Origin of the sequence: Amycolatopsis sp. NPDC089917 (assembly GCF_040684635.1) — a bacterium.
Lineage (GTDB): Bacteria > Actinomycetota > Actinomycetes > Mycobacteriales > Pseudonocardiaceae > Amycolatopsis.
In genome coordinates this window covers 14,662-71,573 of the sequence record NZ_JBFBGL010000023.1, presented here as the reverse complement: position 1 = coordinate 71,573, position 56,912 = coordinate 14,662, and the positions used below count along the sequence as shown (strand labels likewise).

Genomic DNA, 56,912 nt, shown 5'->3' with positions numbered 1-56,912 from the left:
GGGACGTTCCAGAGGACGCCTTCGCGGGAGAGCCTGAAGTCGTTTCGCATGGTGAAGCCCGCGAAGCAGTAGCCGATGTAGTGGTGGAACTGCTCTTCGGGCCCGAACGTCAGCGCGCGGGTGTTCGAGTGCAGGCCGTCGGCGCCGACGACGAGGTCGAAGGTGCGTTCGGCGCCGCTGCGGAAGCGCACGTCCACGCGGTCGGGGTGCTGGTCCAGGGTGGCGATGGAGTCGTTGAAGAGGAATTCGACGTCGTCGCGGATCGTGTCGTAGAGGACGGAAGTGAGATCGCCGCGGGGTACTTCCAGATCGCGGGTCGCGACGCCGCCGTTGATCGCGTCGGGCCGCAACGAGGTGATCCGCTCGCCGTCGGCGTCGAGGAAGGTGAGTTTTTGCGTGTTGATGTGGGCGGCCTGGAGCTGGGGAAGGACGCCCATCCGCCGGACCGCGTCCACGGCCGTGCCGCGAATGTCGATGGGATAGCCGCCTCCGCGCACGGCGTCCGACTTCTCGACGACCGTGACGTCGAAGCCGTAGCGGTGCAGCCAGTAGGCGAGTGCCGGGCCCGCGATGCTGGCGCCGGAGATCAGGACCGTGCTCATGAGTTCTCCTTGGATAGGTAACTTAGGTATCCTTATGGGCTCAGAGCAACTATATACCTAACTTAGGTATCTTTATGAGGTGTGATGGAAGACACAGGCGCGCCGGAGCTCGACCTGATGGCGGTGCTCCCCCGTCTCACGCAGCTCGGCACCGTGCTCAACCGCAGTCAGCTGGTCGAACGGGCGATGGCACGGGCCGAGATCTCCCTCGACCGGCCCGCGATGACGGTGCTGGTCACCCTGCACACGGCCGACCGGCCGCTGCGGGTCGGGGAGATCGCCGAACGCATGAAGGTCGTCGGGCCGCATGTCACCCGGCACCTCAACGGGCTGGAACGGCAAGGGCTGGTCGTCCGGGTCGCGGACCCGGACGACCAGCGAGCGCGCCTGATCGAGCTGACGCCGGAGGGGAGAGCGATCCCCGACCGGTACCTGCGGACCATCCTCGGCTGGTTCGGCGACGCGATGACCGACTGGTCGGTGGAGGACCGCAAGACCTTCGGCAGCCTCCTCGACCGCTTCGTCGACGACCTCACCGCCAGGCTGGCGCACCTCGACGAGGACTAGCTCACTTACCGCAGAAAACGGTCCTGACCAGCTTGTTCAGCAGGGCCGGGAAGTTCTGCGCGGGGTCGTTCACGGCGTCGCCCGTGGTGATCGACGCGGTCATCGTCCTGCTGCCGCCGGGGGTGCTGTACATCATCGCCCCGTAGCCGTTGTTGCTGCCGTTGTGGTTGAGGACGATGCCGCAGCCCGGACCCAGGTCCTGCGAGAACTGCCCGAGGCCGTAGAAGCCGTAGAGGCTTTCGCTGCCGGGGTGCGTCTCGCGCATCTCGGTCATCAGCCAGGCGGGGAGCAGCTTGCCGCTCTGCAGCGCGGAGAAGTACGTCTGGAGATCCTTCGTCGTCGAGATCATGTCCCCGGCGCTGGAGATCCACGACGGGTTCTGGTGGGTGACGTCGATCGTCTTCCACTGACCGGCGTCTTCGTAGCGGTAGTAGGCGTGGGCGTACGGCTTGGGCATCCCGGACCAGGCGCCCGGCGACAAGGTGTCACGCAGCTTGAGCGGCTTCAGGATCCGGCGGTCCAGCTCGTCGGCGAAGGCGCGGCCGGTGAGCTTTTCGACCAGCAGCCGGGCCACGACGTAGTTGGTGTTGGAGTAGCTCCAGCTCGTTCCCGGCTGGAAGATCAGGGGCTTGGACACCGCCAGCCGCACCAGCTCCTCAGGCCGGTAGGTATGGAATCGCAGGTCCACCCATTCCTTGCCCGCCCACGGGATGCCCGGCGTGACCGTCCCGTCCGGGTTGTACTGGCCGGTGTGGTTGAACAGCCCGCTCGTGTGCTGCAGCAGCATCCGCACCGTGATCCGCGGGTCCAGGCCGAACCGGGGCAGGAAGCCCGCCACCGGGGTGTCCAGCCCGATCCTGCCCTCGGCCACCAGCTGCAGCATCAGTGTCGCGGTGAAGTTCTTCGAAGTGCTGCCCACCCGGAAATGCCCGTCGGTCGGCGGTTTCGCGGTCCCGCCCAGCTCGCGCACCCCGGCGCTGCCGGTCCATTCGCCCCGCCCGTCGCGGACGCGCAGCTGCACCCCGGCGTACCCGGCGTCGACGATTTCCTGGGCGGCTTGCCGCAGTTCCGGACGGTTGGGCGCGGCGGACGCCGCCGGCACGGCCAGGCCCGTCAGCAGTGCCGCCGCCAGCGCGGTGACGCCTGCCCGACGGACGATGTTCTCGGTACCCCTCAGTGATGTCCTCATGGCGACTACGTTCGCGGCCCTCGCTGACACGAGGCAGTCACGTCGCTGACATGGGAGCCTCGATCATGGACGAGTTCAGGTACGAGCGGGATCTGGTGCGGGCGTTGCTGCGGGACCAGCATCCGGATCTGGCGGAGCTGGAGCTTCGCGAGGTCGAAGGCGGCTGGGACAACCAGCAGTGGCGTCTCGGGCCGGAGTTGGCCGTCCGCCTGCCGCGCACTGAGCGCGCCCCGTCGCTGCTGCGCGCCGAGCAGAAGTGGCTGCCCGTGCTGGCCGATCGCCTGCCGTTGCCGACACCCGTCCCGGTGCGCGTCGGTGAACCTTCCGCCCTGTTCGAGCACACCTGGACGATCACTCGCTGGGTCGACGGCGAACCGGCGGACCGCGTGCCGATCACCCGCGCCGGCGCGGCCGAGACGCTCGCGGGTTTCCTCGACGCGCTGCATGTGCGGGCACCCGCGGACGCGCCGGTCAGCCCGACACGCGGTCTTCCCTTGGCATCGCTGCGGGACGGGTTCGGCAGTTCGCTGGAAGCGGTCGCCGACGAGGTGGATGCCGATCACGCCAGGGAGATCTGGGAGAAAGCCGTCGCGGTGCCCGCGTGGGACGGGCCGCCGATCTGGCTGCACGGCGATCTGCATCCCGCGAACGTGATCGTGCGGGACGGGACTCTCTCCGGCGTCATCGACTTCGGCGACCTGACCTCGGGGGACCCCGCGACCGATCTGTCGGCCGCCTGGATCCTGCTGCCCGACGGTGCGGCGAGCCGGTTCTTCGACGCCTACGAGGTCGCGGACGACGCGACCGTCACGCGGGCTCGTGGCTGGGCCGTCCTGCGCGCGCTGAACCTGATCGCCATCGGGCGCGACGGCAGGCGCGGTCTCCCCGGGGGTAAACCGACCTGGGAACCGGCGGGCCGGGCCGCGCTCGAACGCGCGTCAGCGTGAGATGCGGGCTTCGATGCCGTCGAGCAGGCAGTCGAGCCCGATCCGGAAGGTCTCGTCCGCGTCGAGGTGGACGGCGTCGTGCACCACCTTGGCCAGCGCGGGCAGCTTGCCGGTGGCGAAGGATCGCGTCAGGTAGGGCCCGAGTTCGGCCTGCCAGTGCTTCTCGTCCATCCCGGTCGCCCGCTCCGCCCGTCGCTCGGCGATCTCACGCCGCACGGCGCCGATCGTGTACGCGTTGATCGCGGAGACCAGCGGCATGATCTCGTCCACGCCGATGTCGTCCAGTCCGGACATCACGGACTCCGAGGTGGCCAGCGCCTCCGGCCCGAGCTGGGGGCGGCCGCCGAGGAGGTCGGCGAGCCATTCGTGCCGCCGAACGGCGCGACGCATGGCTTCGGCGTGCGACCGCAGCACCTCCCGCCAGCCCTCGCCGGAAGCGCGGATCTCGGCGTGGGTGGCGTCGACCATCAGGTCGAGCAGCTCCTCCTTGCCCTCGATGTAGCCGTACAGCCGCATCGGACCGACGTCGAGCGCGGTCGCGACCTTGCGCAGCGACACCGCGTCCAGGCCGTCCGCGTCGGCCAGCCGGATCGCCGCCTGCACGATCCGTTCCCGGCTCAGCGGGGCCAGGGCCGGTCGACTCGGCGGCTCCGGCCTCTCCCACACCACCATGCGGTGACAATACAACGCATCGCGCGATACAGTGTATTGATCAATACGCTGTATCGACTGAGGGGAAGATCATGACCATAGCCATCATCGGAGCGGGCCTCGGCGGCCTGGCTCTCGCCCGGGTGCTGCACGTCAACGGCATCGAGTCCGTCGTCCACGAGCGTGAAGAGTCACGCGACGCGCGCGGGCAGGGCGGCATGCTCGACATCCATTCCGGCCAGCCGGCGTTGCGCGAAGCCGGCCTGATCGACGAGTTCTTCGAGATCGCCCGTGGTGAAGGTCAGGACATGCGCCTTCTGGAGCCGGACGGCACCCTGCTGCTGCAGGAGGACACGCCTGACGACGCTCCGCTCCTGCGGCCCGAAGTCGACCGCGCCGACCTGCGTGACCTGCTGCTGGACTCCCTTCCCGAGGGCACGGTGCGCTGGGGACACGCGTACGAGTCCGCGGAAAACGGCGTGGTGCGCTTCGCCGACGGAAGCAGCGCGGCGTACGACCTGCTGGTCGGCGCGGACGGCGCGAACTCCCGGGTCCGCGCGCTGCTCACCGACGCCCGTCCGATGCACCTCGGGCAGAACATCGTCGAGATCGGCATCCCCGACATCGACCGCACGCATCCCGGACTCGCGGCGATGGTCGGCCGCGGCAACTACTGGGTGCTCGGCGACGGGTTGTCCCTGGCGGCCCAGCGCAACGGCGACGGCCGCGTCCGGATCGGGCTCAGCTTCTACGGCACCGGAGAGGACTGGATCGCCACCAGCGGGATCCCGTTCGACGACCCGGCGGCCGCCCGGGCTCGGCTGATCGAGCTGCTTCCGGGCTGGGACGCGAAGTTCATCGCGCTGATCGAGGCCTGTGACGACCTGGTCGTCCCGCGTCCGATCACCACCCTGCCAATCGGTCTGACCTGGGAGCCGGCGCCGGACGTCACGCTGCTCGGCGACGCCGCGCATCTGATGCCACCGGTCGGCGAGGGCGCCAACATGGCCCTGCTCGACGGCGCCCGGCTCGGACTCGCGCTGGCCGCGCGTCCGGACGACGTCCCCACCGCCGTCAAGGAGTACGAACGCGAGATGTTCGAACGCACCGGCGCCGCCGCCCGGATGTCCGCGCGGGTCCAGGAACTCCTGGCAGCGCCGGACGCCGCCCGGAAGATGCTCGCGTTCTTCCAGCCGGACTGAGGTCGTTCACCCGGTCAGGCAGTGCTGCACGAGCGGGCCGAACGAGGTGACCAGGTCGTCGACGGACGCCGAGGCGATCGGCTCCACCCGCACGATGTACCTGGCCACCGCGAGCCCCAGGATCTGCACGTTGACCGCTGCCCGGATTCCTGGCGGCGGCCAGGGGCAAGGGGCAGCTCATCGAGGTCGTCGCGGCCGGACTGACGAAGGAGACGTCATCGACTTCCTTCGTTGAACCTGTCTAGTCGTGCGACAGGTCGACGAAACGGCTGTAGTGCAGCTGGTGCGCGACGGTGATCGTCGCCGTCGGCCCGGCACGGTGCTTCGCGATGATCAGGTCCGCTTCACCGGCGCGCGGGTCGTCCCGCTCCCACGCGTCGGGCCGGTTGACCAGGATGACGAGGTCGGCGTCCTGCTCCAGCGAGCCGGACTCACGGAGGTCGGACAGCATCGGGCGTTTGTCGGTCCGCTGCTCGGGGCCACGGTTCAGCTGGCTGATCGCGATCACCGGGACCTCGATCTCCTTGGCCAGCAGCTTCATCTGCCGCGAGAACTCCGAGACTTCCTGCTGCCGCGACTCGACGCGCTTGCCCGAGGTCATCAGCTGGAGATAGTCGAGGACGACGAGCTTGAGGTCGTTCCGCTGCTTGAGCCGCCGGGCCTTCGCGCGGATCTCCATCATCGTCATGTTCGGTGAATCGTCGACGAACAGCGGCGCCTCGGAGACCTCGCTCATCCGGCGTGCGAGACGCGTCCAGTCGTCGTCGGACATCTTTCCACCGCGCATGTCCGCCAGGCGGATCCGCGCTTCGGCCGAGAGCATGCGCATGACGATCTCGGTCCTGCTCATTTCCAGCGAGAAGATGACGCTGGTCAGACCGTGTTTGATCGACGCCGAACGCGCGAAATCCAGTCCCAGGGTCGATTTCCCGACACCGGGACGCGCCGCGACGATGATCATCTGGCCGGGGTGCAGACCGTTGGTCAGATCGTCGAAGTCGGCGAACCCGGTCGGGATACCCTGCGACTGCCCACCGCGCGAGGCGATCGCGTCGATCTCGTCCATGGTCGGCTGGAGCAGCTCTTCCAGCGCGACGTAGTCCTCGCTGGTGCGCCGCTCGGTGACGTCGTAGATCGCGGCCTGCGCGCGGTCGACGACCTCGTCGATGTTCGCGCCGTCCGCCGCGGCCGCGCCGTAGCCGTACTGCACGATCCGCGTGCCCGCCTCGACCAGGCGCCGCAGCACGGCCTTCTCGGAGACGATCTCCGCGTAGTACCCGGCGTTCGCCGCCGTCGGCACCGTCGCGATCAGGGTGTGCAGATACGGGGCGCCGCCGACACGGCCCAGTTCGCCGCGGCGTTCCAGCTCGGCGGAGACGGTGATCGGGTCGGCGGGCTCGCCGCGTCCGTAGAGATCGAGGATGACGTCGTAGATCGCCTGGTGCGCGGGGCGGTAGAAGTCGTCGGGTCCGAGGGCTTCGATGACGTCCGCGACGGCGTCCTTCGACAGCAGCATGCCGCCGAGCACGGACTGCTCGGCCGCGATGTCCTGCGGAGGCTGGCGGTCGTACTCGCCGCCGCGCGGACCGGGGTCGCTGGGACCCGGGTCGGACTCCGAGTACATCGGATTGCGGTCGTCGGTCAGCGCCACCGCTGCTGCCACCTCCTCAAGACATCGAACACGCGTTCGATTATGCCAGATTTTCCCCGGTCACTCCGCCTGCGCCCGCCGGTCGCCCTCCCCCAGGCGTCCGGCGCTCCCCTGCGTCCACCTCCGGGCCGGACGAACACCACTGTGCGTACCGGTCCGACGGGCACGGTAGGCCCCCCGAAAGGACCAGCGCAATTTCGCCTGGGGACCGCCCTGTGGATAACCTGGGGATGACTGCAGGCATCCCTTCACAGGTGACCCGCAGCCTGTGTACAACTTGTGGGCAACGCTGGGATGGTCTGACAAAAGTGCTGATCAGGGCCTGTGGAGACACTGTGGAGAACTTCATTCAAGTCTCTGCGGCGTGTCGGGCGAAACACGTCGTTCGGCGTGTCGCACGAGGGCGCACAGGGGTGCCCTGTGGATGAATACCACGCAGAGTAGAGGGATGACCCGGTGGGCTGAACGGCACTGGAATCAGGACGCGAACAACCTGCCCTGTGCGCTCCGTAGTCGTTCTCCGAGAACCTGCTGGTCGGCGGGTGTGAAGGCGATCCTCGGCTCGCCACTTCCCGGTATCTCCTCGGTCAGCCAGCGGCCCTCGGTCGTATCGATGTAGTTCACCGGGCGTTCGATTCGCTGCCGCGCGCCGCTCCGTCCGCGAGCGGCGACATACAGGCTCCCGCTCCCTAAACGGCGTAACGCGAGGATGCGGCGAAGCTCGTCCGCCTCCTGGCTGCCGGCGCTCTGACGGCCGCTGCGAAGCACCTCGAAACCTTCGTCCTGCGCCGTCGACGACGAGCGCGAGGTCTCGACCTGACTCTTCGGGACGGCGACCGGCCGCCCGCGTCCCGGCGTGAGCTTCGGGATCTGGTCGAGGAACTCGGTGAGCAGTTCTTCGGGCCGCACCGAGGCGAGCGCGACGCCGTCGTGCTCGCTGTGGCGGGCGAGGACGAAGCCCTCGCCGCCGGCGCTCCCCGCGAGCACGGTGAAGCTCAGTGCCTTGCCTTCGAACCCGCCGTCGACCCAGCCGTAGTACTCCAGCGACGGCCTGGCGATCGCTTCGAGCGTCGCCTTGAACCCGGGGTGCAGGCCCCGCGCGCCGAAGAGACCCTGGCGCGCCAGCTCTTCGTTGGTCCGCTCGTCCTCGGCCCGCTGCGCGCCCTCGTCGTACCAGGTCGGGGTTTCCGACAGGATCGTGTGCGGCTCGCCGCCCCGGCGGCGGATCAGCGTGATGAGGGTGCCGGTCGTGATCGTGACCTGCTTGTCCAGCACCGGAACTGCCCCCTAGTCGTTCTTGTTCGTCCAGCCCGGGACAGGACAAGCCGGGCGCGGCCCCAATCTTGGCACGCGCCCGGCCCGGCCGTGGGTATTACTCCCCGATCACCGGCGGTGCGGTGAGTTCGTCGGTTCCGAAGATCTCGTTGGGGTCGTCGCCGACCAGGAACTTGGAGCTGCGTTCCTCGTCCTCGCCGCCCTTCCCCTTGGCGCCACCGGCTCCCATGCCGCCCATGCCGCCCATCATCCCGCCCGCGCCGCGGCCCGCTCCGGCGCCGGAACCGGCACCACCCGCGCCGCCACCCATGCCCGCGCCGCCCATCGCGCCCGCGCTGCCGGGCATGGCCGCTCCGCTGCCGGAGCCGGGACCGAACCCGCCGCCACCGGGGCCGAAGCCACCGTCCGGGCCGAAGCCGCCCGCGCCCGGGATGTCGGTGCCGCCGAAGCCGGCGCCACCGCCTCCGCCGCCACCCGGGCCGAAGCCGCCGGCGCCGGGGATCTTCGGCGGGGTGAAGCCGGACGCGCTCGTCCCGTCGTCCCAGGCAGGCGGCTTGTAGTTGCTGCCGGGGAGGTTCGGGTTGTACTGCCCGCCGGGCAGGTTCGAGCCCGGGAGATTCGAACCCGGCAGATTCGAACCCGGGAGGTTGCTGCCCGGGAGGTTGCTGCCCGGGAGGTTGCCACCGGGCAGGTTGGACCCGGGCAGGTTCGAACCCGGCGTGCCGATGCCCGGCATGTTCGAGCCGGGGACGTTCGGCATCCCGCCGGGCGGCATCGAACCGGGCGGCGTCGAGATGCCCGGCATGCCGTTGTTCCCGTTGCGGTCGCCCTGACCGCCGCCGTCCTTGTCTTTGCCTTTGCCGTCGCCGTTCACGTCGACGTCGGTGTTCTGCCCCTCCATCTTGTTGTAGGTGGGCAGCCCCTTGCCGTTCTCGGAACTGGACTTGAAGTACTCGTTGAACGCGTCGACGTTCGCCTGACCCTTGGAGTTGTAGTCCCGGATCGCGCGGTCGGTGTCGGTGGTCCACGGGGTGATGGAGTTGAGCAGGTTGTTCTTCGGCGGATCCTTCGGGACCTGCTGCACCTTCGCCTTCACCGTGGTGAACGCGGTGTTCTGCTCGCCGAGGTACTTGTCGGAGTCCGCCAGCTTCTTGCCGGAATCGTCCATCCACGTCCGCAGCGGATGCGCGCCGGACTGCTGCGCGGCCTCGGCGCTCTTGCCGGTCCAGGCGGCGTCCATCTCCTTCGACAGGTTGTCGATGGTGGTCAGCCTGTCCTGGTAACCGGCCTTGAGCCGGGTCGCCGCGGCCTGCCCCTCCTGGATCGACCCGGTGCCCGGACCGGTGACGATCTTCTCCCAGATGTTGTAGCAGTCGATCTTGCGATCGCCGCCCGACGCTTCGAAGTCGCCGGATTTCGTGGTCGCCAGGTTGTAGGCCGAGTACCCGGCGATGATCGGCAGCAGGAACACGGGTCAGCCCTCCTTCAACGTCTGGATCATCGCTTCCCCCACTTTGAGCGCGACGGGACACGGATCGCTCGCGCCGGGCCCGTTGTCGTACTGCACCAGGATGTTCACGGCCAGCTGGTCGGTCACGCCGACGAAGAGACCGCATTTGCCGCTCTTGCGGCCGTCGAGCGCCGCCGCGTAGACCGCCGGGTACCCGGAGACCTCGGTCGGCTCGAAGTACTCGTCGTTGGCCTTCGTGTCGTAGACGTCGCTGAGGCCGTTCTTGTTCGCGAGGACCGGGCTGATCTCGATCTGGTTCAGCCGGTCGTCGGCGGCGAAGATCGAGCAGCCGGGTCCGACGCTCGTGGTCCGCCGCTCGCCTTCGCCGAGGCCGAGCTCGGACCGCTTCGCCGCGGAAAGCGCGGAGCACGCGTCGGACTCGATCGACGAGGTCTTCAACGGGGACGGCACCTGGGGCGCGGAGCCGGACGAGCCGCTCGCGGTGCTCGGGGCATCGGCCCCGGTCGTGTAGGACGGCTCCGAGGAGGCTGTGCCGTTCTTGGTGCCGGAACAGCCGGCGACCAGCGCGCCCGCCGCGACGAGGAGAACGAGGGAACGGCGCATCACACGGCCTTGTGCTTGTTCAGGGAGGACTGCGTCTCGGCTTCGTTCGTGGCGATCTTCTGCTTCGCGGCGGTCAGCTGATCGATGTAGTTCTTGACGTAGTCCTGCATCTTCTGGTTCTGCTCCAGGAACGCCTTGCCCGACGGGTTGGCCAGCTTCTCCCAGTCACCGCTCGCGAACTCCTTGCCGGGCGCCTTGACGTTCGCCATCAGGTTCGCGTCGGCGAAGTCCTTCTTGAGCTCGACCTGCAGGTCCGTCCACTTCTTGATGATGCCGTCGATCTTGTCCTTGTCGAAGGTGAACCCGCCGCCACCGCCGCCCGACGTCGACGGCTTGTCCGGGTTCGCCGGCGCGGACACCGTGACCTTCTCCTGCCGGTTCTGCTCGGCGTTGCTGTCGTAAGCCATTGCGTCCAGATCTCCCCGTGCCTCGACGTCGAGTCTCGATAATGCCTTGATCCCCAGTCAAGCTTAAGACGTGGCCTGGCGGGGTGCGGTTCCCCGTAAAACAAAGGGCGGGACCCCTCCGAAATGGAGAAGTCCCGCCCTGTGCCGAAGCGGTGTTACTTGGCCTTGACCTCGAGCCGCACGTCGACGCGGACGTCGGGGTGCAGGCGGGCGCCGACCGAGTGCTTGCCCACGGTCTTGATGTGGTCCTTCAGCTCGATGACGCGCTTGTCGAGCAGCGGGCCGCCCGCGGCCTTGATCGCGTCCACGATCTCGGCGGTGGTGATCGAACCGAAGAGCTTCTTGGAGCCCTCGGCCGCCTTGCCGCTCAGCTGGATGGCGCCGAGGCCCTCCAGGGTCGCCTTGATCTCCTTGGCGTGGTCGAGGTCGCGGATGCGACGGCTCTCCTGCGCCCGCTTGATCGTGCGCACGTTCTTCTCCGCGCCCTTGGTGGCCACGATCGCGTAGCCACGGGGGAGCAGGTAGTTGCGTGCGTAGCCGTCCTTGACCTCGACGATGTCGCCGGGCCCACCGAGGTTGGCGACGTCGGTGGTGAGAATGATCTTCGCCATTGACGTGCCTCCTTAGCGCGCGGTCGAGGTGTAGGGCAGCAGCGCCATCTCACGCGAGTTCTTGACCGCGATGGCGATGTCACGCTGGTGCTGGCTGCAGTTGCCGGTCACCCGGCGGGCACGGATCTTCCCGCGGTCGGAGATGTACTTCCGAAGCAGGTTGGTGTCCTTGTAGTCGATGTTCTCCGGGCGGCCCTTCTTCTCGGCCTTGCAGAAAACGCAGACCTTCTTCTTGGGCTTGCGGATGGGTGGCTTGGCCACGGTATTACTCCTGGATTTCTACGTAGTGGTTGTCTCGAGGCGTCTCGCGGAGCTTTCGCCCGCGGTGGACGCACCTCTGCCTGTCAGAAGGGCGGCTCGTCGGAGAAACCGCCGCCACCGCCGCCACCGGCGGGCGGGGCGGAACCCCACGGGTCGTCGGCGGGCGGGGCGCTCTGGCCACCGCCGCCGCCACCACCGAAGCCGCCGCCACCGCCACCGGTGCCACGGCTGACCTTGTTCACCTTGGCGGTGGCGTAGCGCAGCGACGGGCCGATCTCATCGACCTCGAGCTCGACGACGGTGCGCTTCTCGCCTTCCTTGGTCTCGAAAGACCGCTGCTTGAGGCGCCCCTGCACGACGACTCGCGCGCCACGCGTCAGCGACTCGGCGACGTTCTCGGCCGCCTGACGCCAGATGTTGCAGCGCAGGAACAGGGCCTCGCCGTCCTTCCACTCGCCGGACTGACGGTCCAGCGTGCGCGGGGTGGACGCGACGGTGAAGTTCGCGACCGCCGCACCGGAAGGGGTGAAGCGAAGCTCCGGGTCGGACGTGAGGTTGCCGATCACCGTGATGACGGTGTCTCCAGCCATCGGAAAAGTCCTTCGGCTCAGGCCTTGGCGGCGGCGACGGGCTTGGCCGGCTTGATCTCGCGGCGCATGACCTTGGTGCGGAGCACGGTCTCCTGCAGCGAGAGCTGACGGTCCAGCTCCTTGACCGCTTCCGAAGTCGAGTTCAGGTCGAGGAGCGCGTAGATGCCCTCGGCGTGCTTCTTGATCTCGTACGAAAGGCGGCGGCGCCCCCAGACGTCGACCTTCTCCACGCTTCCGCCCGAAGTGCGGATCACGTTGAGGAAGTTGTCCAGGGTCGGGGCGACCGTACGCTCGTCGAGCGTGGGGTCGAGGATGACCATTACCTCGTAATGGCGTGACACAACCACTCACCTCCTATGGGCTCGCGGCCACGGACTGTCCGTGGCAGGAGGGTTTGTCCAGGTAAGCGTACCTGGCGGCGTCCGGCGCCCCGGAAACGGGCGTCAGGAGACGCGGCGCAGGACCCAGGTGCGCACCAGCCCGGCGGTCACGCCGGCGAGCACGAGCACCGCGAGCAGCATCGGCAGCTGGACGTCGCCGCCGGGCATGCCGTCGGTCGCGAGCGCCTCGGCGTTGCCCGCGTTGCGGACGTCGGGGCCCTGTCCGGCCTGGCCGTCGGTGCCGTACTGCGGGGCGCCTTCACCCGGGAGCGGGCTGTTGGCCGGGTAACGCACGCCCGGCGCGACGGCGACACCCGGCTGCGCGACCGGCAGGTTGCCGTAGTCGCGCGGCGGGGCGTAGCCGGTGCCGTTGCTGCCGCCCGGCAGCAGGTTCGTGCTCGACGGGGCGCCGTTCGCGGCGCCGCCGGTGCCGCCCTGCTGCGGGGCCGTGGTGCTGGGCGTCGGCAGCGTGGGCGCGACGTAGTTCGTGGCGACCGTGGTGAGGCCGCAGCTGCCGGCGACCTTGTGCTCGATGCTGTCCAGGGTCTTCTCGGGGTTGAGCCCGAGGCCCCAGGACTTGGTGTCCTTGACCGCCTTGCGCACGGCCGTGCCGATCGCCTTCGCCTCGACGGGGCCGCCCGCCGACTGCGGGACCGTGCCGACGGTGATGGTGTTGACCTTGGCGATGTCGTTCGCGGCGACGTCGTAGAGGGCGAGCGTGCCCGCTTCCTTCGCGCCCGCGCGCACCAGTTCCTTGACCGAGGTGCCGGTGATCGCGACGGTGTCGCCCATCCCGCCGTTGACCGTGCCGCTGCACGCGTTCGCGAGGGTGGTGGCCGCCGACGCGGTGCCCGCCGTCAGGAGCGCGCCGCCGGTGACCATGGTCGCGAGTGCGGTGACGGTGAGCGCCTTGCGGGTGGTCTGCCAGATGGTGGTCTTCCGCACGAGCGCGATCCTCCGGGTCGGTGGGGGCGTGGGGCAGCGCATCTGGTTTTCACCAGCGGGAAAAACACTGCCAACGGGGATAACGAGGGAGTGACCAGAAAGATACTAGGCGGTAGGACTAACTTGTAGCGGCCATTCGGCGGAGGACCCAGGTGCGGACCAGGCCCGCGCTGACTCCGGAGAGTGCCAAAACGGCGATCAGCAGCGGCAGTTTCCCGTCCTGAGTGAATCCGTCGCTCACGCTCGGTAGCGCTTCGGCCTGTCCCGCGTTCTGGACGTCCGGATTCCCGGCGGGGTTCTCACCCTCGGCGGCGATGCCGAACTGCGGCGCGTAACCCGGGATCTGCCCGCCGTACCGGATCCCCGGCGACGGGCTGAAGAGACCAGCCGTCGCCATCGGGATGGAGCTGTAGTCGCGCATCGGGGCGTAGCCCGTGCTGACGCCGAACGGCAGGCCGCCGAAGTTCGGGGTGAAGGTGCCGGGTAGCAGCGGGCTGTTCGCGGCGGGGATCCCGCCGCCCGCGGGAGTGCCGCCCTGGGCCGGGGTGCCGCCGGGGCCGCCGGTCTGCGGATTGCCGGTGCCGGGTGTGCCGGTGCCGGGTTTCTGAGGCTGGGGCTGGGTGCCGGGAGCGGGTTTCCCGCCGCCGGTGAGGGCCTGGGTGGTGCCCGCGACGGCGCCGTTGAGCGCTTCCGCGGCGGGTTCGCCGATGACCGGGACCGGCGCGACGACGGCGTTCACCACGGTCACCGTCACCTTGCAGACCGTGCCGAGCAGTGCGTTGATCGTGCCCGTGAGCACGCCGGTGACCGGTCCGGCGGTGCCGAGGTCGAGCGGGATGCCGAGCAGCGGCGTCTTGCCGAGGATCTTGTCGCCGGGTTTGGCGGTCACCGAACCGCCGCAGGTGGCGGTCTTGGTCTCCGCGGCGGCGGCCGTGCCGGGCATGGCGAGGGCTGCCGAGCCCGCGAGAATGAAGGCCGAGGCACCCAGGGCGGTCGCCCTCCGTGTCCGTTCGCGCATGCCTTCGACTCCTCCGTCGTCGGGGTCACCTACCCGGATAACGACGCTAACGGAGACAAGTGACGCCCGCTCACTCGAAGAGGTCAGGCATTCGAGTGGAAGCGGGCGTCACCGAGGGTGAAGGTCAGGCGGTTTTGCCTCGCAGCCAGGCACGGACCAGCGCGGCGGCGACGACGGCCAGCGCCAGCACCGCGAGCAGCAGCGGCAGCTTCGCCGGGGTGACCGGAGCCTGGACGGCCTGCGCGTTGCCGGTGTCCTTCTCGTCGACGGTGGGCGGCGGGACCTCGCCCGGGATGATCTCGGTGATCACCGGCGCCTGGACGAAGTTGCCGGGCAGCAGCGCCGCGTTGCTGATGACGCCGGCGATCGAGTCGCCGCCGATACCGGTGGAGGAACCCGGACCGGTCTCGACCGGGAGTTCACTGCCCGGGCCGCCGGGCTGGGGCTTCGGGGGCTGAGGCTGCGGGTTCGGCGGCTCGGGCTTCGGCGGGTTCGTCGGCGGGATCTCCGGGAGTCCCGGAACCTCCTTGACGACGCCCTGGGTCAGGTTCCCGACCGCGTTCACCGCGCCCTGCGCGGGCTTGCAGACGCCCTGCGCGACGAGGTCGCCGACCTGGTTGTCGGTCAGGCCGGTCGCCTTGACCACATCGCCGACCGGGAGCGAAAGCAGCGGCTTCTTGCCCTTGGCGGTCTTTGCCTTCGAGTCCAAACCGACCGTCAAAGCCTCGGGCGAGTTGATCGGGGCGCCCGCGTCGAGAACGAGGCCGTCGGCGGTCTTCCCGTTCTGCAGCGTCGAAGCGCATTCGCCGGACAAGGTCGGACTCGGCTCTTCGGCGGCCGTCGCGGTCATAGGGAACGCGAGTCCGGCCGTGACCGAAAAAGCGAATCCCCAAGCCGTGATCCGCCCGGCAGTCTTCCCCATCGAGTTCGTCCTCCGCCCCTCAAAGACCCAACGCGGTTTTAACGGAACGCGCTCACGCTACCCCACGAGCGTGACCATCCGGTCCGCGCCGGGGAAAAAGCGGCGAGGGTAAGTTGCCAGCATGAAAATCGGTGCCCATGTCCGCGACGACGATCCCCTCACCGCGGTCGCCGAACGCGACGCCGAGGTCCTCCAGTTCTTCCTCTCCGACCCGCAGGGCTGGAAGGCTCCCAAACCTCACCCGCACGGCGAAGCGATCAAGGAATCGCCGGTCGAGGTGTTCATCCACTCGCCGTACCTGATCAACGTGGCGTCGATGAACAACCGCATCCGGATCCCGTCGCGGAAGAACGTCACCCAGCACGCGAACGGCGCGGCCGAAATCGGCGCGAAAGGGCTCGTCGTGCACGGCGGCCACGTCGGTTCCTCGGAAGACGTCGAAGAAGGTCTCGTCAACTGGCGCAAGCTTTTCGAGCGTGAACAGGAAAAGGGCGGCTTCGCCGTGCCGATCCTGATCGAGAACACCGCGGGCGGCGACAACGCGATGACCCGCGACCTCGACACGATCGCCCGGCTCTGGGACAAGGTCGGCGAATTCGGCGCGGGTTTCTGTTTCGACACCTGCCACGCGTACGCGGCGGGCTGGGACCTGACCGAGGCGGTCAAGAAGGTCAAGGCCATCACCGGCCGGATCGACCTGGTCCACCTCAACAACTCGCGCGACGAGTTCGGTTCCACGCGGGACCGGCACGCCAACGTCGTCGGCGGCGACGGCACGATCGACCCCGAGGTGCTGGCCGCGGTCGCGGCGGAGGCGGGCGCGCCCGTGATCGTCGAGACCCCGGCCGACGGCCAGGCCGCCGACATCGCCTACCTGCGCGAGCGGATCGCCTCCGCCTGAAGTCCGTGAAGGCCTCCTTGAGGGACCCAGAGTCCCTCAAGGAGGCCTTCACGGACCGGCCCGTGCTACCCGCGCGGGAGGCCGGGGCGGAAGCCTCGCCGTCCTGACCGGCGTGATCGAACGCGCCGACATCCCGGGCCTCCCGGTCACCGTCGTCGGCCGCCGGGTCGGCTTCTCGGTCCAGGACGAGCCGCGCGGGCACGACCGGATCGGCTGGAGCTGGGCCTACGGCGGTATCGAGCACGACGTCCTGCCGTGCACCGGCCCGGTGCCGTTCTTCCCGACGAGCACGGGCGGCTACGTCGTCCGCTGAATCGGCTTGACCCTCACGTGGCGGGAGGGTCGAACCTGAACCGCATGAAGAACCGGACCGTGTACCGGGCGGAGGACGGCGAGCACGTCGGCTACGTCGCCCCCGCCGCGGAAACCCGTTGGCAGGCCCTGACCGTTTTCGGCTACCCGCTCGGCGGGCCCGCCGCTTTCGACGACTCCGTCGCGTTGCTGGAGGCCGAAGGGCTCGCCGTCCTCGCCGACCGCTGGTCGGTCAAGTACGGCGACGACTGGTTCACCTGCCGTCTCGTCGAAACCTCGCCGGAGGCCGTCGTCGTCCGGATCGACGACTTCGGTTCCGACGACTTCGGCAAGCACCTCAAGCTGGAGCGTCCTGGACCCGAGGTGTTGAGACGCGCTTAGCGTCCGGGGCGCCGTCGAGGAAACCGCCCACCGGATCGTCGTCACCGGCGAGGCGGACGGGGTCTGTGCGTGGCTGGTGGATGTCGCGGATCACCAGCGCGCACAGGCCCAGCACCGCGAGGTCGCGGACCACGACGGTGCCGAGGAACCAGTCCTCGGGCAGGCCCTTGTGGTCGACGCCGAGGTAGTACATCATCCGCGGCGCCCAGACCAGCGCGTCGATGATCATCCAGCCGAGCAGCAGCCGCCAGCGCGGGATCGCGAGCACGGCCAGCGGCACCAGCCACAGCGAATACTGCGGGCTCCACACCTTGTTGGTCAGCAGGAACGCGGCCACCACGAGGAACGCCAGCTGGCCGAGCCGAGGACGGCGCGGCGCCTTCAGCGTGATGTACCCGATGCCGGCGCAGGCGGCGATGAACAGCACCGCGGCGACGGTGTTGAGCACGACCGGTGTCTGGCCCGTGACGAGTTTCCCGTCGAAACCGGCCCAGCCGGACAGATGGGAGATCACGTTGTAGAGCGAGTCCGGGTCCATCGGGCGCGCCGTGTTGAGCCGGAAGAACTCCCACCAGCCGGTCGGCGCGGCGAGCGCGAACGGGACGTTGACCACCACGAACGTCGCCGCGGCGAGCCCGGCGGTCAGCGCCCACTGTTTGACCTTGCCCGCGCGCAGGCACAGGAAGAACAGCGGGATGAGCAGGAGCAGCGGATACAGCTTCGCCGCCGCGCCGAGGCCGAGCAGGAATCCCGCGACCTCGGGCCGTTTCCGGGCCCACGCGAGCAGCGCGGTCGCGGTGAACGCGGTCGCGATGGCGTCGAAGTTGGTGAAGACGTGCACCAGCGCCAGCGGCGAGATCGCCACCAGCACCGCGTCCCACGGGCGGCGTTTCAGCGATCGTCCGGTCGCCCACACGGTGACGAGCCAGGCCAGCGCGAGCCAGAGCGCCGAGATGTTGAAGTAGACGGCGACCGGGAGCGCGCCGGGCAGCCAGCCCGATTCCGCGGCCGAGAGCCAGGCTTCGGTGAGCTTCGCGTTGATCCACTGGAACAGCCCGGTCGCGACCGGGTACTCCATGTACCGCGTCGTCTCCTTCGCCGTGCCCGCGTCCTCGGTCCACGAAGTGACGTAAGGGAAGGTGTCCGGATCGTTCAGCCGCTCGGAGCTGTAGAGCGGGATGATGTCCGAGTAGCACATCGCGACGAACGGGCGGCCCGCTCGCCAGTCGAGCTGGTGGGTCCCGGAATCGTCGGTGTACTCCTGGATGCAGGACGCTTTGCCGAACCACGAGAACAGCAGCGCGAAACAGGCCAGCAGCAGCCCGACCCGTTGCGGCGACCAGAACCAGTGCCGTCCCACGGCCGCGTGCTCGCCGAGCGGTCCGCCGATCGGCCGGGAGGCCGCGGCCACGAGCGGTTCGTTCCAGCTCGGGATGACCCGCTCGCCGGGAGTGAGGGAGAGCGGAGCCTCGGGCTGGGTCGTCTGGTCGGACACGTGGCGGATGTTAGCGCCTATCCGGGTGACCAACCGGTGACATCGCCACTGTCGTAGAACCCGGCGAGCACCTCGGCCGCCGCGCCGAACGCGACGACGTCGTCGCCCATCTCGTCGAGATCGACCTGGATCCGTTGCCAGTGCGGCAAAGGAAGCAGTTCCCGCAGCCGCGCGGCGACCGTGTCGCGGTACACCTCCGGCTCCGCGCGGACCGAACGCCCGGTCAGCACGACACGCTCGAGGTCGAGGACCTGGACGAGGTCGGCGAGCCCGATCGCGAGCAGTCCGGCCGCCTCTTCGGTGGTCGGCGCGGCGTTGTGCAGCACCTCGACGCAGCCGCGGCGCCCGCACGCGCAGCGCGGCCCGTCGAAGGCGAGCGTGGTGTGCCCGAATTCGCCCGCGTTGGTCCGCGGCCCCCGGTACACCCGGCCGTCGATCAGCAGGCCGACGCCGATCCCGGTGCCGACGAAGACGACGGCGGTCGCGGCCTGGCCGCCCTCCGGCCACTGCTGGGCGAAGGCGGCGGCGTTGGTGTTCTTGTCGAGCCGCACGGGCAGCCCGGTGCGTTTCGCGAGGAGGTCGCGCAGGGGGACGTGGTGCCAGCCGGGCATGTTCGTGGCGTCTCGGACCACCCCTTCGAGGTGATCGAGCGGTCCGACGGAGCCGACGCCGAGGCCGAGCACGCGTTCACGTCCGACTCCGCCGAGCAGCGCTTCGGTCGCTTCGCCGAGGGCGGAAACGGCCTGGTCGGGGGTGAATCCCGGGGCGAGCGGCCCGCCATGGGACGCGATGATCTTCCCGGTCAGGCCGGTCACGAGCACCCGGTAGTGGTCCCGGTCGAGCTGGGCGCCGAGCGCGTACCGGGCGTCCGCGCGGACCCGCAGCAGCGTGCGCGGTTTGCCGACCCCGGCCGCGGGCTGGCGTTCCTCGTCCAGCAAGCCGGCTTCGAGCAGTTCGGGGACGATCTTCGAGACGGCCTGCTGCGTGAGCCGGGTGCGCTCGGCGAGCTCGACGCGGCTGAGGCCGCCCGCGCGCAGGATGTGCGTGAGCAGCAACGCCCGATTGTGCTGGCGCAGCCCGCGCAGATTGACCCCGGTCTCCGGCATAGCGCGCATCCTGCCATGACTGGCTGATTACGCAACACTGTTGTTTAATGGAGCGCATGGCTGACTTGCGAGTGGGGATCTTCGGATACGGCACCGGCGGGCGCGTCTTCCACGCCCCGCTGGTCGACGCGACGCCGGGGCTCACCCCGGCCGCGATCGTCACCTCGAATCCGGACCGGGTCGGGCAGGCCAGCGCCGACTATCCGGCCGCGGACGTGCTGCCGGACGCCGACGCGTTGTTCGCCAAGGCGGGCGAACTGGACCTGGTCGTCATCAGCACGCCGAACCGCACACACGTCCCGCTCGCGCTCCGGGCGATCGAGGCTGGTCTGCCCGTCGTCGTCGACAAGCCCTTCGCGCCGACGGCGGACGAAGCGGCGAAGGTCGTCGAAGCCGCGAAGGCCAAGGGCGTCGGCCTGACGGTGTTCCAGAACCGCCGGTTCGACTCGGACTTCCTCACCGTCCGGAAGGTCCTCGACGAGGGCGGCCTCGGCGGCGTCTTCCGCTTCGAGTCCCGTTACGACCGCTGGGTGCCGAAGCCGCGCGACAACTGGCGCGAGTTCGGTGATCCCGCCGAGGCGGGCGGGCTGCTCTACGACCTCGGCGCGCACATCGTCGACCAGGCGCTCCAGTTGTTCGGACCGGTCACCGAGGTCTACGCGGAGGTCGACAAGCGCCGCGCCGGGGTGTCCGTCGACGACGACGTCTTCGTCGCCCTTCGGCACGCCAACGGCGTGCGCTCGCATCTGTGGGCGTCCGCGCTCGCGGGGACCCGGAACCCGCGCTTCCGCGTGCTCGGCGACAAGGCGACCTTCACGAAGTACGGCCTCGACGTCCAGGAGCCGCAGATCAAGGACGGGCTGCGGCCCGGTGACCCCGGCTGGGCCGTGGAACCGCCGTCGGACGCCGGCGTGCTCGGCGTGAACGACGACGTCGAGACCGTGCCCACCGAGGTCGGCCGCTACGAGGACTTCTACGCGCAGGTGCGCGACGCGCTCCTCGGCAAGGGCGACTTCCCGGTCGATCCCGCCTCCGCCGTCGAAGCGCTCCGGGTCATCGAAGCCGCCCACCTTTCGGGTGCGGAACGGCGCGTCGTCACTCTTTAGCCCCGTAGTACGGAAAGGCCCCCTTCCTCGCGTCTAGCGCAAGGAAGGGGGCCTTTCCGTACTTGGGCCGGAGCTAGCCGTTGTCGCCTCTGCCCCCGCCGCCGCGGCCGGGACCGTTGCCGCCCTCTTCGCCGTTGTTCTCACTGGACGAAGGCGGATTCTTGGAGCTGGAAGGCGGGTCCTCCTCCTTCCGCGAAGACGAGGGCGACGACGGACCGGTGGACGGAGTCCCGGTCTCGTTACCGTCGTCGTTCTCGTCCGGCGGGGTCTGCGTCGACGGGACGGTGTTGTTGTCGTCCCCGCCGATGATCTTGACCTTGTCGAAGCGCTCCCCCGGCTTTCCGTTCAAGTACAGCGAAATGAACTTCTGCCAGATCGGCCCGGCGATCGTCGAACCGAAGATCGACTTGCCGTTCTTGCCCTTCAGCGCCTTGTCGCCGTCGCCACCGACCCACACCGCGGCCGAGATCGACGGCGTGTAGCCGACCATCCAGGTCTGCGAGTTCGCGTCCTTCGCCGAGGCGGGTTCACCCGCCCGGTAGGTGTGCTGCTGGGTCCCCGTCTTGCCCGCGCACTCGTGGCCGTTGGGGCACTTGAGCTTCGAGAACGGGATGACGCCCTTGAGCGACTCGGTGACGTTGCCCGCGATCTGCTTGCTCTTGTCGGAGTCGTCGGAGAACGCCGGCTTCGCCTCCTCGGGTGCCGAGTACGCGGCCTCGTCCTGAGAGTTGGTCACCTTGACGACGAAGTGCTTGTCCCGCCGCTGGCCATCGCCCGCGAAAGAGGCATACGCGGCTGCCATGTCCACCGGGCTGACGACCGTCTTGCCGCCGCCGAGCGCGATGTTGTTGTCGGCGAACAGTTCGGCGGTGCCTTCGGGCGCGGGCTTGACCCCGGCGTCCTTCGCCGCCTGGGCCACCGGCCCCGGCTTGGTCACGTTCACGACCATGTCGTAGAACACCGTGTTCGCCGACCGCTGCATCGCCTCGGACACGGTGCACTGCGCCGAACACGAGCTGCCGGGACCGGCGTTCCGGATCGTCTGCTTGCCGAACTGCCGGTTGTTGGACCCGTCGAACGTCGAGTTGATGCCGCCCTTGCCCATCTGCATGTAGGCGGTGAGGTCGAACGGCTTCATCGACGACCCGGGGTTCTGTGGCGTGTTCGCCCAGTCACGGCCTCTGAGATCCTGGCCGTTGGGTCCCTTCACGATGGTCGGGCCGCCGTAGTACGCCTTCACCCCGCCGGTCTTGGGGTCGACCGCGACGAGCGCGTTGAGCAGGTTCTCGTCGGTCTGGCCCTTCATCCCGTCGGCGACCGCCTGCTCGGCCGCGGCCTGCGCCTTCGGGTCGATGGTCGTGTAGACCTTGTAGCCGCCCCGGTAATAGACGTCGTCGGTGATGCCGTTCGCCGCGAGTTCTTCCTTGACCTTGTCGCGGATGAACGGGTTCACCACCCCGGCCTGCTGCTTGTCGGCCTGCGGGATCGGCGTCGGGAACTGCAGGTTCGCGCGATCCGCGGCGGAGATGAACTTGTTCTCCACCATGCGGTTCAGCGCGACGGTCCAGCGGTCATTCGCGACCTTCGGGTTCTCCGAACGGCCCGGCTGCTGGATGAGACCCGCGAGCAGCGCCGCCTCGGAGGCGTTCAGTTCGCCGGCGGGCTTGCCGAAGAACGCCTGCGCGGCCGACTCGATCCCGTACGCGCCGCGCCCGAAGTAGATGATGTTCAGGTACGCCGAGATGATGTCCTTCTTCTCGTACGTCTGGTTCATCTTGAAGGACTTGGCGAGCTCGGTCCATTTACGGGTGAGCGACGATTCGTCGTCCCCGCTGGCGACCTTGATGTACTGCTGGGAGATGGTCGAACCACCGCCCTTGCCCGCCGTCACCTGGTTGTAGACCGCGCGCAGGATGCCGCCGATGTCGAACCCGGAGTTCGTCTCGAAGGAGGCGTCCTCGGTGGCGATGACGGCCTTCTTGACGATGTCCGGGATCTGCTCCGGCGTCAGGATCTGCCGGTTTCCGCCCTTGGGGACGTCCTTGCCCATCTCCGTGTTGTCGGCGTAGTAGTAGGTCACCGCCTGGCCCTGCGTGGCCGCGACGGACTGCGGCGACGGGACGTCGACGGCGAAGTAGGTGATCACGAACGCGATCGCCGGGATCACCACGAACAGGCAGAACAGCGCGAGCAGCACCCGCCGGATTCGTCTCCACCGGCGCTTCTTGCGCTGCGCCGGGGTGAGGATCGGCTTCCCGTTCTCGTCGGTCTCGGGACCCTGCTGCTCGTCCTCGTACTGGTCGTCGTAGCGATCGTCGTAGCCGCGATCAGTGGTGCCGTTGTGCTCGTGATGCGTGATGAGGTCCGGCTCGTACTGCGGCGCGACCGGCGGTCGCTGCGGACGCCGTGGTGGCGGCTGCTGCTGGGACGGCCCCTGGCGTTGCCACGGTGCCTGTCCCGGACCCTGCGGGCCTGGACCCTGTCGCTGCCCGTATCCCGGAGGCGGTCCTCCGGCGGGGCGGCGGGGCGGTCCGGCCGGGCGTTGCGGACGACGGGCGGGGTCAGGGTCCTGACCTGGCCATCCGCCGTGGGGATCGTCGTTCACTGGGACGTCCTCCGAACCTTCCGTGGTGAGCGCGGTCCTGCGGTCGCAGGTCTCCTTTGTATAAGACGTCTCGGATCGGTTCAGGTTCACCGGCCGACGAAAAAAGGTGTGCCGGGCCAGCGCCCGGCACACCTTCTTCAGCTGGTTCGCCCGGTCATCACGGATCTTCGCCGTTCGGGAACAACGGATCCGAGGTCCCGGGTCCCGGTCTCGTCGGCTTGGTGGGCTTGGTCGGTTTCGTCGGCCAGCCACCGGTCTCCGTCGGCTCCGTCGGCTCGGTGGGAGTCGTCGGCGTCGCGGTGGTCGACGGCGCCTCGGGAGTGGTCGTCGTGGCAGGCGGCGGCTTGGAGGCCGTCGTCGTCGGCACCGACCTGGCGTCCTTGCCGATCGGCTTGACGCTCTCGAACTTCTCCGTCGGCTTGCCGGTCAGGTACCGGGACATGAAGTCTTCCCAGATCGGACCGGCGATCGTCCGCCCGTAGATCGGCTTGTTGTTCTTGTCGTGCAGCGGCTTGTTGCCGTCGCCGCCGACCCACACCGCGGTCGAGATGCTCGGCGTGTAGCCCACCATCCAGGTCTGCGCGTTGCGGTCGTGGTAGCTCGCCGGGTCGCTGTCCTTGAAGTCGTACTGCTGCGTCCCGGTCTTGCCTGCGCAGTCGTTGCCCTTGGGGCACTTCAGCTTCGAGTACGGGACGACCTCTTCGAGCGCGTCGGTGATGTTGCCGGCGATCTGCTTGCTCTTGTCGGCGTCGTCGCTGAAGGCGGGAGAGCCCTGGGGGGCCGTCTCGTCGAACTCGACCTCGTCCTGGGAGTTGGTCAGCTTCGCGACGAAGTGCTGCTTCTGCCGGACGCCTTCACCGGCGAAGGTGGCGAACCCGGCCGCCATGTCCTCCGCCGTGGTCACCGTGCGGCCACCGCCGAGCGCGATGTTGAGGTCGGGGTAGAGGACCGACTTGCCGCCCTCGTTCTCCGTCCGCACGCCGGCTTCCTTCGCGGCCTTGGCCACCGGGTCGACCTTGGTCTTGTTGATCACCATGTCGTAGAACACGGTGTTCGCGGAGACCTTCATCGCCTCGGCGACCGTGCACTGGGTGCCGCAGTTGGAACTCTCGCCCGCGTTCCGGATCGTGCGGGTGTTGCCGCCGCCGGCGTCGAACTTCCGGTTGTTGGACCCGTCGAAGGTCTCGCCGAGACCCTTGCCCATCTTGAGGAACGCGGCGAGGTCGAAGGCCTTGAACGAAGAACCCGGGTTGTGCGGGACGTTCGCCCAGTCATGGGCCTGGACGTCCTGCCCCTGGTCGTTCTTCGTCCAGTCCGGCCCGCCCCAGTAGGCGACCACGCCGCCGGTCTTGGGGTCGACCGCGACCAGCGCGTTCAGGATACTTTCGTCCGTCTGGCCCTTCATCCCCTCGGCGACGGACTCCTCGGCCATCTTCTGCGCCTTGGGGTCGATCGTCGTGGTGATCTTGAAACCGCCCTGGTGCAGCCGGTCCTGGTCGTAGCCGCGGGCTTCGAGTTCGTCGATCACCCGGTTGCGGATGTGCAGGCTCAGCGTGCCGGCGTCGTCGGCCTTCGCCTGCGCCTTCGGGATCGGCTTCGGGAACTGCGCGGCGGCGCGCTCACCCGGGTCGAGCCACTTGTTCGCCACCATCTGGTCCATCACGAAGTTCCAGCGCCTCTGCGCGTAGGCCTCGTTTTCGGACTTGCTCGGCCCCTGGATCAGGCCGCCCAGCAGCGCGGCCTCGGAAGCGCTCAGCTCCTTGGCCGGCTTCTTGAAGTAGGCCTGCGCGGCCGCTTCGATGCCGTTCGCGCCGCGGCCGAAGTAGATGGTGTTGAGGTACGCGGTGATGATCTCCTCTTTGGACATCTGGTTGTTCATCTTGAAGGACTTGGCCAGCTCGGTCCATTTACGGGTGAGCGTCGGCGCCTCGTTGGCCGTGGCCTTCTTGATGTACTGCTGGGAGATCGTCGAACCGCCGCCCTGGCCGCCGGTCACGTTGTTGTAGACCGCGCGCAGAATGCCGCCGACGTCGAAGCCGGAGTTGGTCTCGAACGACGAGTCCTCGGCCGCGTACACGGCCTTCTTGACCGCCTCGGGGACCTCGCCGGGCTTCAGCAGGTACCGGCTGCCGCCGCTGGCGGGCGCGATCTTGCCCATCGGGCTGCCGTCGGAGTACATCAGCGTGATCGGCTGGCTCTGCTGGCTCGCGACGCTTTCCTGCGACGGGACGTCCACCAGGAAGTAGGTGATGACGAACGCGATCGCGGGGACGACGACGAACAGGCCGAACATCGCGTAGAGGACCCGGCGGATGATCCGCCAGCGGCGCCTCTTGCGCTGCTTCGGCGTCAGGGCCTTCTTCTTGTCGCCTTCTTCGTCCTCGCCGGGCTCGTCGTCGTACGGGTCTTCGCCCTCGGCGCCGAGCGCGGCGCTTTCGTGACGATCGTCATAGCGATCGTCGTACGGGTCGTAGCCGTACGGGTCTTCGGTGCCGTTGTGCGCGTGGTGCGTGATGAGCTCCGGCTCGCGCTCGTACGGCTCCGGCTCGACCGGCCGGACCATCGCGGTCGCCTGGTCGTCGGGAGCGGGCGGACGGCGGTTGCCGGGCGGAGGCGGCGGGCGGTGACCGACGGCGCCCTGCTGGGAGCGCTGGGGCGGGCGGTTGCCGGGCGGGGGCCCCTGCCTGCGCGGGGGCATGCCGTTGGGGCGGCGCGGGGCCGCGGGACGGCGCGGTTCGTCGTCGGACGGCCACTCGGGGCCGCCGCTCTCGCCACCCGGCCATTGCGGGGCCGCGGAGCGGGGGGCTTCGGAGCGGGGCGGCGCCGGGCGGCGGGTGCCGTTCGGCGGGGTCCGGCGCTGGGGGCGGCGCGGGGGTTCCTCGCCCGGCCAACCGGGATCGTCGGCTTCGCCCGGCCACTGGGCACGGCGAGGTGCATCAGGCTCCTGGCCAGGCCAGGAGCGATTGCGGTCGTCGTTCACGAATGGGCCTCCCAGACCGGCGCTTCGGGGGACGCCGCTCTGTGCTCAACTGCGTTTTCGATACCTGTCACTGACCCGCTGTCCTCTGTGACCGGGTCCGTGGCCGGGTGCTTCCCGGATCTCCTGTTCCGAGGACGTAGGACCGCACCAAGTGGTTCCAGTGACAGCTCCGGCAGACCTCGACCTCGTAGACGGTGAACTCGGCGAAGTGCCCGTCCATCCGCACCAGTTCTTCCGGTGTCTTGGCTGATCCGGCGACGTGCTTGAGCTCCTCGCCGTAGACCCAGGACACCAGGGTCAGTTCCTCCCGATGGCAGACCGGGCAGTCTTGATCGCCTGGTCGTCCGTGGAATTTCGCGGCCCGCAGGAGGTACGGGCCCGCGTCGCAGACGTCGTATGTGCCGACCCGTCCGGAGTGGACGCCCTTGAGCAGCGCGCGCCGCTGTAAGGCGTAGTCCACGACCTGCCGCTGGTTTCGCACGCCAACAGAGTACGGGCTCTTGCTGTGTGGTCCACGCCCCGTTCTCGGCGGGACGGTGCGTGCTCGATCGGACACGCCGAAGATTCGATAACTGTCCGATGAATTTCGTCCGGTTCCGCGGCGCTCGATCGGGGTTAGCTACACCACTTCGATGTATCGGCGCGATATAGTGGGCCGGTAGGTTGACCGAGCCGGTCTCGGTGGCCAACGCGACCGGTCGCGGTTTGTTCCCGGAAGGGGGTGCGGTGTGCTCGAGCTCGCGATCTTGGGGCTGCTGCACGAGACCCCCATGCACGGTTACGTGCTGCGCAAACGTTTGCACGAGACGCTCGGGATGTTCCGGACGTTCTCGTACGGCTCGCTGTACCCGACGTTGCGTCGGCTGCTCCGCGCCGGTTACCTCGTCGAGGAGCTCGAAGAGGTGGAAGACCGGGCATGGGCACGCCGGGGCAAGCGCGTGTACAAGCTCACCGCCGAGGGCAAGGAACGCTTCGCCGAACTACTCGGCGATGCCGGCCCGCAGACATGGGACGACGAAGGCTTCGGCGTCCACCTGGCGTTCTTCTCGAGGACGCCGGCCGACGTCAGGATGCGAATCCTGGAAGGCCGTCGTCGCCGGGTCGAGGAACGCCGAGAAGGACTTCGGACGGCAATGGCGCGGGCCGAGGAGAAGATCGACCGCTACACCCGTGAGCTGCACCGGCTCGGGCTGGAGTCCAGTGAGCGGGAGGTGCGCTGGCTCAACGAGCTCATCGCGCACGAACAGGCCGAGCAGCGCGGACCGGAGACCTGAGGCGCTCTCCGGGACCGTTGCGGATTACCTACAACTGTTGGACTAATGAAGGAGAAACCGGCATGGGCGAGAACCGCCGCGTTCGGGTGGCCATCGTGGGCGTCGGCAACTGTGCTGCCTCGCTGGTCCAGGGCGTTCAGTACTACCGCGAAGCGGATCCCGGCACCCGGGTGCCCGGTTTGATGCACGTCGTGTTCGGCGAGTACCACGTCCGCGACATCGAGTTCGTGGCCGCGTTCGACGTGGACGCCAAGAAGGTCAGCCGCGACCTGTCCGAGGCGATCTTCGCCAGCGAGAACAACACCATCAAGATCGCCGACGTGCCGCCGCTGGGCGTCACCGTGCAGCGCGGTCACACCTACGACGGGCTCGGCCGGTTCTACCGCGAGACCATCGAGGAGTCCGACGAGGCCCCGGTCGACGTCGTCGCGGCGCTGCGCGAGGCCGAGGTCGACGTGCTCGTCTCCTACCTGCCGGTGGGTTCCGAAGAGGCCGACAAGTTCTACGCGCAGGCGTGCATCGACGCCGGTGTGGCGTTCGTCAACGCGCTGCCGGTGTTCATCGCCTCCGACCCCGAGTGGGCGGAGAAGTTCCGCGCGGCCGGCGTGCCGATCGTCGGTGACGACATCAAGTCCCAGGTCGGCGCCACCATCACGCACCGCGTGCTGGCGAAGCTGTTCGAGGACCGCGGCGTCCAGCTCGACCGGACGATGCAGCTCAACGTGGGCGGGAACATGGACTTCCTGAACATGAAGGAGCTGGAGCGGCTCGAGTCGAAGAAGATCTCGAAGACCCAGTCGGTCACCTCGCAGGTCGACCGCGAGCTCGGCAAGGGCAACGTCCACATCGGGCCGTCCGACTACGTGCAGTGGCTCGACGACCGCAAGTGGGCCTACGTCCGGCTCGAAGGCCGAGCGTTCGGCGACGTGCCGCTGAACCTGGAGTACAAGCTCGAGGTGTGGGACTCGCCGAACTCGGCGGGCATCATCATCGACGCCGTGCGCGCCGCGAAGATCGCGAAGGACCGAGGCATCGGCGGCCCGATCCTGTCGGCTTCCTCGTACTTCATGAAGTCGCCGCCGGAGCAGTACGACGACGCGACCGCGCGCGACGAGGTGGAGAAGTTCATCGCCGGCGAGGCGTGATCTCTGACGTGAGCTGAAGGCTCCCTTCACCGCATGTGACGCGGTGAAGGGAGCCTTCGCTTATAGGTAGGTGTGAGTACAACGCCGCTACCTGCTGATTCCCCCGCTTTCGGTTCCCTGAGCTGTTGAACCGCCCCGTTCCGCTCCGTAGTGTGATCGCTTGACTACCGGAGCAGGGGAGGGCTCGTGGCTGGTTATGACGTGGTGATCGAGAAGATCAGAGCGACGGGGCGAGCGGCGACGCGGGTCGCCGACGGGCTGCGTGGGGCGAAGTGTTCCGCGATGGTGCCGTCGGGCGACGCCGGTATGCCGGGAGCGCGGTGTGTGGGCAAGCTCGCCGCGGTCAAGCAGGCCTTGCGGGATCGCGAGCAGGGATACGAGCGGCGTCTCGACGCCCATGCCGCGAGCATGGCGAAGGCCGCCGACCTCTACAGCAGTCGTGAGGATGCCGCCACGGCGGACCTTTCCGTACCGGCGCAGTCGACGGGTGGGCGGAGGCCGGTCTGATGGTCACCTGGGCTGAAGTCATCCGGTGGGATTCCGCACCTCTGCAAGGCGCGGTCGGGGAGGTCAACACCGCGTACAACAAGGTCGTCGCCTGCTCAGAAGACCTGCGCGCCGTCAACACGGCCGACGGCTGGCACGGCACCGCGGCACGCGCCGCGGCGAACGAGGTCGATCAGGTCATCGACGGCCTGGAGGAGTACGCCGCCGAGGTCGCCTCGCTGCGCCGCAGCGCGGGGGACGTCGGAGACGCGATCAGCGGTGTCATGAACGGCGTCAAGGAAGTCGAGGGGCTCGCCCGCGCCCACCACTTCGCCGTCGGTGGTGACGGGGCGATCATCGACAACGGGCCGCCCCCGGACACCCCGGAAGACCAGAAAGAGGCCGTTGCCCGCGAACGGGCGACGATCGCGGCTGACCTGCGCGATCGTGTCTCCGAGGTCCTCAAGAGCGCGACCGACATCGACGACGACTTCTGCCTGGTGCTCGACCGGATCATGTCCGGGCAGACCATCGACGCGACGGGCAACGACAACGAGAACACCTCGCTCGCCGCGGCCGGTAATTCCGGCGCGGCCATGGGATCGCTCAGCATCCCCGCGCCGCCGCCCGAGGGGGCGACCGCGGCGCAGAACGCCGCCTACTGGGCGACTCTCAGTGAAGCGCAGCGGACCCGGCTCGCCACGGACCGGCCGGAGCTCGTCGGACCACGGGACGGTTTCTCGGCCAAGCAACGTGACATCGCGAACCGCGAACTGTTGGACCGGCAGCGGTCCAGGTTGCGGCATGAGCGCGACGAGCTGCAGCGAAAGATCACCGAGTTCCCCCGAACCGGAGCCGGCCAGATCAAGCTCAACGACCGGCTGGAGTTCGACGCACTCAAGGCGGATCTCGACGAACTCGACGGGAAACTTCGCGGTCTCGACGACATCGACCACCGGCTCGCGATGAGCGATCCCGGCAGTCCGAACTACGACTCCACGAAGCAGCGGCCGTACGTGCTGCGTATCGACGACACGGGCGCGGGCCGGGCGATCGTCGCGATGGGCAATCCAGATACGGCGCAAAACGTCGCGACCTATGTGCCCGGTACCGGATCGGAGCTTTCCAAGGTCAACGGTGACCTCGGACGGGCGGACAGCATGGTCGACGCCGCCCAGCAGGCCGGGGCGAAAACACCTTCGGTGATCACCTGGATCGGCTACGACGCGCCGCCGGGCCTCTTGGAAGCGGCGAACGAGAGCTTCGCCGACAACGGGAAGCATGCGCTCGACAGCTTCCAGGACGGACTGAGGGAAAGCCATCAAGGAGTTCCCTCGCACAACACCGTCATCGGCCACAGCTACGGCACGACTCTCGTCGGACACGCGGCCAGAGACGAGCACCTCGCCGTCGACAACATCGTTCTCGTCGCCAGTCCGGGCGTCGGTGTCGATCACGCGAGCCAGCTCAACGTCCCGTCCGATCACGTGTACTCCACGACGGCCGCGAACGACGCGATCAACATCACCAACTTCCCTCGTGTCGAGGGGAAGGGCGATCCCCTCGACCCCCTCGGTCCCGATCCCACCGACCCGGAATTCGGCGGCAAGACGTTCACCTCGGATCCCGGCCCAGGAGGGCCGATTCTCGGCAACAGCGAGGCCGCTCACAGCCAGTACTGGACGCGAGACAACCCCGCTCTTCGCGACATGGGCCGAATAATCGCAGGAAAGCAGCCAAGTCACTGATGAAGAAAAGAAGCCTGGTTTCGGCGATGCTGCTTCTCTGTATCGCGAGCTGTGACAGCCCCAAGGAGGCTGATATGGGCAACACGATCACGATTCAAGAGGCGAACCAGCGGCTCGAAAGCTATATCCAGCAAGCGAAGTCGGCCCTTCCGGCGTCGGCCGTGCTGGTACTGCACGGGCAGAGCAAGGAAGCGCCTTGTGATGATCCGAGTGACAACGGGCCGAAGGGCCGGGTCGTGGCCGATCGTGGCTACCAGGTGACCGGCCTGGCCGCTGCGGGTACTTCGGAGTACTTCAGCGCTCTGCGCTCGTGGGCGCAGAACAACAACTATCAAGTTCTTCAAGAGAAGCAAAACCCGCAGTACTTGTGGCTGGAAAAACGAGACGACGGATTTCGTCTGGCGTTGGATTCCAACGAGTCCGGCGAGCTGTACCTGAACGGATCGACGCCCTGTGTATGGCGCAACGGCACGCCGGACTCGGCAGGCTAGGCCTCGGAGAGCGCCGGCGGCAGGTCCGTGATCGACCCGACCACCGTCGTCCGCGCCAGCACCGCCGGATCCGGCGGGAAATGCGGATTCGGCACCGCGTACACCGTCATCCCCGCGGCCAGCGCCGCACGCAGCCCGTTCGTCGTGTCCTCGACGGCCGCGCAGTTCTTCGGCTCCGCGCCCAGCAGCTCGGCCGCCTTCAGGTACACGTCGGGCGCCGGTTTCCCCGCGCCGACCTGCTCCGAAGACACCGCCGTCGGCACCGGCAGCCGGGTGATGTCCAGGAACGCCTTGATCAGCAGCGGCGGCGACGAGCTCGCGATCGCCACCGGCCAGTGCTTCGCGACCTCGCGCACGACGTCCGGGCCGCCTGGGATGATCGGCGGCTTCTCCGCGTACCGCCGCGCCATCCGCTCGATCACCACCTGCGCGACGTCCGCCGGTCGCAGCCGGACGCCCAGGTCGTGCGCCAGGTAGGCGGCCCATTCCGGGGTGCTCATCCCCTGCATCGCTCTGGTCGATTCGTCCCGCCAGGTGCCGTGGAACTCGTCGACGACCGCCCGGCGGACCTCGTCCCACGTCGTTTCCGAATCCACCAGGACACCGTCGAGATCGAAGATCACCGCTTCCACCCCCTCAACCCTAGGCGGTGGGAACCTGTGCGGCAGATTACTTAGCCATGCTCAGTAATTTTAGTTAGCATGGCTAAGTGACCACGAAAGTCGCCGACCTCGCGCACCGGCTCCGCCCGCTGGTGTTCCGGCTGTACTACCTCGTCCGCCGGGAGACCCCGCAGGTACAGCTCACCCTCACCCAGGGTTCGGTGCTGTCGGAGCTGCTGAACGGCGGTCCGCGACGGATGAGCACGCTCGCCGACCTCGAACGGGTCCGGATGCCGACGATGACCGACGTCGTCCGCCGTCTCGAACGGCTCGGCTTGGTCAGCCGCCGCCGGGATCCCGCCGACGGCAGGGCCGTGCTCGTCGAGGTCACCGAGGTGGGGCAGCGCTTCCATCGCCAGTTGATCGTCGCCAGGGAGGAGTTCCTCCGCGAGCGGCTCCTCGAGCTGGACGAACACGACCGCGCCGCGATCGAAGCCGCGCTCCCCGCCCTCACCAAGTTGCTGCGGCAGGAAATTCAGGAAGACAAGAAGGAGGAACTGATCCGCGATGAGCGCTGAGTCCCACTCGAGCCTGTTGGACGCCCTCAAAGGACAGCCCAAACAGGTATGGATCACCGCGTTCGCCGCGGTCATCGCGTTCATGGGCATCGGGCTGGTCGACCCGATCCTGCTGTCGATCGCCGAAGGCCTGCACGCGACGCCGTCCGAAGTGACGCTGCTGTTCTCCTCCTACCTGGGTGTCCAGGTGGTGGCCATGCTCTTCACCGGCGCCATGAGCGCCCGCTTCGGCGCGAAGCGCACCGTGATCACCGGTCTGTCGCTGATCGTGCTGGCCACCGCGCTGTGCGCCGCCGCGGGCTCGATCGAGCAGCTCGTCGGGCTGCGCGCGGTCTGGGGTCTGGGCAACGCCTTCTTCATCGCGACCGCGCTGTCGGTGATCGTCGGCGCCGCCGCCGGTGGGCAGTCCGGAGCGATCCTGCTCTACGAAGCCGCGCTCGGCGTCGGCCTCGCGGTCGGCCCGCTGCTGGGCGCCCTGCTCGGCAGCATCTCCTGGCGCGGCCCGTTCTTCGGGACGGCTCTGCTGATGGCGGGCGCGCTGGTGCTCTGCGCCGTCTTCCTCCGCAAGGACGCCCACGAGGACCGGCCACGCATCCGCCTGCTCGACCCGATCCGCGCCCTCAAGCACACCGGCCTGCTGCGCACCTCGATCGGTTCCGCCCTCTACACCGCCGCGTTCTTCGCCGTCCTCGCCTGGTCGCCGTTCGTGCTGGAGTGGAGCGCGGTCGCGGTCGGCCTGGTGTTCTGCGGCTGGGGTCTGTGCGTGGCGGTGGCCGGTGTGGTCCTCGCCCCGCGGCTCGCGGCGAAGTTCGGCGAACGGCACGCGACCGTGCTGGCGGTGCTCGCCTACGCCGTCCTGCTCGCGGTGATGCTGGTGCCGAGCAAGCCGGTGCTGGTGGCCGCGATCATCGCCTCGGGGCTGGTGTCCGGCCTGCTCAACACGCTGTTCACCGGCATGGCGATGTCCATCAGCGACGCTCCCCGCCCGGTCGCCAGCGCGGGCTACAACTTCCTCCGCTGGATGGGCGGCGCGGTGGCCGCGACCCTGGTCGGCCACGTGGCCGAGTGGTTCGGCTCGCCGCATGCGCCGTTCCTGGTCGCCGCCGTGCTCTGCGTGCTCGCCGGCGGACTGCTCGCCGCGCGCCGCACCAAGCCCGACGAATACCGCGTTCCCGAGGAGGCCGCGCTCGTCGGCGAAGAGTTCTGATCTGTACGGAAAGTGAATTTCGGACCAACGGGGGGTTTCTCCCGTTGGTCCGTTGTCCTAGCGTCGGCCTTCCGAACTGCCTGACCGGAGGTCCGCGTGAAGTTCCTTCCGTTGCTGGCCGGCCACTCACCAAGCCGGGCTTCAGTGACCTGCACCTACCGCTGTGGCGACGCGTGCTTCCACGACGCGCCGAACACGTCGGACAACCCCACCTTCGCCGAAGTGCTCGGCGCGGTGAGCCGCCGTGGCGCGCTGAAGGCGACCGCCGTCGTCGCACTGGCCGCCGGGACACCGCTCGCGCTCGCCGCGCCCGCCTCCGCCACCCCCGAGGGACGCCCGAAACCGCCACCCGGCACCGACTACCAGCGTGTCCGGCCGAACACGCTCGACGCCGTCGTGGTGCCCGAGGGCTACGAACAGGGCATCGTGATCCGCTGGGGTGACGCGGTGCTCCCGGGCGCGCCGGAGTTCGACTTCGACCACCAGACCGCCGAGGCGCAGGCGAAGCAGTTCGGCTACAACTGCGACTTCGCCGCGTTGCTGCCGCTCGACCGCTGGGGGCTCTCCTCGCTCCTGGTCACGAACCACGAGTACACCTCGGAAGAGTTCATGTTCCGCGGCTACGACCGGGACAACCCCACCGAGGAACAGGTCAAGATCGCTTGGGCCGCGCACGGGCTGACCGTCGTCCAGGTGTCGCGCGGACGCGACACCGGGCACCTGCGGCCGAAGATGTCGCGGTACAACCGGCGGATCACGCTGCACACCCCGTTCAAGGTCACCGGCCCGGCGGCGGGCAGCGAGCTGCTCAAGACCGCCGCCGATCCCACCGGCACGGTGGTGCTGGGCACGATGAACAACTGCGCCGGCGGGGTCACGCCCTGGGGCACGATCCTGTCCGGGGAGGAGAACATCAACCAGTACTTCGGGAACGCGGAAACCGTGACCGATCCCGTGGCGCGCAAGCGATACGCGCGCTACGGCATCAAGGGCACCGCGACCACCCGGAAATGGGAGCGGTTCGAGGCGCGCTGGGACATCGACAGGGAGCCGAACGAGGCCCACCGCTTCGGCTGGGTGATCGAACTGGATCCGAACGATCCCGAGAGCACCCCGGTCAAGCACACGCACCTCGGCCGGTTCAAGCACGAGACGGCGAACATCCGCGTCGCCAAGGACGGCCGCGTCGTCGCCTACTCCGGTGACGACGAGCGCTTCGAGTACATCTACAAGTTCATCTCGAAGGGCCGCATGAAGCCGGGCGACAGCGCGCATGCCCGGCGGCACAACATGACCTTGCTCGACGACGGCACGTTGTACGTCGGAAGGTTCACCGGCGACAGCCCGGCCGCCGAGATCGACGGCACCGGGAAACTGCCCGGCGACGGCGAATTCGACGGCAGCGGCGAATGGATCCCGCTCGCCTCCGGCAAGAAGTCCTTTGTGGATGGTATGACCGCCGACGAGGTCTACGTCTTCACCCGCGAGGCGGCCGACCGCGTGGGCGCGACCAAGATGGACCGCCCCGAGGACATCCAGGCGCATCCGCGCACCGGCCGGATCTACTGCGCGCTCAGCAACAACGTCGAACGCGGCAACCCCGGCAAGGAAGGCGCCACCGAGCCGAACCCGCGGCTGAACAACAAGCACGGTCAGGTTCTGGAGTTCGAGGAGCGCCGAGGGGACGCGCTCGCGCTGACGTTCAGCTGGCGGCTGTTCCTGGTGTGCGGCGATCCCTCGTCGCCGGACACCTATTTCGCCGGGTTCCCCAAGGACCAGGTCTCGCCGATCTCCAGTCCGGACAACGTCGCCTTCGACAAACACGGCAACCTGTGGATCTCCACAGACTCGGCGGGCGCGCTCGGCATCAACGACGGCCTGTACTCGGTGCCGCTGGAAGGCCGCAACCGCGGGGAGCTGAAGCTGTTCCTCACCGTGCCCCGCGGCGCGGAAACCTGCGGCCCGATCGTCGAGGAGAAGATCGTCACGGTCTGTGTCCAGCACCCGGGTGAAGTGGATGGGGCGAATGCCGACAAACCGGCCTCCCATTGGCCGGACGGAGGCGAAAATCAGCCCCGTCCGTCGGTGGTCGCGGTCTGGAAACCCGGGAAACACGGCCTGTCGGACATCGGTTCTTAGTCGACAAGCAACGATCTAGCAGTACTTTCGGTCGATGGCGCGCCGCCGGTCCGGCAGCGCGCCATCGCTCGTTCGCGCGCTGTTCATCTTCTGGCCAGGACCGGCTCTTTTTGGTCGCTTACCGTCACGACGTTCCCCCGACTGGACTACGTGAACCCACCGCGACCATGGAGGCCCTGTGTCCTTCGAGCCTCAGCGGCTCCTGCCGTTGATCACCTCCCACCCCGGCGGCCGCTCCGCGGTCACCTGCGAGTACCGCTGCGGCAACGCGTGCGCCCACCCCGAGCCGAACACGTCGGACAACGAGTACTTCGGCGACGTCGTCAAGAACATGCTGTCCCGCCGCGGCGCGCTGAAGGCCGGCGCCGTGATGGCCGCGGCCGCCGGTGGTTTCGCCGCGCTGTCCGGCACCGCTGCCGCCGCCGAGGCCCCGGCCGACGTCGCCGCCGCGGGGCACGGCAAGCCGGGTCGCCCCGGGCGTCCGGTGCCCGGGACCGACTTCGAAGCGGTGCCGCCGAACAAGCTCGACGCGGTCACCATCCCCGAGGGCTACGACCAGCGCGTCGTCATCCGCTGGGGCGACGCCGTCGAATTCGGCGCGCCGAAGTTCGACTTCAAGAAGCAGACCGCGGCCGCGCAGGCCAAGCAGTTCGGCTACAACAACGACTTCGTCGGCCTGATCCCGCAGGACCCGCTGGGCATCCGCAACCTGCTGGTGGTGAACCACGAGTACACCACCGAGGTCCACATGTTCCCGGCCGATCAGTACGACCCGGCCAACCCGACCGAGGAGCAGGTCAAGATCGCCTGGGCCGCGCACGGCCTTTCGGTCGTCCAGACCTTCCGCGACCCGATCGGTGGCGCGCTGCGCGCCGTGCCGAGCCCGTTCAACCGCCGCATCACGCTGAACACGCCGTTCGAGGTGCGCGGCCCGGCGGCCGGTTCGAAGTTCCTCAAGACCTCCGCGGACCCGACCGGCCGCAAGGTCCTCGGCACGCAGAACAACTGCGCCGGCGGCGTGACCCCTTGGGGCACCGTGCTTTCCGGTGAGGAGAACGTCAACCAGTACTTCGCCAACGCGGCGAGCGTCACCGACCCGGTCGCGGCCGCGCGCCTCAAGCGCTACGGCTTCTCCGGCGCCGGGACCACCCGCAAGTGGGAGCGGTTCGACAAGCGCTGGGACCTCGCGCAGGAGCCCAACGAGGCGAACCGGTTCGGCTGGGTCGTCGAAATCGACCCGAACGACCCGGACTCGACGCCGGTCAAGCACACCGCGCTCGGCCGGTTCAAGCACGAGGCCGCGAACATCAAGATCACCAAGGACGGCCGCGTCGCCGTCTACTCCGGTGACGACGAGCGCTTCGAGTACATCTACAAGTTCGTCTCCAAGGGCAAGTACAAGCCGGGCAAGAGCGCGCACGCGCGCCGCCACAACTCGGCGCTGCTCGACGACGGCACGCTGTACGTCGCCCGCTTCACCGGCGACAGCCCGGGCGAGATCGACGGCACCGGGAAACTCCCCAAGGACGGCGAATTCGACGGCGTCGGCGAGTGGATCCCGCTGGTCTCCGGCGACAAGTCCTTTGTGGACGGTTTCACCGCCGAAGAGGTCTACGTGTTCACGCGGCAGGCGGCGGACAAGGTCCAGCCGACCAAGATGGACCGCCCCGAGGACATCGAGCCGAACCCGGTCAACGGCCGGATCTACGCGGCGCTGACGAACAACAGCGACCGCGGCGCGGCGGGCAAGGCGGGCGTCGACGAGCCGAACCCGCGCGTCAACAACCGCAACGGGCACATCCTCGAATGGGACGAGGACCGCGGCGACTCGGCGGCCACGAAGTTCTCCTGGCGACTGCTGCTGGTCTGCGGTGACCCGAAGACGGCGGACACCTACTTCGGCGGCTTCCCGAAGGAGCAGGTCAGCCCGATCTCCTGCCCGGACAACGTCGCGTTCGACCGGCACGGGAACCTGTGGATCTCCACCGACGGCAACGCGCTCGGCTCCAACGACGGCCTGTTCTCGGTGCCGGTCGACGGTCCGGAGCGCGGGCACGTCAAGCAGTTCCTGTCGGTCCCGGTCGGCGCGGAGACCTGCGGCCCGGTGGTGACCGACCACCTGGTGCTCGTCGCCGTGCAGCACCCGGGTGAGAACGCCGCCAGCTCGGCGAACCCGACGTCGCACTGGCCGGACGGCGGCACCGCGCAGCCGCGGCCGTCGATCGTCTCGGTGTGGAAGAAGGGCCGCTGGGGCCAGGTCGGCCGCATCGGCGTCAAGTAAGGCCGTGACCGGGGCGCCGCCGCCGTGGGAAGACGGCGGCGGCGCCCCGGTCACTCTCCGTTCTGCCTGATCGGGGCGCTCGTCGACACGGTTCAGCGATTACGGAACCGGAAACGGATAACTAGCTTCAGCCCTGTGAAAAGGGCACTGGTGACGCTGACGGCCGGAACACTCCTGCTGGCCACGGGTGCTTTTCCGGCGAGAGCGCAGGGGCCGGACGTCCCGGCCGGCTGCACCGGCGGCGCCGCGACGAACCCGAGCGTGGAGCAGGGCAGCCCGCCCGCCGGGTACACCTTCAACCCGGCCGCCCCGGTGCCCGCCAGCACACCGAAGAGCAAATATCCGCGGCTGTCGACGGCGAGCGGCTACCAGCAGGACGGCGGCAAGTACGCCCTGATCTCGACACCGGACAAGATGGTCAGCACCGCCTACGCGGCGATGAAATTCGTGCCGGGCGCCGTCTACACGCTGACCGGCTGGACCGGCACGAACGACGTCAACCTCCGGCGCACGGACGCCGTCCAGGAGACCGGGCTGCGGTTCTACAACGCGTCGAACAAGGTCGTCCTGGAGAACAAGCTCAAGGTCACGCACGCCGTCGAGACCGACGGCAAACTGGCCAGGCAGGATTTCTCGCCGTCGACAGCGCCGTCGTCGGCGAACTCGGTGAAGTTCTTCGCCGCCACCGACCACAACTGGGTCATGTGGGACTGCGTCCACCTGCGGGTCGACTCGTTCTCGGTGAAGGCCGAGGTGCGGGATCCGGCGAGCGGCGCCTGGGGTGCCACGGCCACCCTGGAGGCGGGCGCCACCGCGAACTACCGCTTCACGGTGACCAACGACGGCACCACGACACTGACCGCGGTCAAGGTCGACGACCCGTACTGCGACGTGCAGCCCACGCCGATCGCGACGCTCGACGGCGGCAAGTCCGCGACCGTCACCTGCGACCACAAGAACGTCACCGAAGCGGACAACGACCACGTCAGCACCGTGACCGTCTCCAGCGGCAAGCTGCCGAAGAAGACCTCGACCACCACGATCAAGGTCACGCCGCCGCCCGCGATCGACGAGATCGGCGAGTTCGTCTGGAACGACGTCGACCGGAACGGCCTCCAGAACGAGGGCGAGCCGGGTGTCCCTGGCGTGAAGGTGACCTTGAAGGACGCGTCGGGCATGGCGCTCGGCACGCTCACCACGGACGCCGCCGGCAAGTACCGCTTCACCAAGCTGAAGGACGGCATCTACCAGGTCTGCTTCGACATCAGCGCGCTTCCGCCCGAGTTCGCGGGCTACATCTACACGGCGAAGGACGCGGGCGACGACGCGAAGGATTCCGACGCCGATCCGGCGACCGGCTGCACGGCGACCACCACGGTCGGCCCCAAGAAGCGCCAGGACCTGACGCTCGCGGCGGGCCTCAACGCGCCGATGAGCAAGCTGGGCGACTTCGCCTGGCTGGACAAGGAGAGCCTGACCAGGGACGCGGGTTTGATCGAGCCGTGATTGTCGGTGGGTGCCGCTAACGTCGCCCACCGTGACCTCTCATCTCGATGCCACCCGCGAGTCCTACGACACCGTCGCCGAGGACTACGCGGTCCGGGTCGGACGGCTCTTCGACCAGGAGCCGATCAGCCGGGCGATGCTGGCCGCGTTCGCCGAGCAGGTGCGCGGCCCGGTCGTCGACGTCGGCTGCGGCCCGGGTCATGTCACCGCCCACCTGGCGTCGCTCGGCCTCGACGTCACCGGTGTCGACTTATCGCCGAAAATGGTCGAGGTCGCCCGTCGTCAATACCCTGACCTGCGGTTCTCCGTCGGTTCGATGGCCGCCCTCGACATTCCAGACGGCACCTTGGGCGGGCTCGTCGCCTGGTGGTCGATCTTCCACCTCCCGCCCGAGGAGCTCCCGGGGCTGTTCGCGGAGTTCCGCCGCACGCTCGCGCCCGGCGGTCGTCTGCTGGTCGGATTCCACGTCGGCGACGAGCGGCTGAGCCCGGGGAAGGCGTACGGCCACCCGGTCACCTACGACGCGTACCTGCTGGAACCCGACAGGATCGCCGAGCTGCTGGGCCAGGCCGGGTTCGAGGTCGCCGCGCGGCTGACCATGGAAGGGAGGAAGCGACCCCAGTCGTGTCTGTCCGCTCGCGCGGTTTGACTCGTCGGTGGCGGGCCTGATCTCCTTCGCAGGCAACCGAGGCGGGCGGAGTCATGACGCAGACGAACACGACCACGGGCGAGAACACGCCCGATTGGCCATCGCGCGCCTGGTTCCGGCGGCCGTCGACGTGGACTTGGTCCGGGTTCGGCCTGGTGCTGATGGTCTACGCCGATCTCGCCTGGCACCGCCGCTGGATGAGCGACGACGGGCTGATCGTGCTGCGGACGGTCCGCCAGATCCTCGCGGGCAACGGGCCGGTGTTCAACATCGGCGAGCGGGTCGAGAGCAACACCAGTCCCTTGTGGACGGTGGTGCTGAGCGTCTTCGGGATGGTCCCGGGGGTGCCGCTGGAGTGGATCTCCGTGGTCACCGGGTTGGTCTTCTCGGTCGCCGGGCTGTTCTTCGGCCTCGACGGCGCCCGGCGGCTCTACCAGCCGTTGGGGTTCCACGGGCTCGCGCCCGCCGGGGCGCTGGTCGTCTGCGCGCTGCCGCCGTTCCGCGACTTCGCGACGTCCGGACTGGAGACCGGCCTGATCACGTTATGGCTGGGTGGAACGTGGTGGCTGCTCGTCCGTCGTTTGTCCACAATAGACAATCTGCGGACCTGGCCGGTCGCCCTGGTCGCCGGGCTCGGACCGTTGGTACGGCCGGATCTCACGCTCTTCAGCGTCGTCGCGTTGGCGGCGTTGCTGGTGCTTTCGTGGCCGGGACGCCGTCGCGTGGTGGGCTTGCTGGCCGTGGCGGCCGCGCTCCCATCGGCGTATCAGGTGTTCCGGATGGGCTACTACGGTCTGCTGACGCCCAACACGGCGTTGGTCAAGGAGGCGTCGGAGGCGAACTGGGCTCGCGGCTGGGCGTATCTCGTCGACCTCGTCCAGCCGTACTGGCTCTGGTTCCCGTTGCTGTTGCTCGCGGTCGCCGTCGTCAGCGTGTTGTCCACTGTGGACAAAACCTTCGCGGTGCTCACCGCGGTCCCGGTCGCCGGCGCGGTGCTGCTCTCGTTGTACGTGATCAGGGTCGGCGGGGATTTCATGCACGGACGCATGCTGCTCCCGGCGCTGTTCTGCCTGCTGCTGCCCGTGCTGGCGCTGCCGGTGACGAGGCTGACCACGGCGTTTCTGGTGGGCGCCGGGATCTGGGCGCTCGTGGCCGCCGGGTCGCTCCGCCCGTCGTATTCTGCCGAGCCGCGTGCCGTCGGCGTCACCGACGAGCGGTCGTACTGGTCGCGGGCGACGGGGCACGAATACCCGATCCTGGCCGAGGATTACGCCGGCCACCCGCTGATGTCGTCGACGCTGGCCGCCGTCCGCGGCGTGGACGGCCCGGCGGTGCTGATCCAGGACTACGCGACCAGGCGCTGGTACGCGTACCCGACGGACCGGCCGTACGTGACCGTCGCCGCGGACAGCATGGGCGCCCTCGGCCTGCTGATCCCGCTCGACATGCGGTTGCGTGACGGTTACGGCCTCGCCAACCCGTTCGCCGCGCATTCGACGTCGCTTCCCGACGGCAGGCCAGGGCACCAGAAATGGCTTCCCCCGTTGTGGGAACTGGCGAACTCGGGACGGCTCCCGATCCCCGAGGGCGGCCCGGTCCGCCCCGCCGACGTCGCGGCCGCCCGGTTGGCGCTCAGCTGCCCGGAGATCTCGGCGATCGACACTTCGGTGCGGGCTCCACTGACCGCCGGACGCTTCGCGGACAACTTCATCGGGTCGTTCACGCGCGGTTCCGTGCGGTTCTCGCGGGTGGCGACACCGCCACTCGTCTGCGCCCCCTGATCACGCGAGTTCGCCGTCTGATCACACGAGTTCGCCCCCTGATCACGCGAGATACGCTTTCGAGCACGCGAGACCGCCGTACTAGCGTGGCGGGCATGGCTGATCTTCCCCTCGCTCTCGTCACCGGCGCCACCCGCGGTATCGGCGCCGCGGCCGCCCGCGCGCTCGCCCCCACGCACCGGTTGCTGCTCGGCGGCCGCGACGCCGACGCGCTCGGCGAACTGGCGGGCACGCTGCCCGGAGCCCGGGCGTGGCCGGTCGACCTGACCGACGCCGGGGCACTGGAGGCGGCGACCGCCGAGATCGGCGAACTGGACGTGCTGGTGCACTCGGCCGGCGTCGCGCGGCTCGGCACGATCGAAGCCACCACCGACGCGGATTGGCGGGCGAACTTCGAGGTCAACGTGCTCGCCGTCGTCACGCTGACCAGGCAGCTGCTGCCCGCGCTCCGCGCCGCGAAGGGACACGTCGTGGTGATCAACTCGGGCGCCGGGCAGAACGCGCGTCCGGGCTGGGGTCCGTACGCGGCCAGCAAGTTCGCCGTCCGCGCCTTCGCCGACGCGCTGCGGGAGGAGGAACCCACGCTACGGGTGACGTCGATCTACCCCGGCCGCACGGACACCGAAATGCAGCAGGCGATCATCGCGGACGAGGGCCGCGCGTACGAACCGGAACGCTTCCTGCGCCCGGAATCCGTCGCGGCCGCCGTGCTCTCCGCGGTCTCCGCCACCGGCGACGCGCACCCGACCGAGGTGACCCTGCGGCCGCGCGGCCTGGTCTAGCTCGTCTCGCTGCTCCCGGCGGCGCGTCGCGAAAGCCACTTTCGGGACATCCCGCGTCCCCAAAGCCACTTTCGGGACATCGGCACCTGCCCGACCACAGTTGTCCACACCCCCGCGCCGTTGTGGACAACCCGGCCCCCACCAGCACTTTCCCCCGGCTCCAGCCTCCAACCCCCGATAGACTGGCCTCGGGGCCGCCCCCTGGGACGGGCGGGGGGTTGCGTAAGTGAGTTAAGAGCGCAGGCGTGCGGAGGTTTCGGCGACTTCGGCTTGCACCTTCGCGCGGTCGACCCGCAGGGATTCGCCGTCGCCGACGACCTGTTCGCCTGCCACCCACACGTCGCGCACCCGGCGCGAGCCGGCGGCCCACACCAGGTTCGAGAGCAGTTGCTCGTCCGGGACGTCGACGCCCGCCGCGAAGGCCGGGTCGTCGAGGTCGACGTGCACGAGGTCCGCCCACCGGCCGGGTTCCAGCGCGCCGATGTCGGTCCGGCCCAGCGCGTCGGCGCCGCCGCGGGTGGCGAGCAGGAAAGCGTCGGCCGCGGTCAGCACGGTCGAGTCGCCGGTCGCGAGCCGCGCGAACATCGCCGAGAGCTGCAGCTCCTCCCACAGGTCGATGTCGTCGTTCGACGCCGGGCCGTCCGTGCCGAGCCCGACGGCGACGCCCGCCTTCCGCAGCTCCGTGACCCGCGCGATGCCCGAAGCGAGCTTCGCGTTCGAGCCGGGGCAGTGCGCCATCCCGACGCCGCGCGCCGCGAACAGCGCGATGTCCTCGTCCGACAGGTGGATGGCGTGCGCGGCCACCGTCCGGCCCCGCAGCATCCCGACCTTCTCCAGCAACGCGGGCACCGAACCGTGCTCTTCACGCTGCTTGACGTCTTCGAGCGCCGCCTCGGCCACGTGGATCTGCACCAGCGCGCCGCGTTCGGCCGCCGACTCCGCGGTCGCGCGCAGCGCCTCGACGTTCAGCATGTACGCCGAGTGCGGCCCGTAGCCGACCTCGATCCGCTCGCCGGGACCGAACCGGAGACCGTCGGTGTCGATCCAGCGTTCGATGCTCTTCAGCATCGCGCGCCAGTCCATCCCCGGCAGTTCCATGATCGGCGGGCCCAGGATCACCCGGCCACCGGTGGTGAGCACCGCGTCGGCGAGCTGTTCGCCTTCGAAGTACATCTCCGCGCTGGTCGTGACGCCGTGCCGCAGCATCTCGACCGAGCCCAGCATCATGCCGGTGCGGATGTCGGCGGGCTTCAGCTTCGCCTCGGCGGGCCAGATGATCTCGTTCAGCCACCGCAGCAGCGGCAGGTCGCCGCCCATCCCGCGCAGCAGCGTCATCGGGCTGTGCGCGTGCGTGTTGACGAGACCGGGCAGGAGGAGCCCGCTCAACCGGGTCACGGGAGCGGACGTTTCGGGAGCTTCGGCGGCGGGGCCGACATGGGTGACACGCCCGGCCTCGTCCACGTCGACCACGGCGTCACGCAGCAACGAGCAAGCGGGGTCGGCGGGGAGAACGACAGGAGCGTGGAAACGGCGTTGCATGACGCGAGCTTACGGTCAGTCCACGACTCCGCTACGCCACGCCCACGCCGCGATCTCCACCCGGTTCCGCGCACCCACCTTGCCCTGCACCGACGCCAGATGCGTCTTCACCGTCGACAACGACAGGAACAGCTCGGCCCCGATCTCGGTGTTCGTCAGCCCCTTCGCGGCCGCCTTGACCACGTCCAGCTCCCGCGCGGTCAGCGGCTCCGAAGGCGGGACGACCTCGCGTTTCACCGCGCCGCCGTCGAAATGCTTCAGCAGCCGGACGGTGATCTGCGGCGACACCAGCGCGTCCCCGCGCGCGGCCGCGCGCACCGCCTCGATCAGCAGCGCCGGGCCGGCGTCCTTCAGCAGGAACCCGCTCGCGCCGTTCCGCAGCGCGGTGTGCACGTACTCGTCCAGGTCGAACGTCGTGACCACCACCACCTTCAGCGGATCGGCGACGTCCGGTCCCGCCAGCTGCTTGGTGACCTCGAGCCCGTCGATCCCCGGCATGCGGATGTCCAGCAGGCACACGTCCGGCCGCAGTTCGCGCGCCTTCGCGACCGCCGAGACGCCGTCCGCCACATCGGCGACCACCTCGATGTCGTCCTGGGCGTCCAGGATCATCCGGAAGCCGATCCGCACCATGTCCTGGTCGTCGGCGATCAATACCCGGATCACTCTTCTCCTTCAAGTGGTAGCCACGCTTCGACGCGCCAGCCGCCGCCCGGCGCCCGCCCGGCGGAGAGCCGGCCGTGCAACAGGGCGACCCGTTCGCGCATGCCGATCAGACCGTAGCCGCCCGACCCGCCGGCCGGACGGCGCTCCGGCTCGCGTCCGTCATCGGTCACCTGGAGGTGCAGTTCGCTCTCGATCACCTCGGCGATGACCAGCGCCTCTTTCGCGCCGGACGCGTGCTTGCCGATGTTCGTCAGCGACTCCTGCACCAGGCGCAACGCCGACCGCCCGACCTCGTGCGGCACGTTCGACGGCAGTTCGAGCTTCATCGACGTCTTCACACCGTGGTTCGACCGTTCGATCAGCGACCGCAGGTCGGCGGCGAGATCGGTGGTGGCCTGCTCGCTGAATTCGCTGCTCCCGGCGGGCGCGTCGCCGCGCATGCTCCGCACGAGCCGCCGCATCGCCGCGAGCGCCTCCACCCCGGCGTCCTCGATCCGGCCCATCGCCTCGACCGCGACCTGCGGGTTCTTCTCGCCCATCATCTTCGCCGCCTGCGCCTGCACGACGATCCCGGTGACGTGGTGGGCGACGACGTCGTGCAGTTCCCGCGCCAGCGCCATCCGTTCCGAGGTCTGCGCGTCGCTGATCGCCGACTGGATGACCTGCGTCCGCTCCGAATCCCGCGAACGCAGCGCCAGGCCGACAGCCACCGAGATACCGAGCAGCAGCAGCCCGGCGATCGCGAACCCGGCGATGTCGTCCGGTTCGGTCATGAGCCGCGGATTCGGCCGCTGGGTGTTGAGCACGCAGGCGACCATCACCACCCCGGTCAGCGCCGCGAGCCGCGACGTGGCCTTGCCCAGCCCGACCGCGCGGACCAGCGTGACGATCGCGCCCATCCCCGCGACGACCTGCGTCCCCGGCAGCCCGCCGGGCGTCGGGTAGCTGTAGCGGAGCCGGAGGAACGGCGTCACCAGCGTCGAGAGCAGCAGGACCGCGGTCAGCGCGACCATCGCGTCGGCCGGTCGCCGCGGCGCCGCGATCGCGATGATCGCGGCGACGATCGAACAGACCAGGAGGGGCAGACCGTGTACCCCGGTCGAGTACGTGAAGCCGAATTCCAGGATGAGCGCGACGCTCAACATGCCGATGAGCGGCCACTGGCCCATCACCAGCTTGTTGAGCTTCTGCAGCTTCTCGTAGCGTTTCGGATTCACCGTGCGGTCGCGCCCGGGAATCGCGAAGACCAGCGTGCCGCCCAGCAGGATGCCGCCGAACAGCATCGCCTGGGCCATGGTGCCGCCCGACAGTCCCTCCACGTACCGGCCGGACACCGCGGTCAAGGTGGCCAGCACCAAACCCGAGATCACCGCGAACGCGACACCCGGCCGCGTCCGGCGCGCGGCGTAGAACAGGATCTCCACCCCCGCCACCACTTCGGTGATGGACAGGTTCGCGAGCACGCTCGAATAGGTCGGGATGCCGAAATACCGGACGACCAGCGTGTAGCTGACCAGCACGACCGAGGCGGCGACAGCGGCGACGGCGGCGCGTTTCTGCGCCCAGAGCGCGCAGAACACCATGCCGAAGATGCCGGGGAACAGCAGGAGGTCGATGAACCTGGGGCCGGCGTCGTCGAACGCGGCGTCGGTGATGAAGGCCAGGTCGAACGCGAGCGCGGCCAGCAGGACGACCGCGGGCATGCCGATGCGGCGCGCGAGCGCGCTCGCCCGCACGGAGAACTTGTTCTGGGATGGCCCTGCTGTCACACCGTGACGGTAGAGGATCCGCCACCGTCCGCACCTTGGCCGACCGGCCCGAGCCGGGTCGGCCGATCGGCCGATGCGGGCGAGATCAGCACTGGCCGTCTGCCCGAAGTGGACACAGGTGGTTCACAGCGAAGCTCTTTCCCGAAGCGGAACACGAAGACTGACTAGGGAGATCACGGTGGTAGATCCACAGTGGACAGGGCAGCCGGTGCTTGCGGGCCGGGGGCTGGTGAAGCGATACGGCACGCAGCACGCGCTGGCCGGGATCGACATCGACATCCAGGCGGGTGACGCGGTCGCCATCGTCGGGCCCTCCGGCTCGGGCAAGACCTCCCTGCTGCACGTGCTCGCCGGGATCCTCCGCGCCGACGCCGGGCAGATCTTCCTGGCCGGGCAGCGGGTCGACCAGCTCAACGAGCGCAAGCGCAGCGAACTGCGCCGCACCGAGTTCGGCTTCGTGTTCCAGTCCGGGATGCTCGTCGCCGAACTGAGCGCCGAAGAGAACGTCGCGCTGCCGTCGCTGCTGGGTGGCAAGGGCCGCAAGGAATCCATCGAAGCCGGCCGCGAATGGCTGGCGAAGCTCGGCCTCGCGGGCAAGGAAAAGCGCCGCCCCGGCGAGCTTTCCGGCGGTGAGGCGCAGCGCGTCGCGATCGCCCGCGCCCTGACGCACCGGCCGAAGGTGATCTTCGCCGACGAGCCGACCGGCGCGCTCGACACCCGCACCGGCCGCGCCACCATGGACGCGCTGCTCGCGGCGGCCGCCGACAGCGGCGCCGCGGTGATCGTGGTGACCCACGACCGCGAACTCGCCGAAGCCATGCCGCGCACCGTCTCCATCCGCGACGGCCTGATCGCGACGAGGCTGGCCGCGTAATGAACAGCTTCCAGCTGGCCATGCGGGTGCTCCGGGTCGACCGCCGGACCCGCACGTCGGCCATCCTCACCGCGGTCGGGGTCGCCGTCGCGACCAGTCTGGTGCTCCTGCTGGCCTCCCTCCCGGGTGCCACGCAGGCCCGCTCGCAGCGGGCGATCTGGCAGGACATCGGCAGCTACTACTCCCAATCCGGGGAGAGCCAGCGTCCGGCGCCGCTGCTCATGGCGGCCAACAAGGACTACTCGGGCGACCGCGAGATCATCCGCGTCGACATCGCCCAGACCGGCGCCTCGCCGATCCTCAGCCTGCCGCCGGGCATCCCGAAGCTGCCCGGCCCCGGCGAGGCGATCGTTTCCCCGGAACTCGGGAAACTGATCCAGTCGGCGCCGCAGGCCCAGCTCGGGGAGCGATTCGGCAAACTCGTCGACGCGCTCGGACCCGATTCCCTGATGTATCCGGAGCAACTGGTCGCCGTCGTCGGCCACACCCCGGAGTCGATGCCGAAGACGGCCATGGCCGCGGACGGCTTCCCGAACAAGCAGGCGAAGCCCGACCCGATGCTCGAACTGCTCGCCTGGGTCGGCGTGATCGTCCTGCTCGTGCCGAGCCTGGTGCTCGTCGCGTCTTCGGCCAGGCTCACCGCCGCCCGGCGCGAAGTGCGGATGGCCGCGCTCCGGCTGGCCGGGGCGACCCCGGGCCAGGTGATGAAGATCGTCGCCGCCGAGACGGCGTTGTCCGCCGTGGTCGGCGCCCTGCTGGGCATCCTCGTGGCGCCGGCGCTCCAAGGCCTCTCGACGTTCGTTCCGTGGGCAGGCGGGACCTGGCTCGCGTCGGACTTCAGCCTCCCGGTCGTTTCGACCACCGCGATCGCCGTCGTGATCCCGCTGCTGGTCGTGTTCGCCGGTGTCCTCGGCATCCGCCGCGTCCTGAAGACGCCGCTGTTCGCGGCCTCGGCCCACGCCCGCAAACCGCTGCACTGGTGGCGGCTGCTCGCGGTCCCCGTGGCCGGCGCCTTCTTCCTCTTCGCGGTCAGCCAGGACGACGGCAGCCTGCCGATGGTGATGCTCGGGCTCTTCCTGCTGGTCGGGTCGGCCGCGATCATCGGACCGTGGGTCACCTCGGCGGTCGGCGGCACGTTCGTCCGGATCTGGCGCAAACCGGCCTCGCTGCTTGCCGGGCGCAGGCTCCGCGACGACCCGAAGAGCGCGTACCGGGCCACGGCGGGTGTCGTGCTCGCGGTGTTCACCGGCTCGATGGCGCTCACGCTGCTGCCGACGTTCGAGTCGATGGCCGGCGGTGGACGGACCTACCAAGACAACGTCCTCTACGCCGGGTCCGACGCGACCCAGGCCCAGCAGATCGCCGACCAGACCAACGCGTCCCTCGCGCGCAACGGGGTCACCGAAAAGGCCATCGCGGTCGGCCAGGTCTACCTGTCCACCGGCGAGACCGGCACCCGCTCGCAGACGCTCAGCCGCGCCTTCGTCATGAACTGCGAGGACGCCGCGAAGCTGCTGCGGGTGAACATCGGCGGCACCTGCCTGCCCGGTCCCGCGATCTACAGCAGGACCAGCCTCGACCCGTCGGCGTACCAGGTGACGAACGACTACGACAAGGCCGGTACGCCGCTGGATCCGAAGGCGCCGGTGCACCTCTTCCCGTCCAGTGACGAGGACACCTACGGCACGATCGTCATCGACCCGGCCCTGGTGCCCGCGGGGGTCACGCCGGACAAGGTCGACGTGGTCGTGCCGACGACGTCGGCGAACGGCGAGGTCGTGCGGACCGCGCTGGTCGGGGCGGCCCCAGGCCAGGAGGTCGTCAGCCGCGGCCTGCACCTGATCGGCCAGCAGCAGGAACTCGGCGACCTGCGCCGGGTCACCGTGATCGGCCTGATCGCCGCCGGGGTGCTCGCCGGCTGCAGCGCGGCCGTCGCGACCGCCGGTTCGGTGATGGACCGCCGCCGCACCTTCGGGGCACTCATCGCGGCCGGGACACCGGTCAAGGTGCTGGCGAGGGCGCTGCGGATGGAAGCGGCCCTGCCCGCGATGGTGGCCACCATCGGCGCGGGTGCGGTCGGGGTCGGGGTCGGCATCGGGCTCTACAGCATGGTCGAGAAGGACGGGATCGTGCTGAGCCCGTGGCTGCTGGCGCCCGTGGTGCTGGGAATCGGGGTGGCGTTGCTCGGGGCATCCATCTCGACCCCGGCCCTCAAGCGGGTGCAGTCGGAGCCGTTGGCCGACGAGTAAAAGGTTCGCCCGAATGGCGTCATGGCGCCGGGGCGGGCAGGTCTCGTGGGTGGAGTCGGAGGTAACCACCCACGAGCCGGGTGCCCGGTCATCCCTCTGTCGGGGGATGGATGAACGGGCACCGGGGATGCGCAGGGGGCATCCCAAGGCACGGGGGTGTGAAGAAAGGGCCGGTCAGGGACGTGGGGACGTCCCTGACCGGCCCTTTCAGGCGTTTAGACCCGTTCGAAGATCAGGTCGTGCGAGATCCGGCCCTCGACGTCGGCGCGGTTCTCGAACTTCGTGATCGGCCTCCACTCCGGACGCGGCGCCCAGCCGCCCGGCTCGTCGGCGTGCCGGTTGCGCAGGAGCGGCTCGGCCGAGCAGACCTCCATCATCTGCTCCGCGTAGTTCTCCCAGTCGGTCGCCATGTGGAAGGTCCCGCCCGGCGCGAGCCGCGACGCCACCAGCGAGACGAACTCGGGTTGCACGATCCGCCGCTTGTGGTGCCGCTTCTTCGGCCACGGGTCCGGGAAGAACAGCCGCACCCCGGCCAGCGAACCCGGCTCGACGTGCGAGGTCAGGAGCACGACGGCGTCGCCGTGCATCAGCCGCAGGTTCTCCACCCCGAGCTTCTCCGCGCGCAGCATCAGCTGGCCGAGACCCGGGTCGTACACCTCGACCGCGACGTAGTTCAGCTCCGGCGCGGCGGCCGCGAGCTGGGAGGTGGTCTCGCCCATGCCCGAGCCGATCTCCACCATGACCGGGGCGCGCCTGCCGAACCAGTCTTCGAAATCCACCGTGCCTTCGGGCAGCTCGCCGACCGTGCGGCCGAGCGACGGCCAGAGCTCGTTCCAGGCTCGCTGCTGCCCGACGGTCATCCGGCCGCCGCGTTTGACATAGCTGACCACGCTGCGCATCCGTGGCTGGTCCTCGTTTTCCACCCGCCCATTAAACGCGGGGGTTACCGGACCGCTTCGAACTCCCCCAGCCGCGAGCGCAACCCGGCGAATCCGCCGACCGCGATCGGTGGCGGCGTCGTACTGGAATGGGCGGGGAGTACGTCGATCCAGCCGTCGTGCCTGCTGGTGTTCAACACCGTGGTCGGGATCGAATGGCCGGAAGCCCCGCGTTCGGAAGGCATGAACTCCCAGTAGCCGGATTCCCCGTCCGCCGCCCACGGGACGAATTCCCAACCGGGACGCCTGCCGAGCAGACCGGAGATCCGATCTTCGATGCGGAAACCGAGTTCCCGCGATTCGAGCTTTCCTTCCACGACGGCGCGAAGCCACCACGGCGCGGGGATTTCGCCGTGCATTCCACTGGACGCGCGGTACAGCGCGACAACGAGATCTTCGGGTGCGCGGTGCACCCAGGCACGGCGGAGATCGGACGGCCGGGTCGCCGACGCCACCGTTCGGGGCAGTTCGATCGCTTGGGACCATTCGAGGTCGAGCATGGGCTCGAGTCGTGGCCTTGTGCTTTCAGTACGGGCTTTAGGGATCGTGCGTTCCACTCCCTGACCGGAATCCACCGTCAAGGATCACCTCCGGGGCCGAGAGCCGAAAAGCGGCTCATCCCGAGCATCGCCCGGTCAGGAACAGTATGTCCGCATCCTGTGAGAGAAGCCACAGGCTCTTAACGTGGACTTAACTCCTTTGGCCGAGGTAAAAGCTCACGCGTCCCGTCGATGGGTGATCATCAGCCCGGCCGTATAAACAATCACGCAGATGCCGGCGAAATAAGCCAAATAACCCCACGGCCCCAACGGCGGGTCGAGTTTCAGCATCGAAACCGTCATGTCCGGTCCTGAAAACTGATTCGCCGCGAAGAACGGCATCCACTGGTAGATGTCGTCGCCCACCCGTGGAATCAGGATGACGAGACCTTCGATCACCTGCGTCCAGGCCAACGCGAACCCGAGGGCGAACGCGGGACTGCGGAACAGCAGCCCGAGGCCGACGCCGAGAAGCCCGGTCAGCAGGAAGGTCAGCCCCTGGCCCGCGACCGCGCGCCAGTCGGCGCCCGAGTGCAGCCCGAGGTCGGCGGCCGGTTTGATCAGATACGCGATCCCCCACGAGCAAAAGCCCACGAGCAGGCCGATCAGCCCCGAGAAGATCCCGACGACGACGCCCTTCGCCAGCAGCGCGGGCACCCGCGACGGCACCGCCTGGAAGGTGAGCTTCATCGTGCCCCAGTTGAACTCGGTCGCCGCCGCGAGGATGGCGAGCACGAGCACCACGGTGCGGCCGAGGTTGCCGGCCGTCTGAGTCGAGGCGACGGTCGCCTGTTCCTCCAGCGGCACCAGGCCGAAGAACAACGCGGTGTAGCCGATCGCGAGGACCACCGCGATGACCGCGCACCACCAGGGCGCGCGCGTGCTCAGCAGCTTGATCCGCTCCGCGCGGATCAGGTTCGCCGTGCTCATCGGGCCACCTCCGGGACACCGGCGCCGTACTCGACGGCTTCCGCGGTGAGTTGCATGTACGCCTGTTCGAGCGAGCCGGTGAGCGGCTTCAGCTCGTGGAGGGTCGCGCCCGCGGTGAAGGCGAGCTCGCCGATCGCGTCACTGTCCATTTCGGACACGATGAGCGCGCCGTCCTCCTCGCTGAACTCGGCGCCCTTCTCGGTCAGCGCCGTCCGCAGTCCGGCCAGCTGCGGGCTGCGGACCCGCACGCCGAGACCCTTCGCGCGGCCGACGAAGTCCTCCATGGTGCCCTGGTAGATCAGCTTCCCCCGGCCGATCACGACGAGGTCCTGCGCGGTCTGCGCCATCTCCGGCAGCAGGTGGCTGGACACGAACACGGTGCGGCCCTCGGCGGCGAGCGCGTGCATCAGCTGCCGGATCCACACGATGCCCTCGGGGTCGAGCCCGTTGACCGGCTCGTCGAACAGCAGCACCCGCGGGTCGCCCAGCAGCGCCGTCGCGATCCCGAGCCGCTGCAGCATCCCGAGCGAGAACTGCCCGGCCCGTTTGCGCGCGACCGACTCCAGGCCGACCAGCCGGAGCACCTCGTCGACCCGCTTGTCGGTCAGCCCGTTCGTGGCGGCGATCCACCGCAGGTGCTCACGGGCCGGACGCCCGGGATGCCGCCAGGACGCGTCGATCATGCCGCCGACCGTACGAAGTGGATCACGTAGCTCGCGGTAGGCCTTCCCGTCGATCGTCACCGCGCCCGACGTCGGGCTGTCGAGCCCGAGCATCATCCGCATGGTGGTGGACTTCCCCGCCCCGTTGGGGCCGAGGAATCCGGTCACGCGGCCTGCTTCGGCGGTGAAGGAAAGGGTGTCCACGGCGAGTTTGTCGCCGTAACGCTTCGTGAGTCCGGTGGCCTCGATCATCGGCCCTCCCTCCAGTGGATTCCGACATTACCCAAACGGGTAAGGACCGGGCCGCCCCCCGACAGGCTGCCCGGTCCTCGTTCCCCTTTTTCTCCCCGGCCGGACGCCCGGCTCCCCCGAGCGGACGTCCGGCTTCTCCCCTGCGGAAGTTCTTACGCGTCGCGCTTGTCGGCGACGACCAGCGAGATGATCAGCAGCACCAGCGCGAAACCGGCGAAGTAGGCCAGCGATCCACCCTGGCTCAGCGGCGCGTCGGCGGCGGCGCGACCCGAGCCGTTGAGGAACCGGTCGGCGACGTGGAACGGCATCCAGTCGTAGATGTCCTTGCCGATCTTCGGGATGAGCTGGATCAGGTTCTCCACCGCGAGGGTGTAGATCAGCAGCAGCGAGATGGCGCCGGCGCTCTGCCGGATCAGGATGCCGACGGCGACCGCGATCACCGAGGCGAAGGCGAACACGACGCCGACCCCGGCGACGCTGATCCACTCCGCGGTGGTGTTCAGCATGAGGTCTTCCGGCCGCATGACCGAGGCGAGACCCCAGGCGGCGAACGCGGCGACCTCGCCGATCACGAGCGAGAGCAGCGCGACGACGCCGGTCTTGGCCAGCAGCGCCGACTTGCGGTTCGGTACGGCCTGGAAGGTGGTGCGGATGGTGCCGAAGCGGTATTCGGTGGTCACCGAAAGCGCCGCCAGGACCATGATCACGGTCATGCCGAAGACATAGCCGAACTGGGAGTTCGAGACGTCGGTGAATTCACCCGCCGGGGCGGCCCCGGCGAAGATGGCGGCGAAACCGATCACGACCGCGAGGGTGATCAGCGCGCACCACCAGGGTGAGCGGGTGGTGAACAGCTTGATGCGTTCCACAGCGAGCAGAGTCATGGCTTTTCTTTTCCTCGACAGTGTTTCGAAAAGAGTGAGTGGCTACTGGGCGGCGGCGACCACTTCGGCGGCTTCGGCTTCGAGACCGGTGTGGTACTCGACCGAGTCGCCGGTGATCTGCATGAAGGCCTGCTCCAGGGAGCCGGTCTGCGGGCTGAGCTCGTGCAGCACGATCCGGTTGGCCGCGGCGATCTCGCCGATCTTCGCACTGTCCAAACCGGACACGATGATCGCGCGGTCCTCGTCGGTGACCTGGGCGCTCGCCTGCGTCAGCGCGGTGCGCAGCGCGGGCAGCTGCGGGGACCGGACCTTGACCGTGTTCTCGGCGGCCCGTGACACGAAGTCCTCGGTGGAGGACTGGGAGATCAGCTGTCCCTTGCCGATCACGACCAGCTGGCTCGCGGTCAGCGCCATCTCCGAGAGGAGGTGCGAGGAAACGAACACCGTGCGGCCCTCGTCGGCCAGCCGGTGCATGAACTTGCGGATCCAGAGGATGCCCTCGGGGTCGAGGCCGTTGACCGGCTCGTCGAAGAGGAGGACCTCGGGGTCGCCCAGCAGCGCGGCCGCGATCCCGAGCCGCTGCGACATGCCGAGCGAGAACCCGCCGGCGCGCTTTCCGGCGACGCTGGTGAGCCCGACGATCTCGAGCACCTCGTCGACCCGGTTCGCCGGGATCTTGTTGGACTTCGCCATCCACTGCAGATGCGCCCGCGCCGACCGGTTGGGGTGCACCCACTTGGCGTCCAGCAGCGCGCCGACCGTGCGCAGCGGCTCCTTCAGCTCGCGGTACTGCTTGCCACCGATGCGCACCTGACCCGAGGTCGGGTTGTCCAAGCCGAGGATCATCCGCATGGTCGTCGACTTGCCCGCCCCGTTGGGGCCGAGGAAACCGGTGACCTTCCCGCTCGCGACGGAGAAGGACAGGTTGTTCACCGCCAGTGTCTTGCCGTACCGCTTGGTGAGGCCCGCTGCCTCGATCATGTCTGCTCCCCTCGGCGATTGCGAGAACAATCGTCGTCCATGTGGGTGGCCGAGCGCGTCATCCTGAGGTGCCAACCTGGTACCCGACCTGAGAAGTAGCTTGCCGTCTCCGGACGGCGTACGCGATCGGTGACACCCCTGAGAGTGACCCTGAATCGCCAGGGTTAATGAACCGTGGTTCAATAATGGCATGGCGAGACCCCGCACCATCACCGACGAACGACTGCTGGAAGCGGCGGGGACCGTGGTCGGCGAGGTCGGCCCGGGTTTCACGCTGGCCCAGGTGGCCGCGGAGGCTGGGGTGGCGGTCGGCACCGTCGCCCAGCGGTTCGGCTCGAAAAACGGTCTCCTGCAGGCGTTGAGCCGGCTGAACACGCGATCCGTCGTGGGGCTGATGCGGGATTGCGGCGAGCTGGCCGATCCCGTGGAGGCCCTGCGCGCGGCCGTCGTCGTGATCTACGAGGGCTTGGGGACGGCGGAAACCGCGGCGAACCACCTCGGGCAGCTGGGGGTGGACATCGGCGATCCGGAACTCCGCGCCCTGCTGGGCGAGCATTTCTCCGCCGTCGAGGCGGAACTGCGGCGGTTGACCCGGATCGCGGCGCGTGACCTGCCGGGCGCGCCGGGGGTCGTCCGGGCGGCGCGAGTGCTGCTGGGGGTGGCGAACGGGGCCGCGCTGGATTGGTCGATCCGGCCGAAGGGCCGGATCGTCGAGCGGCTGGGGCAAGACGTGGACGCGGTGCTGACCGCGTGGAAAGGAGTGTCCTGAATGGACCGGAAAGTGGCCGTCGTCACGGGGGCGACGCGAGGATGTGGCCGGGCGATCGCGGTGGAGCTGGGCAGGCTCGGCTGGACGGTGTTCGTCACCGGCCGCACGACGCGGGACCGGCAGTCGCCGATGAAGCGGTCGGAGACGATCGAGGACACCGCGGAGCTCGTCGACGCGGCGGGCGGCTGGGGGATCCCCGTCCGCACCGACTTCACCGAGGTGTCCGATGTGGACGCGCTGAAGGCGCGGATCGAGTCCGAAGTGGACGGCCGGATCGACCTGCTGGTCGACGACGTCTGGGGCGGCGACCCGTTCGCGGACTTCGACGGGCCGTACTGGAACTCCAGCCTCGACGACGCGCTCACGCTGGTGCACAACGCGATCGACACGCACCTGATCGCGTTGCACCGGCTGCTGCCGCTGGTCGTCCGGCAGGAGGGCGGACTCGTCATCGAGGTCACCGACGGTGACCACGACGAGTACGTCGGCGCGGGAATCCCGTACTTCCTCGCGAAATGCGGGATCCGCGCGATCGGCAGGGCGCTCGGTGCCGAACTGAAGAAGTACGGCTGCGTCGGCATGACCGTCACGCCGGGCTTCCTGCGCTCGGAGGCCATGCTCGACTACTTCGGGGTCACCGAGGAGACCTGGCGTGACGCGGTGGGCAAGGCCGCCCCGGTCGACTTCGCCATCTCGGAGACGCCGGCGCTGCTCGGGCGCGGGGTCGCGAAGCTGGCGACCGACCCGGAAGTGTCACGGTTCGCGGGCAAGACGCTGGCGTCGTGGACGCTGATGAACGAGTACGGCCTGACCGACGTCGACGGTTCGCGCCCGGACTTCGGCAAGTGGATGGCCGAAGTCCGGGACAAGGGCCAGGACCCGGAAACGGCCGACCACTCCCTGTACCGCTGAGCACCGGCTGGTCGTGGGGTTGGGGGTGGGGGGGTTTTGTAGAATGGAGGCGACGAACGCCCAAGCACAAAGGGCAACACGGAAGAGCACACTAATGATGT

55 protein-coding genes (1 of these 55 running past the window's edge) are annotated in these 56,912 nt (G+C 68.9%); 24 read left to right on the top strand and 31 right to left on the bottom strand.

The window, feature by feature from the left end; genetic code table 11:
* Positions 1-602, bottom strand: the 5' portion of a protein-coding gene (locus AB0N89_RS18740; protein WP_364205918.1) for an FAD-dependent monooxygenase. It extends 595 nt beyond the left edge of the window; 602 of the gene's 1,197 nt are visible here — the first part of the coding sequence; it begins with the start codon at positions 600-602; its stop codon lies off the left edge, out of view.
* Between the two features lie 84 nt (positions 603-686).
* Here AB0N89_RS18740 and AB0N89_RS18735 point away from each other — a divergent pair, with 84 nt between their 5' ends.
* Positions 687-1,169: a MarR family transcriptional regulator gene (locus tag AB0N89_RS18735; RefSeq protein WP_364205994.1), complete on the top strand. Its 483-nt coding sequence runs from the start codon at positions 687-689 to the stop codon at positions 1,167-1,169.
* A gap of 1 nt (position 1,170) precedes the next feature.
* Here the strand turns inward: AB0N89_RS18735 and AB0N89_RS18730 are convergent, their stop codons facing one another.
* On the bottom strand, positions 1,171-2,358 hold the full coding sequence (locus AB0N89_RS18730) for a serine hydrolase domain-containing protein (RefSeq protein WP_364205916.1): 1,188 nt from the start codon (positions 2,356-2,358) through the stop codon (positions 1,171-1,173).
* Between the two features lie 65 nt (positions 2,359-2,423).
* Between AB0N89_RS18730 and AB0N89_RS18725 the strand changes: the two genes are divergently transcribed.
* Entirely contained in the window at positions 2,424-3,305 is an 882-nt protein-coding gene (locus tag AB0N89_RS18725) for an aminoglycoside phosphotransferase family protein (protein ID WP_364205914.1), read from the top strand.
* Here the strand turns inward: AB0N89_RS18725 and AB0N89_RS18720 are convergent.
* Positions 3,297-3,977 (bottom strand): TetR/AcrR family transcriptional regulator C-terminal domain-containing protein, encoded by a 681-nt coding sequence (locus AB0N89_RS18720; protein ID WP_364205912.1) that lies wholly within the window; start codon positions 3,975-3,977, stop codon positions 3,297-3,299. The two genes, AB0N89_RS18725 and AB0N89_RS18720, sit on opposite strands and share 9 nt — an antisense overlap.
* A 71-nt stretch (positions 3,978-4,048) precedes the next feature.
* On the opposite strand from AB0N89_RS18720, the gene AB0N89_RS18715 reads away from it, so the two are divergent.
* Entirely contained in the window at positions 4,049-5,158 is a 1,110-nt protein-coding gene (locus AB0N89_RS18715) for an FAD-dependent monooxygenase (protein WP_364205910.1), read from the top strand.
* 6 nt (positions 5,159-5,164) lie between these two features.
* On the opposite strand, the gene AB0N89_RS18710 is transcribed toward AB0N89_RS18715, so the two are convergent.
* From AB0N89_RS18710 to AB0N89_RS18650, 13 genes are all read right to left on the bottom strand, one after another.
* Positions 5,165-5,287 carry a hypothetical protein gene (locus tag AB0N89_RS18710; RefSeq protein WP_364205908.1) on the bottom strand — a complete coding sequence of 41 codons (123 nt, stop codon included), beginning with the start codon at positions 5,285-5,287 and terminating at the stop codon, positions 5,165-5,167.
* A gap of 112 nt (positions 5,288-5,399) precedes the next feature.
* The gene (dnaB, locus tag AB0N89_RS18705; protein WP_364205992.1) at positions 5,400-6,809 is read right to left on the bottom strand and encodes a replicative DNA helicase; all 1,410 of its coding nucleotides are present in this window, start codon (positions 6,807-6,809) and stop codon (positions 5,400-5,402) included.
* A gap of 477 nt (positions 6,810-7,286) precedes the next feature.
* Positions 7,287-8,084 (bottom strand): ESX secretion-associated protein EspG, encoded by a 798-nt coding sequence (locus AB0N89_RS18700; RefSeq protein ID WP_364205906.1) that lies wholly within the window; start codon positions 8,082-8,084, stop codon positions 7,287-7,289.
* A gap of 97 nt (positions 8,085-8,181) precedes the next feature.
* On the bottom strand, positions 8,182-9,555 hold the full coding sequence (locus tag AB0N89_RS18695) for a PPE domain-containing protein (RefSeq protein ID WP_364205904.1): 1,374 nt from the start codon (positions 9,553-9,555) through the stop codon (positions 8,182-8,184).
* Positions 9,556-9,558: 3 nt separating this feature from the next.
* Positions 9,559-10,158, bottom strand: a complete 600-nt coding sequence (locus tag AB0N89_RS18690) for a DUF3558 domain-containing protein (RefSeq protein ID WP_364205902.1) — start codon at positions 10,156-10,158, stop codon at positions 9,559-9,561.
* Entirely contained in the window at positions 10,158-10,565 is a 408-nt protein-coding gene (locus tag AB0N89_RS18685; protein WP_364205901.1) for a hypothetical protein, read from the bottom strand. The genes AB0N89_RS18690 and AB0N89_RS18685 overlap by 1 nt, the downstream gene beginning before the upstream one ends.
* A 155-nt stretch (positions 10,566-10,720) precedes the next feature.
* Entirely contained in the window at positions 10,721-11,176 is a 456-nt protein-coding gene (gene rplI / locus AB0N89_RS18680; RefSeq protein ID WP_005168124.1) for a 50S ribosomal protein L9, read from the bottom strand.
* A 12-nt stretch (positions 11,177-11,188) separates the two neighbouring features.
* A complete protein-coding gene (gene rpsR, locus AB0N89_RS18675) occupies positions 11,189-11,437 on the bottom strand; it encodes a 30S ribosomal protein S18 (RefSeq protein WP_005168122.1) in 249 nt (82 codons plus the stop codon).
* Positions 11,438-11,520: 83 nt separating this feature from the next.
* Complete coding sequence (locus AB0N89_RS18670) at positions 11,521-12,027, bottom strand: single-stranded DNA-binding protein (RefSeq protein WP_005168120.1); 507 nt, start codon at positions 12,025-12,027, stop codon at positions 11,521-11,523.
* A gap of 17 nt (positions 12,028-12,044) precedes the next feature.
* Positions 12,045-12,368: a 30S ribosomal protein S6 gene (gene rpsF / locus AB0N89_RS18665; RefSeq protein ID WP_005168119.1), complete on the bottom strand. Its 324-nt coding sequence runs from the start codon at positions 12,366-12,368 to the stop codon at positions 12,045-12,047.
* A 102-nt stretch (positions 12,369-12,470) separates the two neighbouring features.
* The gene (locus tag AB0N89_RS18660) at positions 12,471-13,352 is read right to left on the bottom strand and encodes a hypothetical protein (RefSeq protein ID WP_364205899.1); all 882 of its coding nucleotides are present in this window, start codon (positions 13,350-13,352) and stop codon (positions 12,471-12,473) included.
* Positions 13,353-13,470: 118 nt separating this feature from the next.
* Positions 13,471-14,370, bottom strand: coding sequence for a hypothetical protein (locus AB0N89_RS18655; protein ID WP_364205897.1), 900 nt, complete (start codon positions 14,368-14,370; stop codon positions 13,471-13,473).
* 124 nt (positions 14,371-14,494) lie between these two features.
* Positions 14,495-15,292: a hypothetical protein gene (locus tag AB0N89_RS18650; protein ID WP_364205895.1), complete on the bottom strand. Its 798-nt coding sequence runs from the start codon at positions 15,290-15,292 to the stop codon at positions 14,495-14,497.
* Positions 15,293-15,413: 121 nt separating this feature from the next.
* Between AB0N89_RS18650 and AB0N89_RS18645 the strand changes: the two genes are divergently transcribed.
* The 3 genes from AB0N89_RS18645 (at position 15,414) to AB0N89_RS18635 (ending at position 16,886) form a co-directional block, all read left to right on the top strand.
* Positions 15,414-16,193, top strand: a complete 780-nt coding sequence (locus AB0N89_RS18645; RefSeq protein WP_364205893.1) for a deoxyribonuclease IV — start codon at positions 15,414-15,416, stop codon at positions 16,191-16,193.
* A gap of 112 nt (positions 16,194-16,305) precedes the next feature.
* Positions 16,306-16,506, top strand: a complete 201-nt coding sequence (locus tag AB0N89_RS18640; RefSeq protein WP_364205891.1) for a hypothetical protein — start codon at positions 16,306-16,308, stop codon at positions 16,504-16,506.
* 44 nt (positions 16,507-16,550) lie between these two features.
* Positions 16,551-16,886 (top strand): hypothetical protein, encoded by a 336-nt coding sequence (locus AB0N89_RS18635; protein ID WP_364205890.1) that lies wholly within the window; start codon positions 16,551-16,553, stop codon positions 16,884-16,886.
* Here the strand turns inward: AB0N89_RS18635 and AB0N89_RS18630 are convergent.
* Entirely contained in the window at positions 16,843-18,381 is a 1,539-nt protein-coding gene (locus tag AB0N89_RS18630) for a glycosyltransferase 87 family protein (protein WP_364205888.1), read from the bottom strand. The two genes, AB0N89_RS18635 and AB0N89_RS18630, sit on opposite strands and share 44 nt — an antisense overlap.
* 17 nt (positions 18,382-18,398) lie before the next feature.
* Positions 18,399-19,487 (bottom strand): ROK family transcriptional regulator, encoded by a 1,089-nt coding sequence (locus tag AB0N89_RS18625; protein WP_364205886.1) that lies wholly within the window; start codon positions 19,485-19,487, stop codon positions 18,399-18,401.
* Between the two features lie 56 nt (positions 19,488-19,543).
* Here AB0N89_RS18625 and AB0N89_RS18620 point away from each other — a divergent pair, with 56 nt between their 5' ends.
* Entirely contained in the window at positions 19,544-20,593 is a 1,050-nt protein-coding gene (locus AB0N89_RS18620; protein WP_364205884.1) for a Gfo/Idh/MocA family oxidoreductase, read from the top strand.
* Positions 20,594-20,666: 73 nt separating this feature from the next.
* Here the strand turns inward: AB0N89_RS18620 and AB0N89_RS18615 are convergent, their stop codons facing one another.
* The 3 genes from AB0N89_RS18615 to AB0N89_RS18605 form a co-directional block, all read right to left on the bottom strand.
* On the bottom strand, positions 20,667-23,198 hold the full coding sequence (locus AB0N89_RS18615; protein WP_364205882.1) for a transglycosylase domain-containing protein: 2,532 nt from the start codon (positions 23,196-23,198) through the stop codon (positions 20,667-20,669).
* A 157-nt stretch (positions 23,199-23,355) separates the two neighbouring features.
* Positions 23,356-25,761 (bottom strand): transglycosylase domain-containing protein, encoded by a 2,406-nt coding sequence (locus tag AB0N89_RS18610; protein WP_364205990.1) that lies wholly within the window; start codon positions 25,759-25,761, stop codon positions 23,356-23,358.
* A 484-nt stretch (positions 25,762-26,245) separates the two neighbouring features.
* Entirely contained in the window at positions 26,246-26,659 is a 414-nt protein-coding gene (locus tag AB0N89_RS18605; RefSeq protein ID WP_364205880.1) for a DUF5318 domain-containing protein, read from the bottom strand.
* Positions 26,660-26,906: 247 nt separating this feature from the next.
* On the opposite strand from AB0N89_RS18605, the gene AB0N89_RS18600 reads away from it, so the two are divergent.
* The 5 genes from AB0N89_RS18600 to AB0N89_RS18580 all read left to right on the top strand — a co-directional run bounded on the left by AB0N89_RS18600 (position 26,907) and on the right by AB0N89_RS18580 (position 31,322).
* Positions 26,907-27,452, top strand: a complete 546-nt coding sequence (locus AB0N89_RS18600) for a PadR family transcriptional regulator (protein WP_005168208.1) — start codon at positions 26,907-26,909, stop codon at positions 27,450-27,452.
* 62 nt (positions 27,453-27,514) lie between these two features.
* On the top strand, positions 27,515-28,597 hold the full coding sequence (locus AB0N89_RS18595) for an inositol-3-phosphate synthase (RefSeq protein ID WP_364205879.1): 1,083 nt from the start codon (positions 27,515-27,517) through the stop codon (positions 28,595-28,597).
* A 186-nt stretch (positions 28,598-28,783) separates the two neighbouring features.
* The gene (locus AB0N89_RS18590) at positions 28,784-29,104 is read left to right on the top strand and encodes a hypothetical protein (protein ID WP_364205877.1); all 321 of its coding nucleotides are present in this window, start codon (positions 28,784-28,786) and stop codon (positions 29,102-29,104) included.
* Positions 29,104-30,831 carry an alpha/beta hydrolase gene (locus AB0N89_RS18585; RefSeq protein ID WP_364205875.1) on the top strand — a complete coding sequence of 576 codons (1,728 nt, stop codon included), beginning with the start codon at positions 29,104-29,106 and terminating at the stop codon, positions 30,829-30,831. The genes AB0N89_RS18590 and AB0N89_RS18585 overlap by 1 nt, the downstream gene beginning before the upstream one ends.
* Before the next feature lie 74 nt (positions 30,832-30,905).
* Positions 30,906-31,322, top strand: coding sequence for a hypothetical protein (locus AB0N89_RS18580; RefSeq protein WP_364205873.1), 417 nt, complete (start codon positions 30,906-30,908; stop codon positions 31,320-31,322).
* On the opposite strand, the gene AB0N89_RS18575 is transcribed toward AB0N89_RS18580, so the two are convergent.
* Entirely contained in the window at positions 31,319-31,954 is a 636-nt protein-coding gene (locus AB0N89_RS18575; protein ID WP_364205872.1) for an HAD family phosphatase, read from the bottom strand. The genes AB0N89_RS18580 and AB0N89_RS18575 overlap by 4 nt on opposite strands.
* A gap of 77 nt (positions 31,955-32,031) precedes the next feature.
* Between AB0N89_RS18575 and AB0N89_RS18570 the strand changes: the two genes are divergently transcribed.
* The 8 genes from AB0N89_RS18570 to AB0N89_RS18535 all read left to right on the top strand — a co-directional run bounded on the left by AB0N89_RS18570 (position 32,032) and on the right by AB0N89_RS18535 (position 42,847).
* Entirely contained in the window at positions 32,032-32,502 is a 471-nt protein-coding gene (locus AB0N89_RS18570) for a MarR family transcriptional regulator (RefSeq protein WP_364205870.1), read from the top strand.
* Positions 32,492-33,709 carry an MFS transporter gene (locus AB0N89_RS18565; protein ID WP_364205868.1) on the top strand — a complete coding sequence of 406 codons (1,218 nt, stop codon included), beginning with the start codon at positions 32,492-32,494 and terminating at the stop codon, positions 33,707-33,709. Before AB0N89_RS18570 ends, AB0N89_RS18565 begins: the two co-directional genes overlap by 11 nt.
* Before the next feature lie 96 nt (positions 33,710-33,805).
* Positions 33,806-35,848, top strand: coding sequence for a PhoX family phosphatase (locus AB0N89_RS18560; RefSeq protein WP_364205867.1), 2,043 nt, complete (start codon positions 33,806-33,808; stop codon positions 35,846-35,848).
* Between the two features lie 178 nt (positions 35,849-36,026).
* Positions 36,027-38,129: a PhoX family phosphatase gene (locus AB0N89_RS18555; RefSeq protein ID WP_364205865.1), complete on the top strand. Its 2,103-nt coding sequence runs from the start codon at positions 36,027-36,029 to the stop codon at positions 38,127-38,129.
* Between the two features lie 135 nt (positions 38,130-38,264).
* A complete protein-coding gene (locus tag AB0N89_RS18550) occupies positions 38,265-39,635 on the top strand; it encodes an SdrD B-like domain-containing protein (RefSeq protein WP_364205863.1) in 1,371 nt (456 codons plus the stop codon).
* Between the two features lie 31 nt (positions 39,636-39,666).
* Positions 39,667-40,284: a class I SAM-dependent methyltransferase gene (locus tag AB0N89_RS18545; protein ID WP_364205861.1), complete on the top strand. Its 618-nt coding sequence runs from the start codon at positions 39,667-39,669 to the stop codon at positions 40,282-40,284.
* Positions 40,285-40,337: 53 nt separating this feature from the next.
* The gene (locus AB0N89_RS18540) at positions 40,338-42,065 is read left to right on the top strand and encodes a hypothetical protein (RefSeq protein WP_364205859.1); all 1,728 of its coding nucleotides are present in this window, start codon (positions 40,338-40,340) and stop codon (positions 42,063-42,065) included.
* A gap of 95 nt (positions 42,066-42,160) precedes the next feature.
* Positions 42,161-42,847: an SDR family oxidoreductase gene (locus AB0N89_RS18535; protein WP_364205857.1), complete on the top strand. Its 687-nt coding sequence runs from the start codon at positions 42,161-42,163 to the stop codon at positions 42,845-42,847.
* Between the two features lie 231 nt (positions 42,848-43,078).
* Here AB0N89_RS18535 and AB0N89_RS18530 read toward each other — a convergent pair whose 3' ends face one another.
* Genes AB0N89_RS18530 through AB0N89_RS18520 form a run of 3 tightly spaced genes read right to left on the bottom strand, consistent with a single transcriptional unit; the run spans position 43,079 to position 46,755 of the window.
* Positions 43,079-44,386 carry an amidohydrolase gene (locus AB0N89_RS18530; protein WP_364205855.1) on the bottom strand — a complete coding sequence of 436 codons (1,308 nt, stop codon included), beginning with the start codon at positions 44,384-44,386 and terminating at the stop codon, positions 43,079-43,081.
* Positions 44,387-44,401: 15 nt separating this feature from the next.
* Complete coding sequence (locus tag AB0N89_RS18525; protein ID WP_191255701.1) at positions 44,402-45,052, bottom strand: response regulator transcription factor; 651 nt, start codon at positions 45,050-45,052, stop codon at positions 44,402-44,404.
* On the bottom strand, positions 45,049-46,755 hold the full coding sequence (locus AB0N89_RS18520) for a histidine kinase (protein ID WP_364205988.1): 1,707 nt from the start codon (positions 46,753-46,755) through the stop codon (positions 45,049-45,051). Before AB0N89_RS18520 ends, AB0N89_RS18525 begins: the two co-directional genes overlap by 4 nt.
* A 244-nt stretch (positions 46,756-46,999) precedes the next feature.
* On the opposite strand from AB0N89_RS18520, the gene AB0N89_RS18515 reads away from it, so the two are divergent.
* Positions 47,000-47,695 carry an ABC transporter ATP-binding protein gene (locus AB0N89_RS18515; RefSeq protein ID WP_364205853.1) on the top strand — a complete coding sequence of 232 codons (696 nt, stop codon included), beginning with the start codon at positions 47,000-47,002 and terminating at the stop codon, positions 47,693-47,695.
* Positions 47,695-49,944, top strand: a complete 2,250-nt coding sequence (locus tag AB0N89_RS18510; protein WP_364205851.1) for an ABC transporter permease — start codon at positions 47,695-47,697, stop codon at positions 49,942-49,944. The genes AB0N89_RS18515 and AB0N89_RS18510 overlap by 1 nt, the downstream gene beginning before the upstream one ends.
* Before the next feature lie 215 nt (positions 49,945-50,159).
* Here the strand turns inward: AB0N89_RS18510 and trmB are convergent, their stop codons facing one another.
* The 6 genes from trmB to AB0N89_RS18480 form a co-directional block, all read right to left on the bottom strand.
* Entirely contained in the window at positions 50,160-50,843 is a 684-nt protein-coding gene (trmB, locus tag AB0N89_RS18505; RefSeq protein ID WP_364205986.1) for a tRNA (guanosine(46)-N7)-methyltransferase TrmB, read from the bottom strand.
* Between the two features lie 44 nt (positions 50,844-50,887).
* On the bottom strand, positions 50,888-51,439 hold the full coding sequence (locus AB0N89_RS18500; protein ID WP_364205849.1) for a hypothetical protein: 552 nt from the start codon (positions 51,437-51,439) through the stop codon (positions 50,888-50,890).
* A 159-nt stretch (positions 51,440-51,598) separates the two neighbouring features.
* Positions 51,599-52,351 (bottom strand): hypothetical protein, encoded by a 753-nt coding sequence (locus tag AB0N89_RS18495; RefSeq protein WP_364205847.1) that lies wholly within the window; start codon positions 52,349-52,351, stop codon positions 51,599-51,601.
* Positions 52,348-53,265: an ATP-binding cassette domain-containing protein gene (locus AB0N89_RS18490; RefSeq protein WP_364205846.1), complete on the bottom strand. Its 918-nt coding sequence runs from the start codon at positions 53,263-53,265 to the stop codon at positions 52,348-52,350. The genes AB0N89_RS18495 and AB0N89_RS18490 overlap by 4 nt, the downstream gene beginning before the upstream one ends.
* Positions 53,266-53,417: 152 nt before the next feature.
* Positions 53,418-54,149, bottom strand: coding sequence for an ABC transporter permease (locus AB0N89_RS18485; RefSeq protein ID WP_364205844.1), 732 nt, complete (start codon positions 54,147-54,149; stop codon positions 53,418-53,420).
* A 42-nt stretch (positions 54,150-54,191) separates the two neighbouring features.
* Positions 54,192-55,130 carry an ABC transporter ATP-binding protein gene (locus AB0N89_RS18480; protein WP_364205842.1) on the bottom strand — a complete coding sequence of 313 codons (939 nt, stop codon included), beginning with the start codon at positions 55,128-55,130 and terminating at the stop codon, positions 54,192-54,194.
* 190 nt (positions 55,131-55,320) lie between these two features.
* On the opposite strand from AB0N89_RS18480, the gene AB0N89_RS18475 reads away from it, so the two are divergent.
* Together AB0N89_RS18475 and AB0N89_RS18470 are read left to right on the top strand one after the other, a co-directional pair.
* Entirely contained in the window at positions 55,321-55,899 is a 579-nt protein-coding gene (locus tag AB0N89_RS18475; protein WP_364205840.1) for a TetR/AcrR family transcriptional regulator, read from the top strand.
* Complete coding sequence (locus tag AB0N89_RS18470) at positions 55,900-56,811, top strand: SDR family NAD(P)-dependent oxidoreductase (RefSeq protein WP_364205838.1); 912 nt, start codon at positions 55,900-55,902, stop codon at positions 56,809-56,811.
* Positions 56,812-56,912 lie beyond the last annotated feature (101 nt).

Coding starts and splice junctions, on each gene's coding strand:
- AB0N89_RS18735 (WP_364205994.1), top strand. CDS start 687: ATGGAAGACACAGGCGCGCCGGAGCTCGACCTGATGGCGGTGCTCCCC.
- AB0N89_RS18730 (WP_364205916.1), bottom strand. CDS start 2,358: ATGAGGACATCACTGAGGGGTACCGAGAACATCGTCCGTCGGGCAGGC.
- AB0N89_RS18725 (WP_364205914.1), top strand. CDS start 2,424: ATGGACGAGTTCAGGTACGAGCGGGATCTGGTGCGGGCGTTGCTGCGG.
- AB0N89_RS18720 (WP_364205912.1), bottom strand. CDS start 3,977: ATGGTGGTGTGGGAGAGGCCGGAGCCGCCGAGTCGACCGGCCCTGGCC.
- AB0N89_RS18715 (WP_364205910.1), top strand. CDS start 4,049: ATGACCATAGCCATCATCGGAGCGGGCCTCGGCGGCCTGGCTCTCGCC.
- AB0N89_RS18690 (WP_364205902.1), bottom strand. CDS start 10,158: ATGCGCCGTTCCCTCGTTCTCCTCGTCGCGGCGGGCGCGCTGGTCGCC.
- AB0N89_RS18685 (WP_364205901.1), bottom strand. CDS start 10,565: ATGGCTTACGACAGCAACGCCGAGCAGAACCGGCAGGAGAAGGTCACG.
- rplI (WP_005168124.1), bottom strand. CDS start 11,176: ATGGCGAAGATCATTCTCACCACCGACGTCGCCAACCTCGGTGGGCCC.
- AB0N89_RS18670 (WP_005168120.1), bottom strand. CDS start 12,027: ATGGCTGGAGACACCGTCATCACGGTGATCGGCAACCTCACGTCCGAC.
- AB0N89_RS18655 (WP_364205897.1), bottom strand. CDS start 14,370: ATGCGCGAACGGACACGGAGGGCGACCGCCCTGGGTGCCTCGGCCTTC.
- AB0N89_RS18650 (WP_364205895.1), bottom strand. CDS start 15,292: ATGGGGAAGACTGCCGGGCGGATCACGGCTTGGGGATTCGCTTTTTCG.
- AB0N89_RS18645 (WP_364205893.1), top strand. CDS start 15,414: ATGAAAATCGGTGCCCATGTCCGCGACGACGATCCCCTCACCGCGGTC.
- AB0N89_RS18635 (WP_364205890.1), top strand. CDS start 16,551: ATGAAGAACCGGACCGTGTACCGGGCGGAGGACGGCGAGCACGTCGGC.
- AB0N89_RS18625 (WP_364205886.1), bottom strand. CDS start 19,487: ATGCCGGAGACCGGGGTCAATCTGCGCGGGCTGCGCCAGCACAATCGG.
- AB0N89_RS18620 (WP_364205884.1), top strand. CDS start 19,544: ATGGCTGACTTGCGAGTGGGGATCTTCGGATACGGCACCGGCGGGCGC.
- AB0N89_RS18610 (WP_364205990.1), bottom strand. CDS start 25,761: ATGGTCCGGCCGGTCGAGCCGGAGCCGTACGAGCGCGAGCCGGAGCTC.
- AB0N89_RS18595 (WP_364205879.1), top strand. CDS start 27,515: ATGGGCGAGAACCGCCGCGTTCGGGTGGCCATCGTGGGCGTCGGCAAC.
- AB0N89_RS18585 (WP_364205875.1), top strand. CDS start 29,104: ATGGTCACCTGGGCTGAAGTCATCCGGTGGGATTCCGCACCTCTGCAA.
- AB0N89_RS18580 (WP_364205873.1), top strand. CDS start 30,906: ATGGGCAACACGATCACGATTCAAGAGGCGAACCAGCGGCTCGAAAGC.
- AB0N89_RS18565 (WP_364205868.1), top strand. CDS start 32,492: ATGAGCGCTGAGTCCCACTCGAGCCTGTTGGACGCCCTCAAAGGACAG.
- AB0N89_RS18540 (WP_364205859.1), top strand. CDS start 40,338: ATGACGCAGACGAACACGACCACGGGCGAGAACACGCCCGATTGGCCA.
- AB0N89_RS18535 (WP_364205857.1), top strand. CDS start 42,161: ATGGCTGATCTTCCCCTCGCTCTCGTCACCGGCGCCACCCGCGGTATC.
- AB0N89_RS18530 (WP_364205855.1), bottom strand. CDS start 44,386: ATGCAACGCCGTTTCCACGCTCCTGTCGTTCTCCCCGCCGACCCCGCT.
- AB0N89_RS18520 (WP_364205988.1), bottom strand. CDS start 46,755: ATGCCCGCGGTCGTCCTGCTGGCCGCGCTCGCGTTCGACCTGGCCTTC.
- AB0N89_RS18510 (WP_364205851.1), top strand. CDS start 47,695: ATGAACAGCTTCCAGCTGGCCATGCGGGTGCTCCGGGTCGACCGCCGG.
- trmB (WP_364205986.1), bottom strand. CDS start 50,843: ATGCGCAGCGTGGTCAGCTATGTCAAACGCGGCGGCCGGATGACCGTC.
- AB0N89_RS18495 (WP_364205847.1), bottom strand. CDS start 52,351: ATGAGCACGGCGAACCTGATCCGCGCGGAGCGGATCAAGCTGCTGAGC.
- AB0N89_RS18490 (WP_364205846.1), bottom strand. CDS start 53,265: ATGATCGAGGCCACCGGACTCACGAAGCGTTACGGCGACAAACTCGCC.
- AB0N89_RS18485 (WP_364205844.1), bottom strand. CDS start 54,149: ATGACTCTGCTCGCTGTGGAACGCATCAAGCTGTTCACCACCCGCTCA.
- AB0N89_RS18480 (WP_364205842.1), bottom strand. CDS start 55,130: ATGATCGAGGCAGCGGGCCTCACCAAGCGGTACGGCAAGACACTGGCG.
- AB0N89_RS18475 (WP_364205840.1), top strand. CDS start 55,321: ATGGCGAGACCCCGCACCATCACCGACGAACGACTGCTGGAAGCGGCG.
- AB0N89_RS18470 (WP_364205838.1), top strand. CDS start 55,900: ATGGACCGGAAAGTGGCCGTCGTCACGGGGGCGACGCGAGGATGTGGC.